This window comes from Neokomagataea thailandica NBRC 106555, from assembly GCF_001598495.1.
Classification (GTDB): Bacteria; Pseudomonadota; Alphaproteobacteria; order Acetobacterales; family Acetobacteraceae; genus Gluconobacter; species Gluconobacter thailandicus_A.
In genome coordinates, this window is record NZ_BCZB01000001.1 from 171,625 (window position 1) to 229,295 (window position 57,671).

The following is a 57,671-nucleotide window of genomic DNA, read 5'->3' on the forward strand; positions in this document are numbered from 1 at the left end:
TGTTCTCATGACTTTGGCCAACGCCCCCAAACCCAATACTGTGACGTCGGAACCGCCAGATCCAGAGCGATTATCGGTTGAAGATTCAGTTTATCTAACACCCTCTGGGCAGCATGATGATGGCTGTGCGCAACTACGGCATATTCTGATTGTGACAGGTCTGTCCGGTGCTGGAAAATCAACCACGTTGCGGGTGCTGGAAGATTTGGGGCATGAGGTTGTAGATAATCCGCCACTACATCTGTTGGGCGCATTGGTGCCGCGCCCGGGTGAGCGGCTGGTGATTGGGCTTGATGTCCGAAGCCGTGGGTTTGAAACGGCACGGGTTTTGTTAGAACTGGAACGTTTGAAGGCGGTGCCGGATAATCAGGTTCAGCTGGTGTATGTTACGGCGGAGCCGGACGTTTTGTTGCGGCGTTTCACGGCTACGCGGCGCCGTCATCCTTTGGTCGCGAGTGGTGCTATTCGCCCGGGTATTGAACAAGAGGCCCGTATTTTGGCACCGTTAAGGGCTGTCGCAGATACGGTTATTGATACGTCAGATTTGCCAGCGCCAGAGTTGAAGAGGTTTATTGAAACCCGCTTTGGTGATGGGAGTGGTGAAGGACTGACGGTTGTGTTGATGTCTTTTGCATATCCTGCAGGGCTGCCCCGTGAAGCCGATATGGTTTTTGACGCACGATTTTTACGCAATCCGCACTATAATCCGGCTCTCCAGCCGCGTACTGGCCTGGAAGAAGATGTTGCGGCCTATGTGCGCACAGATAAAGCTTATGCTCCGTTTTTCGATGGTATTATGAATTTGTTAGAATTGGTGCTGCCACGTTTTGTTGAAGAAGGTAAAAAATACGCCACGATTGCTGTGGGGTGTAGTGGTGGGAAGCATCGTTCTGTGACGATTGTGGAGGCTTTGGCGCGTGTTTTGCCGCAGGTTTCTCCAGTTGGTCCTTTTATGGTGACGCATCGGGAATTGGCACGACAGGGTGTGGCGACGTGGCGTTGGGCTGTGCCGCCGGTCAGCGCAGTTGATGGGACCGCGTCATGATTGGTGTGCTGCTCGTTATGCATGGGCGCCTTGGTGAAGTCCTGCTGGAAACTTTGGTTCATGTTGTGGGGCCGCAAGCGCAGATTGAGTGTGTTGCGGTGACGGATCACGATGATCCGGTGGCTTTGCGTCCGCAGGCTGATGCTTCTTTGCAGCGATTGGATACAGGTGAGGGGGTGCTGGTCCTTACAGATATTTTTGGTAGTTCTCCGTCAAACTTGGCTTTGTCTTTACGTAATCCGGGGCGTGTGGAAGTGCTGGCTGGGGCGAATGTTCCCATGTTGGTGAAGTTGGCGAAGTCACGCCCATGCTTGGATTTGGCGGGTTGCGTTGAAAAGGCTACGCTTGCCGGGCGTAAATATATTGCGGCTGCCTCACAATTGCCGGATCCGTGTCTGCAAGGTGGGCCGCGGTCAGCGTGTGTTCCGCCGGTTGAGGGGGAACGTCCTCGGCGGCGGCGTGTGCGTACGTGGTATCGGCCCGCAGCTTCCTCTCTCTTATCTTGAAGGCTGGTCCCATCATGGCGGAAGATCTTTTTGTGCGTGAAGTGCGGATTGTAAATCGGTTGGGTTTGCATGCGCGTGCAGCAGCGAAATTGGTGACGACGGCCGAGCGGTTTCAGGCAGAGACAACGGTTGAGCGTGAAGGGAATGTCGTTTCGGCATTGTCGATTATGGGGCTGATGATGTTGGGTGCGGGCGAGGGGGAAGCGGTAACGCTTCGTTCGCATGGTGAGCAGGCATCTGCGGCTTTGGAGGCTGTGGCAGCATTAATTGCAGATGGGTTTGGTGAGCGTGATTGAAACAGCAAGTCGCGGGCGGTCACGTGGGCGTGCGAAGCGTGAGCAAACGCGGATTTTGCGTGGGCGTGCGATTACACAAGGTATCGGACTGGGGACGGCAGGGCGTGTTGAGACGTTACCTCTCCCGGAAATTACGGAGCGTTTGAGCCAACGCGGTGCGGATGTTGAAGCAGCGCGTTTTGATGAAGCCGTAGCGCGAGCGCAGCGGCAAATTGAGAAAATACGTCGCCGTTTGGTGCGTCTGCCGGAAGGTGGGCGTGATGATGTTTCAGGTTTGCTGACGGTTTATGATCGTATGCTTGGCCCGTCACGTTTGACGCGACAAGTACGCCAAAAGCTGGAGGGGGATGGGCTAACGGCAGAAGCCGCTGTTGCTGAGGTCAGTGCAGAACTTGCGCAGCGTGTGGCGGAAACAGCGACGGTATCGTCGGCCCTGACGGATGAGAGCGATACGTCTGGGGCGGATGCTTCTTTGCGTTTGGCAGGGGAGTTTGAAGAGATTGGCCGCCGGTTGGTGAGAAACTTGACGGGGGTTTCATACCGCGCGTTCTCAAGCTTGCCTGAGGGTTCTGTTTTAGTGGCGGAGCAATTGCGCCCAGCAGATATTGCGATGATTGACCCAGCCCGTGTTGCTGCTGTGGTAACGGAAGGGAATGGCGGGGCCGATCATACGGCGATTTTGCTGCGTGCGTTGGATATTCCGGCGATTGTTGCTGTTCCGGGGCTGATGGCACAGGTGGCAGAAGGGGACATGCTGGTGGTGGATGCTCATTTGGGCACCATTACCGTGAACCCTAACGCGACGGAGTTACGTCTGGCGCATGAGGCGGCGGCGCGTGAAGCGCGGGAACGGCGGGCTTTTAGTCGTATCCGGCGTTTACCTGCGGAGTTGCGTAGTGGTGAAAGTATTGAGCTTCTCGCGAATCTAGAATTGGCGTCTGAGCTGCCGATGCTGGTGCGTAATGGTGCGCGTGGTATTGGGCTTTTACGCAGTGAGTTTCTGTTTAGTGATGAAGATGACCTACCCGATGAAGATGGGCAGGCCGCGATTTATCGGACAGTCTTGCAGGGTATGGCTGGGCAGCCAGTGACGATCCGTGTGTTCGATTGGGGTGGAGAAAAGGGGCAAGATTACCTGCGTTATGCAGATCAGCCGCAATCCGTCGTCGGGGATAATCCAGCCCTTGGTTTGCGTGGTATTCGGTTGCTCTTGAAGGCACCTGAGGTCTTGGAGACGCAGTTCGCTGCGATTTTGAAGGCTGCAAGCCCGACGGAAGAGGCGATTGGTCCAGTTCGTGTTTTGCTGCCCATGGTGACCTCATTGGATGAGGTGGTGACCGCACGGGAGATTTATGAGCGTGTGGCGCGTGGGTTGCGCCGCCAAGGTGTCGAATTGCCGGAACCGTTACCGCCTTTGGGGGTCATGGTAGAAACACCTGCTGCGGCGTTAATCGCTGATGCTTTGGTGCAGCATGCTGATTTTATGGCCTTGGGTACAAATGACCTTACGATGTACACGCTGGCGGTGAACCGGGCTGATGCTGCTGTTGCTGATCGGTATAGCCCGCTTCATCCGGCAGTTTTGCGTTTGATAGCAACGACAGCAGAATCTGCATTGCGGGCGCATCGTCCTTTGTCCGTTTGCGGTGAAATGGCGGCTGACCCGCGGATCGTAGCGCTTCTTATCGGGTTGGGAGTGCGTAGTTTCTCGATGAAGTCAGCGTCATTGCCGCGTGTGAAGCGTTTAATTCGTACGGTGAGCTTCGAGGAATGTGACCAACTACGCCGTGAGGTAATGTTGGCAACAGAGGCCGATGCCGTGCAGGAAGTATTGCGGCGTTTTGCAACTTAAAACGTGGTGTGTGGGCAGTCGGTTTCTTTTGTGGCACAGTACATTCGTAATCTGGACCACATAAGCCCGAGAGCGCTTGCATGACCGACTTTATCATTGAGCCTACTGCTACTCCAACAGATCCAGCGCGTCGTGCTGAGCTTGTGGCAAACCCTGTTTTTGGCCGAGTTTTTACCGATCATATGGTGATTATTCGTTATTCAGAGGGTAAGGGATGGCACGATGCACGGGTTACGGCGTACCAGCCTTTGAGCATTGATCCGGCATCGACGGTTCTGCATTACGGGCAAGAAATTTTTGAAGGGATGAAAGCCTATCGTACGGCAGATGGGCGTGTTTCAGCGTTTCGGCCGGATGCGAATGCGCGTCGTTTTGCAGAGTCAGCGCGGCGTATGGGTATGGCGGAGCTGCCGGAAGAGCTATTCATACAGGCTGTTGATGCATTGGTACGGATTGATCAGGATTGGGTACCGTCGGGTGATGGTAAGGCGCTTTACCTGCGTCCTTTCATGATTTCGAATGAAGTGTTCCTTGGGGTGAAGCCGGCATCTGAGTATTTATTCATTGTCATTGCCTGCCCTGTTGGCAGTTACTTTAGTGGTGGTGCGGTTTCGGTTTGGGTATCTGAACATTACACGCGTGCGGCACCGGGCGGGACGGGTGAAGCCAAATGTGGCGGTAATTATGCTGGTAGTCTCGTCGCGCAGGCTGAAGCAAAAGAACAAGGTTGTGATCAGGTCCTGTTCCTCGATGCGCGTGAACGTCGCTATATTGAAGAGATGGGCGGCATGAACGTGATGTTCGTGCGTGATGATGGTGTTCTTGTGACGCCACCGTTGGGTGGTACCATTTTGCGTGGCATTACGCGTGATAGTCTTTTGCGTGTGGCTGCTGATAATGGGATCACGGTGGAAGAAACTCTTCTCGATATTGATGAGGTTTTTGCAGGCGCTGCGTCTGGCCGTTATCGTGAAGCGTTTGCTTGCGGAACGGCTGCGGCGCTTTCGCCGATTGGGCGCTTTCGCCGGACCGGGGGTGAAGCTGTTTTTGGTGATGGCGCAACGATTGGCCCTGTGTCTGCAAAAATGCGGCAGTTGCTGATGAATCTACAATCAGGTCGTAGCAATAATTCTTATGGTTGGGTTCATCCAATCGTTTAAGGCCACACAGTACTCTGCTTCAGCAGTGTTGTTGAAGCAGAGGTATTTGAACGTAATACCGTAAAATGTGGGGCGTATGATGACCCAGAAGATTGTGCCGGTTGTTTTGTCTGGTGGTACGGGGAGCCGTCTTTGGCCTGTATCACGCGGGAGTTATCCGAAACAATTTTGGCCTCTAATCGGGACAAAAACGCTTATTCAGGACACGGTTTTGCGTGGTTGTGCGGTGGGAGGGGCAGCCCCCGTGATTGTGTGCAATGCAGAGCATCGCTTTATCGTGGCCGAACAGTTGCGTGAGGTTGGGGTGGAGCAGGCGCGGATTGTGTTGGAGCCAGTGGGACGGAATTCGGCCCCAGCGATTGCGGCTGCCGCGTTTTTGGTGGCGGAAGAAGACCCTGATGCGGTGTTGTGGGTCATGGCCGCAGATGCTGCGATTCAAGATGAAGTGGCGCTGCAAGAGCGTGTGCGTGATGCCGTTTCGGCCGCAGAGCAAGGTTACATCGTGACCTTTGGCATGACGCCAACGCGCCCAGAAACGGGATATGGTTATATTGAAGCGGGCGCACCACTGGCGGAGCAGGCGGATGTGTTTGCGGTATCGCGTTTTGTGGAGAAGCCTGATCTGCATCAGGCAGAAGAGTTGCTGAAATCAGACCGTTTTCTGTGGAATTCGGGGATGTTTATTGCGCGGGCGAGTGTCTTTCTGGCGGAAATGGAGCGCTTGGCTCCAGAGGTCTTTCATTCTGTGCAGAAAGCTGTGCAGTTGCGGCATACGGATATGGATTTTGAACGTTTGGATGTGGAAGCCTTTGGCTCTGCGCCGGATATATCCGTGGATTATGCCATTGCGGAGCGGACGGATCGTGCGGCGGTAGTACCGGGCCAGTTTGGCTGGTCAGACATCGGTAGTTGGGATGCTTTGTGGGATCTGAGCGAAAAAGATGAGCATGGTAATGCTGCGTTGGGTGAGGTCTTCTTGGACCAAGCGCAGAATTGTTATGTCCGCTCTGATCATAAAGTGACGACTGTATCCGGTGTTGATGATGTGATTGTGGTGGTGACTGCGGATGCAGTGATGATTACGCATCGTGACAAAGCACAGGATGTGAAAAAAATTGTTGCGCGTTTGGGGGCGGCAGGGCGGCCGGAAGCACGGGTGCATAATCAGATGCATCGTCCTTGGGGTTTTTACGAAAGTTTAATACAAGCGGAGCGCTTTCAGGTGAAGCGTATTGTTGTGCATCCGGGAGCCAAGCTGTCGTTGCAAAAACATTACCATCGGGCGGAACACTGGGTTGTTGTGGCGGGGACTGCTGTGGTGACGCGCGATGATGATGAGATCTTGGTTCGTGAAAATGAGAGTGTTTATCTTCCATTAGGCTGCCGTCATCGCCTTGCGAATCCGGGTAAAATTCCGTTAACGTTAATCGAGGTTCAGTCTGGGCCGTATCTGGGAGAAGACGATATTATTCGTTTTCAGGATGATTACGCCAGAAACTGACGAGTCTTAGAGCTCCAATGGGGGCGTTTCCTGACATTGCGTATGATGAGGATAAGCCCGCTTTATGAACGCGTTAATCACCGTTGCCCGTGCTGAAGCTCTGATATGGGAGAGTGCTGGGGATTTTGGCACTATTCGGGTGCCGTTAAATAAAGCGGTAGGGCGCACATTGCGTCAGGTTGTGCGGGCGGAGCGAGATCAGCCGCCATGTGACAGGGCAGCCGTTAATGGTTTTGCGATTCGTTGGGCAGATGTGCCTGAGAGCGGCATATTGCAGGTTGTGGGCTGGCAAAGAGCTGGTAAAGCGCCTCTGACATTGCCAGATGGGAGTGTGTGTTTAGAAATCATGACGGGAGCGATCCTGCCGGAAGGGGCGGATACGGTGATACCGGGCGAGCGTGTTGAGCGCCGGGGTGACAGTGTCTTTATTGCGCCTGAAAATGTGCCGGAGGAAGGGGCATTTGTGGACCGGCAGGGGGATGTATGTCAGGCGCAGGCCTCTTTGTTAGAGCCGGGGATGGTGCTGCGTTGGCCAGTCCTTGCTGTGTTGGCCGCTAATGGTGTGAGTGAGGTGGTGGTTGCGGCGGACCCTTCTATCGGGGTGTTTGCTGTGGGGGACAGCTTGGTTCCTGTGGATAGAGAAGAGGATGATGAGCCCTTAGAGCCGTGGCAGCTCCGGCGTTCGAGTGAATATGCCATTACTGGTGCGCTGCACGGTTTTGGGTTTAAGCGTGGGCAGCGCAGGCATGTGCCCAACGATTTTCAAGATGTCCGTGAAGCATTGGCGGAAGAATTGGCTACGCATGATGTGCTGATTCTCGGTGAGGGGGGGCCTTTTGGGACACCAAGTGCTGTGGCGAGTGCTTTGGAAGAGTTGGATGTGCGCGTCGTGTTTGATGGTGTCGCGCAGGAGCCAGGCTCTGCTTTTTGGTTCGGCGTTGGGCCTGAGGGGCAGTGTGTTTTTGGTTTGCCGGCAGACCCGGTGGGGGTGACGGTGTGTATGCGTCGTTATGTTCTGCCATTCTTAAAGCGCTCGCAAAAGCGGTGCATTGATACGCCGCCACGTGTGGCGCTGGCGGAGCATGTGCCGGAATTGAATGGTTTGACCCGGTTTGTGGCTGTTGGGGTTCAGTATGATGATACGGGCCGTGCTATGGCCTATCCTAAGGATATTGTGGTCTCCGGTGAGTTTGGCTCTTTGTGTGATGTTGATGGTTTTGTTGAGATTGACGGCATTATAGATGGCGTTGAACCACGGGCTTCTGCGGTTCCGTTTTTTCCGGTTTGAAGTCTGACAGGCTGTGATGTGGGGCGGTCTCTTCCTTGAGTGAGGGAGGGCCGCCTTTTTTTGTCTGTGACGCATTTTTCGGTTGAAGATGAAAATCATTCTCATTTAAAAAGGGGATCTATTGAGTTTCGGAGATGTTTTCCCCATGCCTCGTTTTATTGCCCTTGCCTCTGAGAGCGGCGTATTTCAGCCAACTGTGTCGGTGGCTTCTGCACAATGGCGTGGCTTGGACCGCTTGGCGCACCCCAGGGTGAATAAGGCAACATATCCTCAACCTCCATCCTGTCTTCAAGGAGAGGGGCGGGCCGTGTCTAGTTTGACGGATATGTGCTGCTGTGAACGTTTGGCATTGTGGAGTATTCGCTGCTTATCTGGGCATTTCCGGGTGCCGCCATGCCGTGAAACACGTACGACAGATGGGATGTTCCCAGATGTGTTTGCGCCTCTTTTTGACGCTGCGGAGCATGCATTTGCGGAGGCACAAAAAAAACTTCAACAGGCGCAACATCCTGCGCTCGATATTTCTCGTCCCGGTGCACAGGCATTAACACTGACAGAAGATGCGTTGGTGAATGGTGTGCGAGCCGCGCAGAATGATGATGTTGATACAGTGCGCCAGATTTTGGATAGGGTGCTGTCTAACCATGTTGCCGTAGGAGACGTGCTGACCGCTTTAACGCTTTTAGCGGAATGTATGGCGGGTGCAGGGCATTGGTTGCCGCGTTCTGGTGAGGGCGCTTAACGAAAACCGGTTATTCCCCCGCGTTGAAGAGCGGGGGAATGATCGTGGTTCTTAGATATAGTGTTCGCTGAGGGGCGGGAATCCGTTAAAACCAGTTGAGCAATATGTTGAGACATAGGCCCCGGTTGCGAGAATCTCGACTCGATCACCGCTTGTGAGTGCGTTGGGAAGTGGAACGCGATTTTTCTCATACATGATGTCCACGCCGTCACAGCTTGGACCTGCAACAATGCAGGGAGAGCGTGTGCTGTCGCTATCATCATGTGGCGTGCGGAAGATGTAGCGAATAGCTTCGCCTTCCGTTTCGGCTAGTCCGCCAAAACGTCCGATATCAAGATAGACCCAGCGTGGGTCTTTTTCAGCCCCACCGCGTTTGCTGACCAAGATGACCTCTGTGGAAACAACACCGGCACGACCAACCATGTAACGGCCGGGCTCCAGTAGAAGCTCTGGTGGCGCTTCTGGGAAGTTACGGTCGATGGCTGACATGATTGTGCTGCCGAATGCCTCTACGTCGGGGACATCACGGTTATAGCTTGTTGGGTAACCACCGCCGAGGTTCAGCATGCGGATGTCGATACCGTCTGCGCGTAGGCTGCGGTAGAGGGCACCGGCAATATCAATGGCACGGTCATAGGCTGCTGTACCTGTTTGCTGGCTTCCAACGTGGAAAGACAGACCATAAGGATGCAGGCCAAGAGAAGGTGCACGGCGCATCAGCTCTCCCGCATGTGCGGTCGTGGTGCCGAACTTGCGTGATAAGGGCCAGTCAGCGCCTTCATTTTCGACGGCGAGGCGGCAAAAAACGCGCGCGCCAGGGGCGTTTGCGGCGATTTTTTCCAGCTCTTCTGCGCTGTCAAAAACGAAGAGGTCAATGCCCATAGCGTGGGCTTGGCGGATATGCTCAGCCTTCTTAAGGGTATTACCATAAGAGACTTGGCTGGGCTTAGCGCCAGCGACCAAGCACATTTCGATCTCAGGGATCGAGGCGGCATCAAAGCAAGATCCCAAAGAGGCAAGCCGCTTTAGAATGGCGGGTGCTGGGTTCGCTTTGACAGCGTAGAAAATGCGTCCCTGCGGGATAGCTGTGGTTAAGCTATGATATTGCTGTTCCACGACGTCGAGATCGACGACGAGGCACGGCGTTGCAGGTTGTTGTTCAGTCAAGAAACGAGTGATTTTGGGAGTCATGCACTCAAATTCCCCAAATCATACTCAACAGGGATCGCTCTCGCCCTGCGAGTGTGTTGCGAAACGGTCGAACGGACCGGCGAAAGCTGGAAACCCAAAAATGAGCCCCTTAAGCCAGAACGCTTGACGTCGTTGCGTAACCTTCAGAGGGCCAGTGGCACGTGCGTTGCTGCGTGACGCGGGGTATTAAACGATCTTGTGTGAATCGCAAGTGGAAAACAGAACCAATCCACATGCGTAAGGAAAACCGTGTCTTTTTGGTCCTATTTGAGGCAAAGCCTGCAAGAAATATGCAACGATGAAGCATTGTAATGCGTAACCTGTTGCGTGTTTTGTACGGCTGTGTGGCTCTTTTTAAGAATGATGCATTTTGAGGGTATTTTGTGTGAATTCATCCTTAGATTCTCAGGCTGAGCGCTCCTTGGCGTCATCTGATTCGGGGGCAGTAGTGCCTGCTAAGCCGGATGAGGAAGGTGTGCGTGTAGCACGTCAGTTGGGGCCAGAAGCTCCGGGGACCGGCGCGACTTCACCGATTGCTATGTCTGGCGGAGGGTGGAAACTCGTGCTGCGTCAAGTTGTGTCGGAAGTACGGTCTACGCAGACCTCTATTTCGGCCGCAGGTTGCGCTTTTTATGCGACGCTCTCGATGTTTCCGGCAATTAGCAGTTTGATCTCTATGTATGGATTGGTATTTGACCTGCAAACGGTTGAGCCACAATTGCAGGTTTTGCAGCATATTTTACCGGAAGCAGCTTATTCATTAATTGGGGATCGTATTCACCAACTGGTTAGTCAGCCTCACTCATCCTTGACAATTGGGCTGGTGATTTCTTTGTCCATTGCGTTGTGGTCTGCTTCTGCGAGTACGAAGGCCATCCTTTCCGCTTTGAACATGGCGTATAATGTGGATGAGACGCGTGGCTTCATTAAGTTTCAAGTGCTGGCCTTAGGGGCCACTCTCATGACGATTTTGGGGGCTGCTTTGACATTAGCTTTAATGGTTGCGGCGCCTGCACTGATTGATCATTTACCAAAAATTTTGCTGCATGTTTTTGGGCTTCGGACATTGCCGCCACCATTTGATTTTTTGGTGTCTTATGGTGCTCCCATGGTGGTGCATATCGCAGCGCCGGTTTTGATGTTGTTGTTTGTGTTTGTCGCGATGAGTTTACTCTATCGTTTTGGACCTTGTTACATCGCAGGGGGCTGGCGCTGGGTGTTTCCCGGGTCTTTGCTTTCGACGGTTTTGTGGGTGCTGAGTTCGATGGGTTTCTCATGGTATGTCGGGCATTTTGCGAGTTATGGCGCGACTTATGGGCCTTTAGGGGCGGTGGCTGCGATCATGATGTGGTTTTTTGTAAGCGGGTATGTCGTGCTGGTGGGGGCTGAGTTGAATGCAGCCCTAGAAGATCGCCGGAAGGGTATACAGCCGCGCATTGCAGGCATAGAGCGAGCAGATCCTGTGACAGAAGAAGCGGCTTTGGCGAGGGAGAACGGGTAAGGCTTTCGTTTACGTGTGTTTAGTGCCGGACGTGTGCTGCTTTCTGTGGGCGGCGCACGTTAGCATGTTGCGTCATGATATGTTGATGTGTGGTGTGATGGGTAGGCTCGGGCGTAGTCGGGCCAGCATCCGCGACTTCGATGGGGGCGTCATCGGTTTTTGTGTCCGTGACGCGCGCTATTTTGACATGCGCCGTGCCGCTATTGAGCATGCCGAGTTGTGATGCCGCAGCGTGAGACAAGTCGATAACGCGGCTATTAAAGGGACCACGATCGTTTACGGTGACGATGACAGAACGTCCCGTTTCTTCGGACATGACCTTGAGTTTTGTCCCGATGGGAAGCGTACGGTGTGCTGCTGTAAGTGCATTGGTGTTAAAAATTTCACCTGAGCTTGTGCGACGACCGTGAAATTGCCGCCCATACCAACTTGCAATGCCTTGCTGTGTCCATGTGGCATCATCTTTTAAGCGTTGCGTTCTGTGTGCCAATGCCGAACGTACAGAATCGGCCCAGCTTGTGTGCACGGGTTGCGCTGAACCTGCGTTTGGCGGGGTATCTTCTGCCATGGCTGACATCGGAAGAGTGAGGCCGATGAAGAGCAGGGCGCAGAGTTTATGCGTGATGTTGGTGTGTTTTAGAGGCGAAAATGGCACCGCAAGTGGTTCTTCTCCAGTGAACAGGATAGGGCGGAAAGTCCTTACTCTTAGCATGGAATAGCACCCATGTCCTGTTGTTGAACGCTTAAAAACGGCAGTTTTAGGGCGATGGTGCTTTCGCAATCGTGCTGAAAGTGCTATCGCGCGGCTTAATGAGACGCCCTCACATTGCCGTTTTGAACGGCCCAAACTTGAATATGCTTGGCTTGCGCCAGCCGGGAATCTACGGATCTGCCACGCTTGATGACGTGGAGCAGATCTGTATTCAGGCGGCTGAGCGGTTGGATGTTGGTATCGATTTTCGGCAAACGAATATCGAAGGCGAACTCGTGTCTTGGGTGCAGGAGTGCCGAGGGCGGTTTGATGGGATTGTGATTAATCCTGCGGCTTATGGGCATACGTCGATAGCGTTGCTGGACGCGCTTTTATCCGTCGATCTGCCTGTTATCGAGGTGCATATATCCAACATTCACCGCCGGGAAGCATTCCGACATCACACCTATGTTTCACAGGCTGCAATTGGTGTAATCTGTGGGCTCGGTGTGCGGGGTTATGCCCATGCGCTCCAAGCAATTACTGACCTGATCGAAGACGAAGGATGAGCCGTATGCTCGTGGATAAAGATGCCATTCGGGCATTGGCCGAGATTCTGACCGATACCGGCCTGACCGAAATTGAAATTGCAGAACAAGATAGCCGTATTCGTGTTGCCCGTAGCGCAGCACCTGTGCAGGCCGTTGCTGCACCGGCTCCCGCCGCAGCACCTGTGGCAGCAGTTCCAGCGCCGGCGGCACCTGCTGCTGCGCCTGCTGATCACCCCGGCGCCGTGCCAAGCCCAATGGTTGGTGTGGCGTATCTGTCCCCAGATCCGTCTGCGCCTGCTTTTGTGCAGGAAGGACAGTCCGTTTCTGCTGGTCAGACCATTATGCTGATCGAAGCGATGAAGACGTTTAACCAGATCAAAGCACCACGCGCAGGTACGCTGACGAAGTACCTCGTCGAATCGGGGCAGCCGGTTGAATTTGGTGAGAAGCTGGCGATCATCGAATAATGTTTTCTAAAATCCTCATCGCCAATCGCGGCGAAATCGCATTGCGCATTCTCCGGGCCTGCCGTGAGATGGGCATTAAAACCGTTGCTGTGCATTCAACTGCTGATGCGGACGCCATGCATGTGCGCTTGGCCGATGAGGCTGTGTGCATTGGTCCACCAAGTGCGCGTGATTCGTACCTGAATGTTGCAGCGATTTTGTCTGCAGCAACGATTACTGGGGCGGAAGCGATTCATCCGGGTTACGGGTTCTTGTCTGAGAACGCGTCTTTTGCGGAAACGGTCGAAGAGCACGGTCTTGCCTTTATCGGTCCAACGGGTGAGCACATCCGTATGATGGGCGATAAGATCACGGCAAAAACGACGATGCGCGCGCTCGGCGTGCCGTTGGTGCCGGGGTCTGATGGTGGTTTGGCTAGTCTTGCGGAAGCGCGGGAAGTGGCTGAGCGGGTTGGGTACCCTGTTCTCATTAAGGCTGCTGCTGGCGGCGGTGGGCGCGGCATGAAGGTTGCGCACACAGCCGATGAGATTGAGGAAGCTTGGAGCGTTGCGCGGACAGAAGCACGTGCGGCTTTTGGTAATGATGAAGTCTATCTGGAAAAATATCTGGATCGTCCGCGTCATATCGAGCTTCAGATTCTGGCTGATGCGCATGGGAATGTGGTGCATCTCGGGGAGCGTGACTGCTCTTTGCAGCGCCGTCACCAAAAGCTGTTGGAAGAAGCAGGTTCACCAGCTCTGACGGCAGAAGAACGTGATGCTATCGGCCGCACGACGACGGATGCGCTCGCGAAGATGGGCTATCGTAATGCAGGGACGCTTGAGTTCTTGTACCAAGATGGTCAGTTCTGTTTCATTGAGATGAATACGCGTCTTCAGGTTGAGCACCCCGTGACAGAAATGGTCTGTGGTGTGGACTTGGTGCGTGAGCAAATTCGTATCGCTGCGGGCGAGAAGCTCGGTTATGAGCAGTCGGACATTACGTTCTCTGGTCATGCGATTGAGTGCCGTATTAATGCAGAAAACCCGGAAACCTTCGCGCCGAGCCCCGGTACGATTAAGGTTTTTCATGCACCGGGCGGCCTTGGTGTGCGCATGGATAGTGCGATTTATGCGGGCTATCGTATTCCGCCATATTACGACAGCATGATTGCCAAGTTGATTGTTCATGCACCGACACGTGCAGAAGCAATCGCGCGTATGCAGCGTGCGTTGGATGAATGCGTTGTGGAGGGGGTTCAGACCGTGATCCCGCTGCACCGTAAGATTTTGGCAGATGCTCAATTCCAGAAGGGTGATTATACGATTCACTGGCTGGAAAAGTTTGTGGCGGCGCAAACGCCACAAGGTTGATGCTTTAAAGTAGAGGAAAACGCTGTGCGTTACGCGGAAACACTGGCTCTCGATATTCGTCCTGGTCTTGTCTCCCGCGTTGCGGCAGCGTTGGAAAACAGCAGTGGGGTTGGTCTTTGGGTGACAGAGACCGGCCCGCTGAACCGGATTATGGTGCTACGTTTTGCGGAGTCTCTTGAGCAACTGCGTGATGCACGGCAGGCTTTTTTGGCGCATGTACCGCGAGATGTGTTGGTCCGAGAAGAAGCGACGTCTTGGCGTGTGGTAACGCCAGTTTTAGAGCCTGGGGCGTATGGTTCTCTTTATGAATGGCGTTGCTACGAAGCCCATCCAGATAAAATGAACGGAGTGGTTGAGTTGTTCAATCACGCCTTGGTCGCGCGAGAAACGCTGTCCCCTTTATGTTGTGCTTTGGTGTCCTTAGAAGGTACGCCGCGTTTTGCACATTTATGGCCGTATAAAGATGCACAGTCGCGGAGTACTATTCGTGCTGAAGCGTTAAAAACTGGCAAATGGCCACCGGCGATTGCGCCGCTTTTGGTGCGGATGGAGAATGCGCTTTTGTCGCCTTTGCCGGCATCAGCGTGGTACTGATAAACAATTCGTGAATGTTTGCCATGAAGAAAAATCATGGCGTCATTATGATATGCGGGAAGGAAATAAATCGTTTCTCTAGCTATACTGTCGCAAAATTAAGATAAAAAAATCTCTTCCTGTAAGAAATAGTATTATTCCAGTGCTCTTTAATTGGTCATAGGATGGTTGCCGATCTCGCCGCTATTCCGTATGAAAGGGCTCCCATCACGATGCTGTGACTGGCGACGGAAAAGGTCTTTCGTTTGCTGGTTGTGGCAGACGAGTAGCGAGAGTTCCCATGTCTCTGAATTCCGTCTTAGAGAGCGTAACAGCCCGGATCATCGATCGATCGAAGATTTCGCGTCGACGTTACCTCGCTTTGATGGAGCGTAACCGAGAGAAGGGCGTTTCGCGGCCACGTTTGGCTTGTGGTAACCTCGCACACGCTATTGCGGCATCAGAAGGCGATAAGCCGAGTCTGATGCAAACGCGCACGAATAATATCGGCATCATCTCTACCTATAACGATATGCTGTCGGCGCATCAGCCTTACGGGCGTTATCCAGAGCAGATTAAGTTGTTTGCGCGTGAGGTCGGGGCGACGGCTCAGGTGGCCGGTTGTGCTCCTGCGATGTGTGACGGCGTGACGCAAGGGCAGGAGGGCATGGAGCTTTCTCTGTTCTCCCGTGATGTGATTGCGATGTCCACGGCGGTTGGACTGAGCCATGGTATGTTTGAAAGCGTGGCCCTTCTTGGTATTTGCGATAAGATTGTTCCCGGCCTGTTGATGGGCGCGTTGCGCTTTGGTCATTTGCCGACGATGTTGATCCCTGCTGGGCCTATGACGTCAGGTCTTCCGAACAAAGAGAAGGTGCGTATTCGCCAGCTTTACGTGCAGGGTAAGGTTGGGACAGATGCACTGATGGAAGCAGAGAATGCTTCGTATCATAGCGCTGGGACATGTACGTTCTACGGCACGGCGAATACGAACCAGATGATGGTTGAGATTATGGGTCTCATGATGCCGGACTCAGCCTTTATTAACCCACATACAAAGCTGCGTCAGGCGATGACGCGTGCGAGTATTCATCGTTTGTCTGAGATCAGCATGAACGGGAACGATGCCCGCCCGTTGGCAGAATGTGTCGATGAACGTGCTCTTGTGAATGCGGCTGTTGGTTTGTTGGCGACAGGTGGCTCTACGAACCATACGATCCATCTTCCGGCGATTGCACGTGCTGCGGGCATTATCATGAACTGGGAAGATCTGAGTGATCTCTCCAAAGTCGTGCCGTTGATGACGCGTGTGTATCCATCTGGTTCTGAAGATGTGAACGGTTTTAATCGTGTTGGTGGTATGCCCACGGTGATTGCGGAACTGTCTCGTGCAGGGCTGTTGCATCAAGATATTATGACTGTTTCCCGCAATGGTTTTGCTGATTATGCGCAGCGTGCGACGCTAGAGGAAGGCGAGTTGGCGTATGTGCCAGCAGAGCCATCTTCTGATCGTGATGTTCTACGAGATGTGGCAGAGCCATTCTTGCCGGATGGCGGCATTAAGCTCATGAGCGGTAATGTTGGGCGCTGCATCTATAAGAGCGGTGCGATTGCAAAAGAGCATTTGACGGTGGAAGCACCAGCACGTGTGTTCCATGACCAAAACGACGTTGGTGCTGCGTTTAAACGCGGTGAGTTGGAACGGGATGTTGTGGTGGTTGTGCGCTTCCAAGGTCCCGAAGCCAATGGCATGCCGGAACTGCATAAGCTGATGCCGACGCTTGGCGTGTTGCAGGACCGGGGTTTCCATGTGGCTTTGCTGACGGATGGCCGCTTGTCTGGCGCTAGTGGTAAGGTGCCATCGGCTATTCACGTCTGCCCAGAGGCGCAGGTAGGCGGTCCAATCGCAAAAATTAAAGATGGCGATATGGTCCGCGTTTGCGCTGTGACGGGGTCTATTGAAGTGCTGGTGTCAGAAGAAGAATGGGCCGCACGGACGCCGGCTGATATTCCTCCTCCGGGTGTTGGTACGGGGCGTGAGTTGTTCGCCCTGATGCGGAGTGTTCATAGCTCTGCGGAAGAGGGTGCCTCTGCTATGTTGGCCCAAATGGACCACGTGCTAGACACGGTTGGAGATGAGTTCTGAAAAGGCCTCCTTGTCTGGCCTTGATGGAGAGGATCTAACGATCATGAGCGATACTGCGAAACTTGACGCCGTTATGACTCGCAGCACGGTTATTCCCGTGCTGGTGGTGAAGGATGTTGCTCAAGCGCGTCCATTGGCGGAGGCGCTGGTCGCCGGTGGTTTGACCACGTTGGAAGTGACGTTGCGCACGCCATGCGCGCTTGAAGTGATTGCTGAGATGTCCAAGGTTGAGGGCGCGCTGGTGGGTGCTGGCACGGTACTCAACCCGAAGGATTTGGAAGCATCAGTCAAAGCGGGTGCGGAGTTTATTGTGAGCCCCGGTTTGACGGAGTCTTTGGCGAAGTCTGCTGTTGAGCATGATGTGCCGTTCCTGCCGGGTGTGGCCAATGCGGGTGACATTATGCGTGGTTTGGATTTGGGGCTGACGCGCTTCAAGTTCTTCCCGGCGGTGACGAATGGTGGTCTGCCGGCCATTAAGGGGCTGTCGAGCGTTTTTGGTGCGGTCCGTTTCTGCCCGACGGGTGGTATTACGGAAGCAACAGCGCAAGAATGGTTGTCTTTGCCATCGGTTTCTTGTGTTGGTGGTTCTTGGTTAACGGCTGGTGAGTTTGATGCGGCTGAAGTAACGCGCCGTGCGAAAGTGGCTTCGGCCTTTAAGGCATCCTGACTTAGAGCGGTATAAATAATATAGAATTATTTATAATGGGCCACTCTGGGAGATACTCTAGAGTGGCCCATATGCTTTTTATGGAATTGAAGCGGGATTATAGGCGGCGTTTTCTGGCATTGTGCTGGGAAGGCAAAGGAAAGGCGTTCTTGTTTTATGGACGCAGCTAAGAAGCCTCTGGTCGGGTTGGCGGGGGTTATTGTTTTAGCCTTGGCGACGGGGCTTAATGAGCAGGTCTCTAGTCAATCTTTGCCCGATATTATGGGCGGGTTGGGGTTTAGTCATGACCCGGCGACGTGGTTTTCCAGTCTGTATACAACGGGTGAGGTTTTAGGTCTCGCGCTCTCCCCGTGGTTGGGGATTACATTCTCGCTACGGCGTTTTATCTTTTTCGTGATTGCGCTCGCGACGGTATCGAGTGTTTTTATACCGTTTATTACGGCTGTCCCGGCTTTGCTTATGTTGCGGAGTTTGCAGGGGCTTTCGGGTGGATTTGCTATTCCGCTTTTGATGACGGTGGCATTGCGTGTCTTAGCACCTAAAATCCGCTTGGTCGGTTTGGCGGCTTATGCGTCTACAGCGACTCTCTTTCCGTATTTAAGCGGGGCCTTAGCGGCCTTGTGGTGTGATCTGGTGGGGTGGCAGTTTGCTTTCTTCCAAGTTGTGCCGTTGAGCGCTTTAGCTTTGGTGCTTGTGTGGTTTGGAATGCCGGTTGATGCGCCGCGTTATGAGCGTTTCCGCCAGATTGATTGGCGCGGTATGGCTTTGGCGGTGATTGGCTTTTCGTCGCTCACAACCATGTTGCAGCAGGGGGATCGGCTGGATTGGTTTAACTCTGAACTGATCTGTATTCTGGCTTTGATTTCTGCCGTCTCAATCCCGCTTTTTGTTGTGAATGAGTGGTTTCATGAATTGCCGCTCTTTAAGTTCCAGCTTTTGTCCCGGCGTAACTTTGCTTATGGCGCCATTACGCTACCGGTTTTTGTTTTAACGACGATTGCATCAACGGCGATACCGGGTGGAGCACTGGCCAGTTTAGCGGGGTATCGGCCTGAGCAAAGTTACGGGATTACGCTGGAGATCGCGCTCATTCAGCTCATCATGCTGCCTTTTCTGGCGTGGTTGTTGAACCGGGAGTGGGTTGATTGCCGTGTGGTCAGTTTGACGGGGTTGCTCTGCTTGTTGGTGGGGTGCCTTGGTGGGAGTTTTGTCACGACGGTCTGGGATCGTGGGGAATTTTATCTCTGGCAGGCGTTTTTTGGCGTGGGTGGTTCTATGGTGGTGATGTGCATGTTGCTCATGGCCACGAACTCTCTTTCGCCACAAGAAGGCCCGTTTGCTGCTGCGATGGTGAATTGCCCAAGGGGGATGGCCTCTACCGTTGGAGTATGGCTGGTGCAGTTGGTGCAGCGCTGGCGGGGGAGTTTGCACTCTGACCGACTAACGGATCATTTGGGGCAAGAGCGTTTTCGTTTGTGGCAGGGGGCAAATCCGGCCTTGCAGTACCCAACGCCTTTATTGCCGAATGGCGTGCCGCGCACACCCGTGAGTGTGCGGTATCAGACCTATGAACTGGCGCATCAGACGCGCGCTCTGGTATTGAGTGATTTGTATTTGGTGGTTGCTGGACTCGTTATTTTTCTTATTTTTCTTGTACTTTTGGTTCCTGAGAGAACCTATCCGCCGCGTATTGCTTTGGCGAAGAAATAGTACGTGCCATGAAAGTTCATGATCATGAATCCTGCCGATAATCATCAGAAGAAAACGCCCAAATGGCCCTTTTTTCTGGCAGGGGTGGTAGTGGTGGTTTTTGTTGGCGTTGTGTTGGGTATTATCTTTGTACCAAGTGCCAATGTTTCCACCGATGATGCGTATGTGACGGCGCATTATGCGACGATTGCGCCGCGTATTCCGGGGCAGATTGTCAGTGTTGATGTGGATGACAACCAAGTTGTGAAAGCCGGGCAGGTTTTGGCGACGTTGGATGATCGTGATTATCGCACAGCGTTGGATCAGGCTCGGGCGACGTTAGCGCATGATGAGGCGTTGGTTTTGGATGCCGCGGCTGCTGAGACGCGTCAGCCCTCTTTGGTGCTGCAAGCGCAAGCTGCGGTGGCGCGTTTGCGGTCTGAGTTGGTTTTTGCGCAGCAAAATTTGCAGCGTTATCGGGACTTGGCGCGCACAGGGGCGGGAAGTGCTGAAACGCATCAGCATTATGCGGCACAGGTTGGTGAGTTGCAGGCCGCTTTGCAGGGGGCGGAAGCCGATGTGCAGGCGACTCAAGACCAGATTCCCATTTTGAAAGCGCGGCATGATGCAGCGGAGCAGACGTTAGCTGTTGATCGTGCCCGGGTGCATCAGGCGGAACTTAATCTCTCTTATACCCGTATTATTGCGCCGTTTGATGGCATGGTTGGGGAGCGGAGCGTGCAGCTTGGGAATTATGTTGGCCCCGGTGCAGCGCTCATGGCAGTGGTCCCGATGAATGAACTGTGGATTGAAGCGAATTACCGTGAAGTAGCGTTACGGAATATGAAGCCCGGGCAGGCGGTACGGATTCATGTGGATGCGTATAACCTAGACTTGCAGGGTGTGGTTGATAGTGTGCCGCCGGCTTCTGGGGCTGCGTTTGCGCCTTTGGCACCTGAGAACGCGACGGGGAATTTTACGAAAATTGTGCAGCGTTTGCCGGTGAAGATTACGCTGAAGCCGGGGCAGAAAGAGGTGGGTCTTCTGCGTATGGGGCTATCGGTGGAAACGACTGTGCAGACTGGTTTGGCGGATGTTGTGGGTGCGCAGGCGCATCTGCGTGTGGGATCGGTGACGGCGAAATGATGCGCGGAATGAAGCAGGTTGCCACATGGTGTATTGCCGGGCTGTTGGCTGGGTGTACCGTGGGGCCGAATTATCAGACGCCACACATGACCGGTTTAGAGCATTGGGGGCGTGAGCCGGGTGCTCCTAGTGCGACTTATGCGGGGGAAGTGGATGTTACGTGGTGGCGTAGTTTCCATGATGAAGAATTAAATCATCTGGTAGAACGGCTGGGTCAGCAGAACTTGGCCTTGCAGGAAGCGGCGACGCGGATTTCAGCCGCTCGCTCTCAGGTGCAAATTGCGGCGGCGCAAGGTTTGCCAAGTGTAAATTGGGCTGGCGCTTATACGTGGACACAGCAAAGTACGCGGGGATTTTTGTCTTTGGCAGAGCCTCGGCCGGGCGCGAATTTGCAGTATAATTATTTCACCAACATGGCGTCAGCAGGGTGGGATTTAGACCTGTTCGGCATGGTACGTCGGGCGGTGGAGGCGGGGAAAGCTGAGGCTGATGAAGCCGTGGCAGCGCGGCGTGCGGTAGCACTGGCAAGTGTGTCGGACATTGTGAGTGCGTATATGCAGCTGCGGGGTACGCAGGAGCAGCGGGCTCTGACGGAACGTAATCTAGCGCTTACGCAGCATGATTTGGCATTGGTGCAAGACCGCATGCGTGACGGTGCTGCTACGGAATTGGAACTGGCGGAAGCGAAGGCGCGTGTGGCGAGTACGCATAGTGCTTTGGCCCCTTTGCGGACGGAAGAAGCGGCATTGATGAATGCAATTGCCTCTCTTTTGGCCTTGCCGCCGCGTGCGTTGGAGGCAGAATTAGCTCCCGTAAAGCCGCAGCCTGTTGTCCCGGCCGCAGTGCCAGTTGGTGTGCCGTCGAGTTTGGCGCAGAGGCGGCCAGATGTGATGCTGGCAGATGCACGTTTGCATGCAGCGACGGCGCGTGTGGGGGTGGCGAAGGCATCATTTTACCCGGACATTGTGCTGGCGGGGAATTTAGGGACGCAGTCTCTCTCTGCGGGAGATTTCTTTTTGCCGGTGGCCAAGTATTTCACGCTTGGCCCGACATTGAATGTGCCCATTTTTGAAGGGGGAAGGTTACGCGGGGAGCTGCATCTGCGGGAAGCTGCGCAGAAAGAAGCAGCTTTGGCTTATCGCCAGACGGTTTTGGATGCATGGCGTGACGTTGATGATGCGTTGACCGGCTATGCGCAGGTGCAGGAGCAATGGGCGCAATTGGCGGAAGCCGTGAAGCAGAACCGTTTGGCGCTGGTGGCGGCGCGGCAGCGTTATGTGGCAGGGGCTGTGCCATTTTTAGAGGTGGATGAAGCGCAGGCGCGGGTTTTGGCCAGTGAGACGAGTTTGGCGGCTGTGCAAACGCAGATGAATACGCAACTTGTTGATTTGTATCGGGCTTTGGGTGGTGGGTGGCAATTCACGGAAGCTCTTGCATCTTCGCGCAAGGACTGATTGTTACTGCGTCTTATGACAGGTCGTTCACATCTTCTCGTTGGTGCATTTACATCATTTTGCGCCATGCGGTGGCATATTTTGACACCGGATATTGTTTCATTTTTCACGGCTCTGATTGGAAGTCTTTTACCTGATATTGATACGGAGCGCTCCATGATGGGTGCGCGGATGAAATGGTTGTCTCGCCCAATTGCGCGGATGTGTGGGCATAGGGGGCTGACGCATTCAGCGGTGTTTTGGGTCGCTGTTGCGGTTTTGTGTCGAATGCTCTTTGGAGAAGATGTATTGGCAGGGCCGTTGGGCGCTTTGCTCTTAGGGGTGGCGAGTCACATCTGTGTGGATTTGCCCACCGGGGGCTGTCAGCTTTTTGGGCCGTTGAGTCGTTCACGTGTATCGGTTTGGCCGTATGTGAAGACCGGAGGCGTGGGAGAAGTGTGTTTGTTGGTGCCGACTTTGGCGTTGCTCGGGTGGTGTGGTTGGAATGCAATGCCGATACATTTGGGGCATGATCTGCACCATCCTGCACATCAACGGTTGCATGTGCCGTTTTCCGGGGATATGGCTCTCCCATCATGACCGAAAACCGTATCCCTGTCCGCCGCGCTCTGCTTTCTGTTTCTGACAAAGCCGGGCTTATCGAGCTTGGGCGTGCGCTCGCCGCCCATGGCACCGAACTCCTCTCAACCGGGGGATCTGCTCGTGCGCTGCGCGAAGCGGGCCTGACGGTGAAAGATGTTTCCGAACACACGGGTTTCCCCGAAATTTTGGATGGTCGCGTTAAGACGCTGGTGCCGCAAGTGCATGGTGGCATTTTGGGGCGCCGTGATCTGGCAAGCCATCAAGAACAAATGGCGCAGCACAACATTGCGCCGATTGATCTGGTCTGTGTGAATCTTTACCCGTTCGCTGCGACGGTTGCGTCTGGTGCGGGCGTTGAAGACTGCATTGAGAACATTGATATTGGCGGTCCGGCTATGGTCCGTGCCTCTGCTAAAAACCATGATCATGTGGTTATTCTGACGTCCCCTGACCAATATGCTGGTTTGATCAGTGCCCTTGAAGCGGGTGGTACGCTGCATGCTGAACGTCGTGCTTATGCGGCCGCTGCTTATGCGCATACGGCGGCTTATGACTCGATGATTTCACGTTGGTTTGCGCAGCAGGCTGGTGATTTGTTGCCGCAGACGCTGACTTTGTCGGGTACGCGCGGTAATTTGCTGCGTTATGGTGAGAATCCGCATCAGCAGGCAGCTTTTTACCGTGATGGCAGCACGCGTCCGGGTTTGGCTTCGGCACGTCAGGTTCAGGGTAAGGCGCTGAGCTACAATAACCTGAACGACACGGATGCAGCTTTTGAAGCTGTGGCAGAATTTTCTTCACCGAGTGTTGTGATTGTGAAGCATGCTAACCCATGTGGTGTGGCTTCGGCTGAGACGTTGGAAGATGCATGGGTTGCGGCTCTGCGCTGTGATCCGGTTTCGGCCTTTGGTGGCATTGTTGCCGTGAACCGTACGCTGGATGCTGCAACGGCGAAGCGTATTTCAGCGATCTTCACGGAAGTTATTGTCGCGCCAGATGCAGAGCCAGAAGCACTCGCAGTTTTGGCCGCGAAGAAGAATCTACGTTTGTTGCTGACAGGTGGTTTGCCTGATCCGAAGGCCGAAGGCCTAGCCGTGAAGACCGTTGCAGGTGGTTTCTTGGCGCAGAGCCGTGATGCTGGTCATGTGACGGAAGCTGATCTGAAGGTTGTAACGAAGCGCGCACCGACGGATGCTGAGATGCGTGACCTTCTCTTCGCGTTCCGTGTGGCGAAGCATGTGAAGTCCAATGCGGTGATTTACGCAAAGGGTGGTGCGACGGTTGGTATTGGCGCGGGGCAGATGTCACGTGTTGATAGTGCGCGTATTGCGGCCCGCAAAAGCGCGGATGCAGCAGAAGCTGCCGGTGAACAAGAACCGTTGACGACGGGATCTGTAGCGGCGTCTGATGCGTTCTTCCCCTTTGCGGATGGTTTGGAGAGTGTTGTTGCAGCGGGCGCTGTGGCAGTGATCCAGCCGGGTGGTTCTATCCGCGACCAAGAAGTCATTGATGCGGCTGATAAGGCTGGTATTGCAATGGTCTTCACTGGGATGCGGCATTTCCGTCACTGAGGTGAGTTATGGGTGTTTGGCGCGGCGTTTTAACGGCTTTTAGTCTATGCATAATGGCGTCATCCGCCGTGGCAGCACCTTGTGAATATGATGTAAGCCCTCTGCCGGTTGTGCAGGGGGTGGTCGTCCGGTTGACGGATGACGGCGCTGTTTTGCGCGATGGTACGGTATTGAATGTGCCGGAAGGTTTACGTTCCATACTGGCTGTAGGAAAAGCCGTGACGGTACGCGGCTTGATGTCGGTGTCAGCGCATAAGGTACAGGTTTTTGCGGTTAATAATCCGCAGCCGGACTGTGAAGGGGCTCCGCATGTGGCGCGGGGTCCATATCCTGGTTCACCACAATACGACTCTTTGCAGCCGAATATAGGGCATAAATAAACGTGATCTTTTGGGGGTGGTAACGCTTCCTTAAAGACTTCTCGGGCATGGTGTGATGGTTGTGTCATACCGTTTTCGGGAAGTTCACGCCTGCCATGTCTCACAATCCTTCTCTGCCGTTGGTAGGGCAATTATGGGTGTCTGGTCGTACGAATACGTCGAGCGGTGGGACGCGTGCGCTGATGGCGCAGGATATGGTGAAAGGCCGGTTTGACGCATTTCTAAAAAGTTATGAACACGCTCAAGCCCAGCCGAAGGCGGAGCCTGTTGCGCGACCGCCGATTACAGAGATGTCTCATAGCGCTTCAAAGACTACATTTACGTCCGGTGAGCGCTCTGTGACTGCGGAGCCGAAGAATACGGCATATGGGCAATTAAAGAGCGATACGAGTGAGGCCTCTCAAAAGGCTGGAGCGGCGAGGGAGAGAGCGCCCGCCATGCAGAGGGCTCCGCGTGGTACGGCGTCTGGTGGAGAGGCTGGCCGTATCGGAGTGGAGAAGTCTACGACGGATGAAGAGGGCATGGATGGGCGCGGTGAGCGGCTCAAGGGTGCCGTTGAAATGCCGTCTCAACGTTTGGGAAAAGGGGCAGGTGGGGAAGCTAACGAAGCGTCCCAGCACTCTGCTGTTTTGACGTGTTCGAGCGCAGGTAGTGATCGGGCGTACGCCCTCCCAGCAGCAGCGCAATCGTCTGTGCCACGTGAGGTGAGCGCTGCGACGGTGTCAGATAGTCAGCATGTGGTTGGTACGGGTGATGATTCTATCGGTGCTGAAGATGATGCCGTGCAAGGGGTAGAAAGTGGCACATGTGAGGGTGCTAGTTCTGCAGATCCTGCTGTAGAATTGCCTGCTTTGGGTGATTTTGAAGAGCAGGACCTTAAGGAGAGGACGCCTCAAGAGAGACCTGATGAGGTCTCTCATACACCTTCGCTCAATGAGGCAGGGTTAACCCCAGAAGCACAGCATACGCCTAGGGTGGATGAAGCTGCTCCGCAGATTTTGCACAGTTCTACGGAGAATGGGCACCGTAGTTGGATTCATATGGACCTTGCCGAGCAAGGGCATGTGCGTGTGGCGATTCATGAAAATACAGAGGGTGCAAAGCACATACATATTACGGCGGATGATCCGCAGACATTGCATATGCTGACGCAGGATCGTGCGTCGTTGCTGGGTGCCTTGGAGCAAACCTCGCTACCGGGGCAGGCCCTTGCCGGTGAAGTCCATGTCACGATGGGTCTCTTTGTTGAACCAAAGCTGAAAAGTGGAGGTGTGGGGGGCATGGCGCAGGCGGGGCAGGACGAGAATGCTTCTGGCGCGGAATTGCCAATGAATAATGAGCGTGTGCGGCCATCACGCTGGGGGCGTGGTGTCGTGGACCTTATGGCGTAATGGGATGAAGGGATTATTAAGGTGAGTGCATCAGTGACGTCAACGAGTGGGCAGGATTCATTGCTATCCCAAGCCGTATCGGCTGCAAAAAGTAGTGCGACGACCGCAAAAAATGCTTCGGATAAGACCGGAACAACGACGAGCAGTGCTGGGGGGGCGGCTTTGTCTTCGATGACAGAGAATTTTAATCAATTTTTGACGTTGCTAACGACGCAGTTGCAGCATCAAGATCCGACGAACCCGACGGATAGTAATAATTTTACAGCGCAGGTGGCTCAGTTTGCTGGTGTACAGCAGCAGGTGCAGTCGAATACGACATTGTCGAGTTTGTTATCTGCGACGCAGGATAATCAGTTGACGAGTGGAGCAAATTTGATTGGCAAAACGACCACGGCTACGACGTCGTCTCTACCTCTGCAAAATGGCCAAGCGAATGTAAGTTATACCGCGCAGCAAGCCGGTGATGTGGCTATCGCGGTGACGAATACTGCGGGGCAAGTTGTGCGCAGTGAAACTGTCTCGGCCGCAGTGGGTCAGCAGAGCTGGCATTGGGATGGCAAGGACAATGCGGGTAATCAACTTGCTGATGGTGGGTATTATGTTGCGGCCGAAGGCACAGCGACTGACGGTACAAGCGTTGCACTTCCAACGACGGTAAGCGGCACTATTACGGGGATTTCGCGTGATTCAGGTACAGTTAATGCCCAAATGGGTGGGGCCTCAGTAGCGCTGAAGACGCTGAATGCATTTCAAGGTTAAAGGCTTTTGTGCCGGTAGTATCACGTATGTATAAGCCCTAATGAGGGTTGTTATTCGTGTGTGGTTAGTTTGAATGGATATCGTCTTGGCACTCTACCGCGCGAGCAGAGACGCATGCTGTGCGATCCGCTTTTTGGTAGAGTGCAATGCAGCATCGTTGGGTATGGTTATTCGGAAAGGCTTTGTGTTGCGCGTAGCGCTGTGACGAGGCTGGGGGCTGCGGGCATCAGTGGCGCTAGAGTAGATTGGTAGGCGTGGTAGAGGTCCGCTTTGCCTTGATAAATCGTTTCTGAAGGAATGCCTTCGGGGGTGACTTCGTTGAACCAACTCCCATGCGTGCGGTCGATGAGGGTGGTGTCGATATAATCCCAAATGGTGCGGTACCATTCTTCGTACTGAGTGTTGCCTGTGCGTTTATACAAAAGAATGGCTGCGGTGAGGGCTTCGGCTTGTGCCCAGTGTACTCGGGCTGAGATGTGTGGCTTGTGGTCCCAGCCAATCGTGTAGATTAAGCCGGGCTTACCATCCGTATTCCAGCCCGTATGCATACCAGTTTTGAAGAGAGACTGTGCGTCATGCAGGAGCCAGCCGGGGGCGTGGAGGCCGTGGCGGAGCAGGGAGGCTTCAAGTTTTAGGGTGAGATGTGACCACTCGACAAAGTGCCCCGGTGTCATGCCGTAGGGGCGGAGGTCATGTGTGGGTTGGTCGTGGTGGTAGTCTTTGAGTAATGTCCAGTTGCGGTCGAAATGTTCGGGCATGGCGAAGTTTTGTGACGCTGCGAGTTCATGCACAAATCGCGTCACGATGCGTAGGGCACGGTGGAGCCATTTTGTATCACCCGTGACATCGGCAAGAGCAAGGAAGGCCTCGGTGGAGTGCATATTGCTGTTGGCACCGCGGTAATCTTCTTCGTCTGACCAGTCTGCGGCGAAACTCTCGCGCATGACGCCTTCGTTTTCGGACCAGAAATGTTGCTCGATGCAGGTCGTAGCGTCGTGCAGGAGTGCCTTTGCTCCTGTAAGGCCAAGAACTGTTGCAGAGGATGCAGCGAGCGCAATGAAGGCATGAAGGTAAGCTTGCTTACGTTCATGCGGTTTGTCGGCGTAATGCCGCCAGCCACCATGCTCGGTATCCTGAAAAGTGCTGCGCAGTCCATTTAAGGCATGTTGGCTGAGTGCTGCGCTGCCGGGGATACCTTTGAGTGCTGCTGCGGCAAAAGCGTGGGCGCAGCGTGCTGTGAGTGTCGCTTCGGCAGCCGCTTTGGGGGGCAGGTGCCCTGTGAGGTCTAACCCCGTAAAGCCACCATCGACTTGCCCTTTGCGACTAAAGAGCAAGAGGTCTTCTCCACGCGCTTTGAGCCATGCGGTATGTGCTGGCTGGCGGATCCATGTGGAGGAGTCGAGCAAGACGGGGGAAAGGCGATCAAACATACAGGGCTCCACAGTGGTGAAGGGATCAGGAAAATGTGTTAGTGTAAAACCTTCTTTCAAGGACGCAGAACCTTCCCAAGAGTTGCGCTATGCTCCATGTGTGAATGGGGCGACAACCTCTAGAGTATGGACGGGGGTTGTGGCTTTATAGATGTGTAAGGGCCGATAAGCGGCTTGCGTCTTGTTCGAGCATTGCGGATAGATAGCGTTATGACTGATCGTTCTCCAATTCTTGTTGCTCCTAGCTTGCTTGCGGCTGATTATGGGCGTCTCGCAGAGGAAACGCGTTCTGTGGCGCGTGCGCCGTGGTTACATCTTGATGTGATGGATGGCCATTTTGTGCCGAATATCTCGTTTGGTCCGCCTATTATTGCGGCTTTGCCCCGTGATACGGGGGCTAAATTTGATGTGCATTTGATGATTGATCCAGTGGATCCTTATCTTGAAGCAACGGCAAAGGCGGGTGCTGATCATATTACGGTGCATATTGAAAATGCGCCCCATGTACACCGGACGTTGCAGACGATTAAGGCCTTAGGCTGCCGTCCGGGGATTGCATTATGCCCGGCAACGCCGCCAGAAGCAGTGTCTCAGGTTTTGGATCTGGTGGATATTATTTTGGTGATGACGGTGAACCCGGGCTTTGGGGGGCAGAAGTTTCTTGAGAGCCAATTGCCAAAAATCCGTAAGCTTGCAGAGATGATCAAAGCATCTGGACGTGATATTGTGCTGGGGGTTGATGGTGGAATTGGGCCAGAGACGGCGGCACAGGCTGTAGCGGCTGGGGCAACAATGTTGGTGGCGGGGTCATCGGTCTTCGGGAAGGAAGACCGCGATGCTGCGATAGCAGCGCTTGAGGGACCGTACGCGGAATAGGATAGCTGATGGGCGAGGGCCGAACGGGGCAGACAACATTTTCGAAGCTGAAGCTGTCAATGGCGAGGATGCCTTTCCGGAAGGGCGCGCCATCTGGGCCGGTGACGGTATGTCATGATCCTTGGCATGGCGATGCGGAGCAGGGTGCGCGGTTGGTTGCGCGTTATTTCCGTTTTGACCGTAAAGATTATGATCTGACGTATGGGCGCACGCCGTTGACGGCGTGGCCTGTGGGGACGTGGCCAGAGGCGGCGCGGCACTGGTTGTATGGTTTTTCGTGGCTGCGTGACTTAAGGGCGCTTGGTAGTGATGAAGCGCGTCTTATGGCGCGTAAGATGGTGGGGGTATGGGTTGCCAACCCACCGGGTGGTGAAGTCGCTGAAGATGCATGTACGACGGGGATGCGTTTAGCGTCATGGCTCTCGAATCATGCGTTTTGTTTAGCTTCTGCAGATCATAAGCTGCAGAAAAAATTGATGGATCGTGTGTTGGTAGAAGCCCGCACGATTTCAGCATTACTGCCATTGAAATTTTGTGGTTGGGCGGAGCTGTCGGCTTTGCGGGGGTTGCTGGCAGCGGCATTGGCGATCCCTGAGCAAACGGGCTTCATGGTACGTTTTTTGCGGTATTTGCCGAGTGCGTTGGAGCGTATTTTATTACCAGACGGCATGGTGGCAGAGCGTTCTCCTCAAGCTCAGTATGAGTTGGTGCGTGAGTTGGCAGAAATCTCCATGATGTTTCGTGCGGCCCAATTGCGTGTGCCGCCGCTTGTAGAAACGTCGCTTGAGAAAGCTGTGCCAGTACTGCGTGCGCTTTGCCATGGTGATGGCGGTCTAGCGGTTTTCAATGGGAGCGGCGAAGGTGACGTACGCTCTGTCGAGCGGGTGTTGGCGCAGGGCTCTCGCTTGAAGCTGATTGCGTCTAACCTGACAGATGGGAAGTTTACCCGTGTTGCGCTGGGTAAATCATTGCTGATTGTGGATGGGGGTGGGCCGCCAGTTTCAGGGGCGGATCAGACGGCGCATGCGGGGACGTGCTCTTTTGAGTTCTCGCATCTCAAAGACCGTATTTTTGTAAATTGTGGGTCTGCGCTTTTAGCGCCGTGGGCAGACGCGCTTCGTGCGAGTGCAGCGCATAATGTGTTGATACCAGAAGATTTGTCGTCGTCTGACTTTGATCGGCGTGGCAGGGTGACGCGACGGCCAGTGCACATCTCGTGCCATCATCAGACCAATGGTGAAGGGCATTGGATTGATCTCTCTCATGATGGTTATCATCCCTCATTAGGGGCGACATGGAAGCGCCATTTGTATTTGGGGGATAATGGGGAAGATTTGCGCGGGCAGGATGTTTTGCACAGTGAGCGTGCTGTCTCTTTTGTTCTACGTTTCCATCTGCATCCTAATGTGATTGTGACGCAGGATGATGATGACGTTATCATGCATGTGGGTGAGAAGATTTGGCGTTTCCGGCAGCGTGGCGGTGGCCTTGCTGTAGAGCCGGATGTGTATTTGGCACGTGACCATGTAGAGCCTACACGACAAATCGTGGTGTATGTTGACCCGAAATATACGGGGGCTGCGTCGGATGCGGAGGCTGCGGAAGAAGGTGTGCGTCAGGATGACGCAGCTAAGCTAAGCGCGGCTCCGCCTGGTGTGACACAAACTGTTTCGTGGTTATTGGAGCGTATTCCGGAGTGAGTGGCCGGCCCTTGAAAATTTTGCAAATTACGAATGTTGATTTTGCTCTAAAGCAGTTTCTTTTTCCGTTGATGCAGGCTTTGCGGGCCGCTGGTCATGACGTGCAAGGCGGCTGTGCAGAGGGGCCAGATTTGGCGCCCGTCAGGCAGGATGGGTTTGTTGTGCATAGCCTGCCAATGGCGCGGAGTTTTTCGCCTATAGCGCAAGGCCGAGCTTTGTGGGTGTTGATCCGACTTATCCGGCGAGAGCGGCCAGATATGGTGCATGGCCATATGCCGATTAGTGGTATTTTGGCGCGTATTGCAGCGAAAATCTGCGGGGTGCCGATTATTGCTTATACGGGTCATGGTTTTTTGTTCAACCAGCCGGGATCATGCTTGCGGCGGTGGTTATCTTTGGTCTTGGAGTTTATTGCTGGGCGGATAACCGATCTTTATATGACGGTATCCGTAGAAGAAGCGCGGGATGCGCGTAGGCTGCACTTAAATGCACATCCGTTGGCGATTGGAAATGGTCGGGACCCGCAGCGCTTTCGGCCTGATGATGCTGTGCGCCGCCGCGTTAGGGCGGCGTTGGGTGTGGCGGAGGATGTGCCGGTTGTGATCGCTGTGTCACGGTTGGTGCGTCATAAAGGCTACCCTGAATTGCTGCGGGCGATGGAAGAGGTACCGGGTGCGGAGCTATGGGTCGTAGGCGAGCGGCTGACGACGGATCACGGGGGGGATTTGGAGGGTAGTTTTGCCCGGGCGCATCAGGTGTTGGGTAAAAGACTGCGTATGTTAGGTGCGCGCGATGATGTGGCGGAGCTTCTGGCGGGTGCAGATGTTTTTGCTTTGCCTAGTCATTTTGAAGGTCTGCCGATGTCGGTTATTGAAGCGATGTTGTGTGGACTGCCAGTTGTCGCAACGGATGTGCGTGGCCCTCGTGAGCAAGTTGAGCAAGGGCGCACGGGATTGTTGGTACCTCCGGGTTTGGCAGCGCCTTTGGCGCGGGCCTTACAAGTGTTAACGCAGGACCGTGAGAAAGCTGTGGCGATGGGAGAGCGCGGTCGTCAGCGGGCTGTCTCGGTTTATGCACAAGATCGGGTGTTGCAGCGTGTTGTACGCTTGGTGGGGCAAGAAGCACAGACGATGAAGCCGCCTCGGTGAGGGGCCTCTCTGTGTATTTGAGCATTGAGACGCAATAAGTAGTTTATTGTTGTGCGTGTAGGTGTTCGCTCTCTCCCTTGCCTTGGGTGAGTCTTATAGCCACCCATTTTGGCGTGCGATGCGGCTGGCTTCGATACGGTTTTTAGCATCCAATTTTTGTACGATCTCTGAGAAATAGTTGCGGACTGTTCCCGTGGATAAATTCATTGTTTCGGCAATGTTTTGATTGGTCTTTCCGGCCTCGGCAAAGCGGAGCATCATGCGTTCACGGTCATTGAGTGGGTCTGGCAGGGCATCCCAGACACTTTCGGCCAGGTCTGGTGCGATAGCCCGTCCTCCAGCAGCGACTTTGCGAATGGCATTGGCGAGTTGAGTAATGGGAGCATCTTTGAGCATGTAGCCACGGACGCCTGCTTGAAGCGCACGACGCAGATAGCCGGGGCGGCCAAATGTTGTGACGATAATGATTTTGGCAGGGCTGTTTTCTGCTTTTAGACGTTCGGCGAGTTCAATGCCGGTCATGTTCGGCATTTCAATATCCGTCATAATGATATCGGGTTTGAGTTCATGGGCCAGCGTTAATGCGTCATGACCATTATGGGCGCGGCCGATAATGGTCATGTCATCTTCTAAACTCAGCAGCGTTTCAAACGCATCTATGAGCATGGTTTGGTCTTCGGCGAGAAGGAGGGTGATCATGGTGTAAAGCTCGCGGTTAGGGTGAGGCCGGGGGTATTGGGCGTAAGGGTGATGGTACCGCCGATGGCGGCAAGGCGCGCACGCATCCCACGAAGGCCATTGCCCTCTAAAAGGGTATCGGGGCAGGTGAGTTCGGTGCCGTTATCGCTGACTGTGATGCCTTGTGGCGGACCGTTATGTTGGCCATGAATTGTGATGTGGCATTGGGTAGCGTGTGAATGACGGATGACATTGGTAATGGCCTCACGCAAGGTCATGGCTAGAACACTACACGTTTCTACAGAGGTATTACTTTCATGTGCGAGGCATTCTGCACCGTGAATGATGAGGGAGATGGATGCAGATTGAAGGGCATTTTTAGCTTGCTCTAACTCGCGAGTGAGGGTGGCGCTTTTCATGTTTGTGATGGCAGCGCGTACATCGCGTAGGGAATCACGGGCAATAAGGCTGATATCGTTGATTTCACAGAGGGCACGTTCAGGAGCGCGGTTGTGGAGTTTGGCAGCGAGCTCACTTTTGATGGCGATGACGGTGAGGGAGTGACCTAAGAGGTCATGCAGATCACGTGCGATGCGCTCACGCTCGGATGTTGTGGCGAGGGCACGGATTTCAGATTGGGCTTCTTTCAGGCGCTGGTTCTGGCGAGCAAGGCGGCTTTGAAACCATGACATGGTGTAAGTGGCCAAACTGATGAGAACGGAGATACCGCCTGAAATCGGGACATGGCGCACGGTCCAAGCGAAAGAAATGAGGGCAATCTGGAGCAAAACCAGTAGAGTGATGGCGCGGCGTGTATCATGCAGGCGGATACACATGGCAGACGCATAAATGTTGAGCGTCATCCATCCCGCATTGGTCCAAGAGGCTGAAAAGCCAAGTAATGCCGTGAGAATAATTTCAAAAGTGGTGCTGTCGACACCATCAATTTTATTGGCCGCTCTGTATGGTGCAAAGTAGAGCACCAGAAACGCCAGAAGAGCTGCGATGCCGTAGGATGCTTGGAAAATGCTTGGTGTTTTATCGAAGAACCAGTTGAGCGGATAAAAGAACAAATAGACCAGATATACGGAGTGGTAGAGATAGGTTTTTCGGCGGGTTGGATTCTGGTCTATTCCGAGTAAGGACATGACGTTAAACGACCGTTTCCTGTGTGGTATATGTGTGTATCCGTGCGAGGCGTATTGTCGCGCTGATCCATAATGTGGTGGCGGTGCCAAGGCCTGAGAGTGTCATGTGCATTTGGGCTGGTAAAAGGCAAGAAAAGCAAGAGATTAAAACAATAATTGCGCCGGAATAGTAATGGGTTGGTTCTTCTAAGGCGCGCCCCATAGGGATTAAGGTCAGGCCGATGATGCCACCAATCAGGGGGTACATGAGTTCTGTATGATGTATGGCGTTCGTGAGGAATCCGACACAAAAGAGCGATACGCCGCGCCATATTTGGACGCGCTTGAGGAGTGTTTGGTCAAAGGATCGTTCGGGCAATGTGAGGTAGAAATATCGGGCGATGAAACTGCCGAGCAGCAGGGCAGAAATGAGCCCAACGAGAATAAAGAGCGGGGTTTGAGGGAGGAGGGCTGCTTTGCCGCCGCGCAATGCCCAAAAAGCAGCGAAGACGAGCGTGATAGCTTCGGTGGTGAAAAGGCGTTTTTGTGGGGCGGTGGCCATGGTGAGGACTCCATAGAAACCCAAGAGCGGGTGTGGTCACTATGGAGAGATGAGCCAAAGGCCGAACAGTGCCGGGTGTCACACGATGGATATGACACCCGTCATGTTGTGGCGTTATGCAGGGCGCACGAGGATGTGTTTCTTCTTGCCGGAAGAGAGCTTTACGGCGCCATTTTGTAGGTCTTTTGCGCTGACGGTGAGGTTCTCGTCACTGACGACAACGTCATTGACGCGTGCACCACCACCACGGATCAGACGGCGTGCTTCGCCCCCACTGGCGGCTAGGCCGGCATCTTGCAGGAGACGGAAGATGGGCAGGCCGTCTTCTAATGTGGCCGCGGGAATGGTGACTTCTGGCAGAGCTGCTGTGGCGGCACCCTGTTCGAAAACGCGGCGTGCCGTTTCGGCTGCTTCTTCAGCCGCAGCGCGGCCATGGCAGATGGCGGTGGCTTCTGTTGCGAGGATTTTCTTCGCGTCATTAATCGCTGCGCCTTCCAGCGCACCGAGGCGTTCACATTCTTCAACAGGTAGGTCTGTGAACATTTTCAAGAAGCGTTCGACGTCCGCATCTTCTGTGTTGCGCCAGAACTGCCAGTACTCAAAGACGGGGAGCTTTGCTTCACGGACCCATGTGGCACCACCAGCAGATTTGCCCATTTTGGCGCCGGAAGACGTTGTAACGAGTGGTGTAGTCAGGCCGAAAACTTGTTTGCCTTCTGTGCGGCGGGTGAGGTCAATACCTGAGACAATGTTGCCCCACTGGTCCGAGCCTCCCACTTGGAGCGTGACGCCTTCGCGGCGATGGAGTTCGCGAAAGTCGTAAGATTGAAGAATGGAGTAGTTGAACTCTAGGAAAGTGAGGCCTTGCTCACGGTCGAGGCGTTGTTTGACGCTCTCAAAAGACAACATGCGGCTGATGGAGAAATGCACGCCGACATCTTGGAGCAGGTCAAGGTAGGACAGTTTATTGAGCCAATCTCCGTTATTGGTCAGCAGGGCGCGATTATCTGAAAAATCAATGAATTGGCGTAGGGATTTTTCAATTCCTGCAATGTTATGCGCGATGGTTTCGGCTGTGATGAGAGAGCGTGCCTCATCACGGAATGATGGGTCACCGATGCGTGCTGTGCCGCCACCCATGAGGGCTACGGGGCGATGGCCGTGTTTTTGCAGTAGGCGCAAGATCATGATGGAAACAGCATTGCCCACATGCAGGGAGTCTGCCGTAGGATCAAAGCCTGCATAGGCCGTGACGGGGCCAGTGAGCATTGCAGCATCAAGTGCTTCAAGGTCAGTACACTGGAAAATCAGGCCACGGGCCTGAGCTTCACGGAGGAATGGAGACTTTGGCATGGGACGCTCAACACTATTCGACATAAAATAAGAGGGTGACTTGCATAGCACAGCAAAACGGGGAGGACACCCGCCTTAACGGTGTATGTTGGGAGGAATGAAGGAGCGGGGAGGGTTATGACTCTTTTATGTTGTTAACTAACGTTTACTCTTTTGACGGTATTTTAAGAGGATATTTTTTTGAAAGCAGGTTTTTATGTTGCGAGATGAATATCCGAGTAACCTAGATAATCATGACGAATGTTTCGTAGAAAAAAATAAAGCGCGTTTGGAGCGTATTGCGCGGCGGGCGCGTGATTGGATGAGTATTTATGCGTTTATTTTGAGGCAAAGGCGTGATCGAGAGGTTGAGTGAAGTAGAGAAGGATTATTGGCACTCGGGGGAAGGAGAAGGGCGTTTTAAACGCCTCTCTCTTTGAGGGCAGAAACATAGGCTTGCATAGATGCTAATTTTTTGACTGTAGAGGCGCCTAGAAAATGAACAATACCCCTGCGCTGCTGTACGGAGGGGTAAGGTTGTCCTTCTGGTGGGATACGGAAGAGAGAAACCTTCTGAGGGATGATGTCTAAGCTGCTCATATTCATTTTGCGTAGAACATAATTGGCAAAACGCTGGTCAAAGCTGGGTAATGTTTCTCTCCCACCGAATGTTTCCATCCAGCCGTAGGCTGCTTGGCGGATCAGTGGAAAGACGTCTTGGACGCTACGGGCATCGGCAAATCCAAGAATTCCCGAGGAAAAACCTCTGCTGAATGGATCAAAGGGAACATTGTCTCCCGAGAGGAGGCGCCAGCCAAACCAGTGCCCTTCGGATTGTAAAGAACCTTCATCTAAGCGTCCTTCTGGGCAGGCATGCACGAAGGGGGAGGTGACAAGTAGGGGCAGGATGTCATCCAAGGGGTGGTCACAGACAATGTCAGCATCACAATAAAGGATAGGGCTGGCATGTTGGAACATGTCAGATAAGGCAAAATTATAACGTGACAAGCACCAGTCGAGTTTGTCGTGGGTGTTGGGAACGGGGATGATGGTGAGCGTGCCGGGAACGTCGAGGGATGATAAGGATTCTTGTAGTGTTTCGACGGTATCTGGGCTGGTCAGAATGGCGATATCGTATTGCCATTTTCCGAATGTGACGAGAGAGTTAACGGCGATGCATACGCACTCGAGAATGGTGGGGTCGTGGAAAGCACAAAAATAGATTAATGGGCGAAATGATTTGAATTTCGCACTTTTCCAGCCATCATGAGTAAGAGTGAATTCTGTAAGTTTTTTGGGCGAAAACTTTGGAAGTGCTGACAAAAGCTCCTGTTCTGAAAGTGTCATATCACCAAAGTGCCAATCTCCTGTATCTGCGCGCTTTGCTTGCACGATACGTGGTGGCCCGTAGGAGACCCAATGGGTACCTTGAATATCATCATGTGGGTGAAAATGTAGTGGCACAATAGAGTCTCACAGTGCATTTTATAATGCTGTGATATTAGCGATGTTTTCTGTATTTTAAAGTGATTATTTTATTGTATTTGAGATAAACCCGCCGCAGTTATTGGGTGCTGCGGCGGGTTTATTGTTAGTCTGCCGCGAGGGCGAGGGCTTTGCGGCCACGCATGGTGGTGACGTGGTCTTCAAGCGCTGCGCCGACTTGGTCTGCTTGGTTTGCAAAAATGTGGTCGGCATCATCGAAGATACGATAATCGACGGATACATTTTTCTGCGTATTAAGCTTGTCCACAAGTTTGTGGATGCCGGATTCTGGTGCCATTTCGTCTTTTCCGCCAGCGATCATAAGACCGCCGCAGGGGCATGGTGCCAAAAAGCCGAAATCATAATCATTGGCTGGAGGCGCTACGCTGATCCAACCACTGATTTCAGGGCGGCGCATGAGCAACTGCATGCCGACGAACGCACCAAAGGAGTATCCGGCGATCCAAAGTTCGGTTGAATTTGGGTTCACCATTTGCATCCAGTCCAGCGCAGCGGCTGCATCTGAAATCTCGCCTATGCCGCCATCATAGCGGCCTTGTGAACGGCCAACACCGCGCGAGTTATACCGCATCACTGAGAAACCCATTTTCTCGAAATGGCGATACATTGTGTAGGTGATGCGGTTATTCATGGTGCCACCGTGCAGGGGGTGGGGGTGCAGCACCAGGGCGAGGGGAGCGTTAGGTTCGCTAGAGTGGTGATAACGTCCCTCAAGCCGGCCATCTGGGCCAGCGAACATCACTTCGGGCATATTTCTCTCACACTGTGTCCGGCAGGATTACGGCCCTGCCTTCCGATGTGCGATTGTATATCGACTCAAGCGCAAAGATTTCCACCAAAATCGACACGTTGCCTTAAATTCACGAATCGTCAATCCGAAACTTGCGTAAATCTTCGTTCAATCCGATGTGGTGTTTATGACTTTTTTATCTGCCCAAACGTATCTTGATGCGAACGCAACGGAGCCATTGCGGCCTGAAGCGCGTGAGGCTGTGATTGCAGCGTTGGACCTCGTTGGTAATCCGTCATCGGTGCATGCATTTGGCCGTGCGGTGCGCCGTGCGCTGGAAGAGGCGCGCTCTGTTTTCGGGCACGGATTTGGGCGAGACCCGGATCAATGTGTGTTTACGTCTGGCGGGACGGAGGCGAACGCGTTGGCGTTGCACGCTTATGGCGCGGGGCGGCGTGTCTTGATTGGCGCAACGGAGCATGATGCGATCCGCCGCGTTGTGCCCGGGGCGGAGATTATACCCGTCCTGCGTGATGGCGTGTTGGATTGTGCTGTTTTGCGGGAAAAACTCGCGGAATCAGGCCCGGCTTTCGTGTGTGTTATGGCGGCAAATAATGAAACGGGTGTGCTCTCTCCGTTGGAAGACGTGCACGCGCTCTGCCGAGAGTTCGGTGCGCGTTTGCATGTGGATGCGGTGCAAAGTGCCGGGCGGATAGAGCAGAGTTTAGAGGGCTGTAGTGTTGCCCTTTCGGGGCATAAAATGGGCGGGCCGAAAGGGGCCGGTGCGCTGTTGTTGCCGGATGCAGAATCCATTGACGCCTTGATGCCGGGTGGTGGGCAAGAGCGTGGGCGACGCGGGGGGACGCAAGCGCTCCCAGCAATTATGGGGATGGCGGCGGCTTTTACGGCTGCGCGTGAGCAGGATTGGTCTGTCGTGGATGGCTTGCGCGCACAGATTGATGCGGCGGTGCAGCGCTTAGGTGCGCGGGTTGCCGGGTATGGTGCCGCGCGTTTGCCGAACACGAGTAATGTGATTTTGGACGGCGTTGGTGCGCAGATACAGTTAATGACGCTGGATTTGGCTGGGTTTGCGGTATCGGCAGGGTCGGCCTGTTCATCGGGGAAGGTGGCGGCATCGCATGTGTTAACGGCGATGGGTGAGCATGATGGGGCCACGCAGGCTCTTCGTGTGTCGTTGCCGTGGAATGTTCAAAATGTGCAGGTGGATGGGTTCATCGCGGCGTATGAACAGATGGTGCAGCGTTTACGCAAAGCGTAGTGGCCGGGAGATGGGTGCATGATTTATCTGGATTATTTTGCGACGACGCCGTGCGCGCCAGAGGTTGTGGATGCCATGTTGCCGTGGTTCACGCAGGATTTTGCCAATCCGCATAGTACGCATGGTCCGGGTCAAAAAGCAGCGCACGCTGTTGAGGTGGCGCGTGAGCATGTGGCAGCCCTGATTGGGGCAGAGGCGCGCGAGATCGTTTTTACATCTGGTGCCACGGAAGCCAATAACATCGCCATTAAAGGTGCGGCGCGCCATGTGCAGCGTATGGGCGGGGAGCGGCGCCGGGTTATTACGAGTGCTGTCGAGCATAAATGTGTTTTGGAGTCCGTAAAATCTCTTGAAAGTGAAGGTTTTGAACCTGTGATCTTGCCGGTCGATCGGCATGGGATGGTGGATTCGGCTTCTTTGGAGAAGGCCTTGTCGGTGCCGACGGCCCTAGTCAGTATTATGGCAGCCAATAATGAAACGGGCGTTTTGCAGGATATTCCGACGTTATCCGCTTTGGCGCGTCAGGCTGGGGCGGTGTTTCATACGGATTTGGCCCAGATGGCGGGGAAGTTGCCAGTATCGTTAGAACATGTCGATCTTGCATCGGTTTCAGCGCATAAAATGTATGGGCCCAAAGGAGTTGGTGCCTTGTATGTGCGTCGGCGGCCACGGGCGCGGGTTGTGCCACTATTGTCAGGTGGTGGGCAGGAGCGTGGGGTAAGGTCTGGCACGTTACCAACGCCGTTGGTCGTTGGGTTTGGTGAGGCAGCGCGGATAGCGCGTGGTGCTTTGACGGTGGAGCCAGAGCGTTTGGCGCAGTTGCGGGATGCGTTGTGGCAAAAATTGCGTGATGGCTTGCCGGGGAGTGTGTTAAATGGTGCAAAAGTGCCGCGTTTGCCCGGTGGATTGAATTTCTGCCTGCCGAAAGGGGTCTCAGCCCTTGACGTAATGGCTCATCTGCCCGACATCGCCATGTCGACGGGTTCTGCTTGTTCAGCGGCGGAGCTGGCACCCTCTTATGTTTTGACGGCGATGGGATTGCCGGAGGCTGAAGCATCACGGTGCTTGCGTCTCTCGGTTGGACGTTTTACGTCCAACGCCGAAATTGATCGTGCGGCGGCGCTTCTGGTTGATGTTGCACGTGTGTCCTGACGTTTACTGAGTACAAGGAAGATGATCGTCCATGCCTAAGATGACCTTTATTGATCGTGATGGTTCGCGCCATGATGTTGATGCGCCGAACGGTTTGTCCGTTTTGGAAGTTGCGCATAAGCACGATATTGATCTGGAAGGGGCCTGTGAGGGGTCTTTGGCATGTGCAACATGTCACGTCATTGTGGACCCGGAATGGGCTGGTAAGCTGAGTGATGCGACGGATGATGAGGAAGATATGCTCGACCTCGCTTTCGGTCTTGAAGAGACCTCACGTTTGGGCTGCCAGATTGTCATGACAGACGCGCTGGATGGTCTTGTCGTTCATATTCCGAAGCAGGGCTGAAGACGATGCGCATCCTCGTTGCCATGTCCGGAGGGGTGGACAGTTCTGTTGTGGCGGCACTTCTTCACCAACAGGGCCACGAGGTCATTGGTGCGACGCTTCAGCTTTATGATCATGGTCAAGCAGCTAAGCCGGGAGCTTGTTGTGCGGGGCGTGACATCATGGATGCGCGTGCTGTGGCCGATCGTTTGGGCTTTCCGCATTATGTGATTGATGCGGAAAACCGCTTCCGTGACAGTGTGATTGATAGTTTTGCTTCGTCATATGCGCGCGGGGAAACGCCTGTGCCGTGTGTCGCTTGTAATCAGGGCGTGAAGTTCACGGATCTGCTGGGCATGGCGCGTGACCTCGGTTGTGAAGCGATGGCAACGGGGCATTATGTCCGCCGCGTTGAAGGAGAGGACGGGGCGCAAATGCACCGTCCGATCGATAGTGACCGTGATCAAAGCTGGTTCTTGTTTGCGACGACACGTGAGCAGCTAGAGTATCTGCGTTTCCCGTTAGGTGATGTGCCGGATAAGGCGCAGGTGCGTAAGATGGCGGAAGAGTTTGGCTTGCAGATTGCGGATAAGCCGGACAGCCAAGATATTTGCTTCGTACCAAATGGTTCTTACGCTGAGATTGTTGAAAAGCTGCGTCCTGAAATTCGTGGTCCGGGAGAGATCGTGGATGAAGCTGGGCAGGTGCTTGGTCAGCATGAAGGTGTCGCGCGGTACACGGTAGGGCAGAGCAAGCGGTTGGGTGATATTCACACAGCTGTTGGTGAGCGCCAGATGGTGACCAAAATTGATGTGTCCAGTCGCCGTATCGTCGTGGGCCCGCGTGCTTCAGTGCAGAGTGCTGAGGCCCGGAAAGTTATTCATCTGCGGGACATGAACTGGCTGTGCAACCCAATACCGGAAGGTGTGCGGTGTGGTGTGCAGATCCGTGCGCGTGAAGAATTGCGTGAGGCACTTGTCGTGCCATTGGCTGATGGTGGTGCGCGCGTTGAGTTGACCGCAGGGGCAACGCCGGCACCCGGTCAGGCCTGTGTTTTGTATGATGGAACGCGCGTTTTGGGCGGTGGCTTTATTTTGGGTTCTGCCTGAGTGTGTTGCTTTTGATGGTTGCTAGGAAAGGGGGACAGGAAACTGTCCCCTTTTTTGTGCTGCGTGTCGGTCGCCTTCTTTGTGAGTGATCTTTGATAAGAGCTGCTTTGTAAGTCACGATTTGGCAGCGATATATTAGTGTTCATGGGGATCAAGAACGAGATTGGTTTTGCGTGTGCGGCCAAGTTTTGCGGGCGTCGTCGATGTCATTGGTCATGTATGGTGTTAGGTGCGCGGATATATTTGAGGAAATGCTCGCATTACGTATGGGGGTATTGATTGGGTTGGTGCTTCTGGCGTTTGCTTTTGGTATTAAAAATATGGGGATAGATAACTTATCTATTGCCGTATTTTCCGTCTACCGACGCGTGCTATAGAAATAATAAAGAAAATTTTTAGATGCTCTGAGAGGCTGCGCCAAAAGTGTTATGAGTAATTTTCTGAGGATTCTGTAGATTATAGAGATGATATAACATGATGTTCTAAGTGTATTTTCGATGACTTCAGAACCATATCCAACGACTGGGGTATGAAAAAATTTTATACTATTCTCTATTTATTTTGGCTCAGGCTTTGAGGGTAGCTCTTTGGAAGTGTTGTGATCTCATCATCGAAGACGTGAATGGCCTTTCCATCCCGCTCTATGGCATGTGTGAGGGGACATGGCCCTGACGTGAGCGGTATGTTGGTGCTATGGCTGGCGCGTTTTCTTTAGTGGAGCGGGTTATCGTGTCTCATTCTGTCGTCACACCACTTATTGTTTCGTTTGGAAGTGTTAACATTGATGTGACGGCACGGGCGCGACGCTTGCCGCGTCCGGGAGAGACGGTGCATGGTGAGAGCTATGGCATCATGCTTGGGGGGAAGGGGAGTAACCAAGCGGCGGCTGCGGGACGTTTAGCGGCTTCTGGCGCTGTGCGTGTGGCGCTGGTGGGGCGCGTTGGCCGTGATGATTTTGGGGCGCGTGCTCGGCAGGAATTGGCGCGTTTTGGGGTTGAATTGCGTCCCTTACGGGATGATGCTGACCATGCAACGGGTGTGGCGCTAATTGGAATTGATGCTGGAACGGGTGAAAACAGCATTACTGTCATTGGTGGTGCGAATATGGCCGTTGATGCGACGGATGTTGTTGTCGCCGATACTTGGTTAAAAGAGGCCGCCGTTCTTCTGTTGCAGCTTGAGGTTCCGGAGGTTGCTGTGATTGCGGCGGCGCAACGTGTGAAAGCTGCTGGCGGCGTTGTGGTGTTGGACCCTGCACCTGTACCGGAGGGTGGTTTGTCGGGTGATGTGTTACGGGTGGCGGATATTATTACGCCCAATGAAACCGAGACGGGTCTTTTAACGGGTATTACGCCAGAAACAGTGGAAGAAGCTTCTGAAGCAGCGCGAATTTTGCAGGCAAAAGGTGTGCGCCGGGTATTGGTGAAGATGGGTAGCCGTGGTGTGTTTTGGCGTGATGGCGATGAGGAAGGGTTTTGTAAGCCTTTCCGTGTTGATGCGATTGATACGGTTGCTGCGGGTGATAGCTTTAACGCGGGGTTGGCTTTTGCATTGGCGCAGAAGACGTCCTTTCAAGATGCAGTATGTTTTGCGGCCGCTTGTGGTGCTTTAGCGACGACGCGTAATGGAGCGGCCGATGCAGCGCCGCATTATGCGGAGGTTTGTGCGTTGGTTGAACAGCAAGGCGCTCGTTAAGGGCGTAGGGCCTTCAGGTAGCTTTTATAGGGTTAGAATAATGATGATGCAGCATTGGCTTAAGGGTGCCGTCTTTATGGCGCTGGGTATGAGTGTTTCGACATCGGCTTATGCGTGGGGGCCCTATGGGCACGCGATGGTGGCAGATATTGCCCAAGAGCGTTTAACGCCAAAGGCGGAAGCGGTGGTGCATCAGCTTTTAGCGTTGGAGGGGCATCAGTCTCTCGATCAAGTTGCCTCATGGCCAGATACGATGGCGCATCTTCCGCGTGCGCAAGGGGGGCGGCCAGAGACGTTGAAATGGCACTATGTGGACACCGATATTGTGAACCCTGCCTATGAGCGTATGCGGGATTGTGTCGACACAAATTGTGTTGTGGAGCGTTTGCCAGAAGAGATTAAAGTACTGGGAGATGTTCATGCACCGTCTCAAGAACGGTTAGAGGCGTTGAAATGGGTGGTGCATTTGGTGGGGGATTTGCATCAGCCTCTGCATGCGGCAGAGCGTGATCATGATATGGGGGGCAATACGGTGCGCCTGACGTATTATGGTGATTCTGCGCGTGGGCATATGAACCTGCATGCGTTGTGGGATGATGGTATTCTGAACCGTCAGGATCACTTGGTCATTGGTCCGCATTATTCGATTGATTATGCGGTGGCGAAGGCGGCTGCTGAGCATTTATCGGCGCAGATTACACCTGAAGAAACGCGTTACTGGACGCAGGATTTGGCAGCTTCTGGGGCGCCTTATCGTGCTGTTGTTGACTGGGTAGATGAAAGCCATGAGTTGGCGCGGAGCGTTGTTTATGGTGCATTGCCCTCGCAGCAACACCCAGATTTGGGGGATGCGTATACCGCTGTGGCGTGGCCGTTGATTCAGTTGCGTTTGGAGCAAGCAGGAGTGCGCTTGGCGGCTGTTTTGAATCAGTCTTTGGGACAATAATATCCGTCTGCCCGTATGGGGGGATATTAGGGCCGGGGAAAGGCAACGCTTGAAAGCGTTGCCTTTTTGTGTGGTTTAGAATGATGCAGAGAAAGATCCGTAATAATTACGTGGTGGTAGGTAGTAATAAGTTGGCAGGGTTGCGCTGCCGTTGCCTTCGGTAATGGTGCGGTTATCGAAGATATTAGCCACTTGGAATTGTACGCGGTATTTGCTGCCGAAGCGGTAACCGAGCGTGAGGTCCGTTGAGGAATAAGCGGGAAGGCGTGTGTAGTTCGCACCACTTGGCAACTGTCCTGCGCCAGCGAAGCGGTGGCCCACATATTTTGTGAGGAAAGACCCGTACAGGGCATCGCGGTCATAAAGTACGCCAAAAAAAGCCGTGCTGGATGGAGCGTTGGCAACCTGCATGCCGCTTGTTTTATCTGCGGCGCTATTGATGGAAGCGTTGGCTGTTACGCTAAAGCCATAGCCTGCGCGGAGAGTGGCTTCGGCTTCAAAGCCTTTATAGATGACGCCGCCTTGGTTGCCGTAAACGGTAACGTAGCTTCCGCCTGGCCCGACGGGGAGGGCAAAGGCACTGATTTTGTTACGGAAGTTAATATAATATCCATCGATATCAGCGACAAATCGATCAGATTTAAAGATAATACCCGTTTGGTAATTGATGGTTTGTTGTGGGGACAGGGTATTGAATTGTGCGCCGGGGCCACGCTGCACATTGGATGGTGGTGCTTGGAAGCCCATCGCCCATTGAGCATAATAAGCCCAGTGTTGGTTGAACTGATAATTCAGCGCTGCTGACCCGAGATCGACCGCATAAGAGCGGGTGGAGTTTAGAGTGCTACCGCTGGACACGCCATTAAGGCTGCGTTTGAAATCAACATGTTTCCAGCCCGGTGTAATGGAGAGACCTTTGATCGGCCGCCAGACAAATTCCAAGAAGGAGTTGATGGATGTTGTATAGCCGAGAAGATTGTAGGAAAGGGCCGTTGAGCGGCCTTTATAGGGTTTGATTTGTCCGGTTGAGAGGTCGTTTGTGACTTGAACTTGGGTTTGGCGTGAGTAGTCGTACCATACGCCAGCGCGGGCGGTAACGTTGGTGACGCCATGTCCAAAGTCACGCTCTAACGTCGCAATATTGCCCCATGGGCGGTAATGGGAGCCAGAACCAACGCCGGGTACCCCAGATGTCAGTAATGTGCTGTTCGGGGTTGTCCCGTTTGTGTTGCCGCCAGCAGTTGCGGCTTCATCGTAGCCATAAGTGTAGGCTTTATCGACGAAGCGGAAGCCATATTTTTCAGCATCAAATTTGGCGTAGCTGAAGTCTGACCAACGGTTGCTAAAGTTATAGGAACGATAGAGTTGGGATGTTGGGTCATTGTTCAGGCTGGCGTAATTATAGCCGTATTTTTGGGTGCCTGCGACGGTGGGTTGGACGTAGTTGTTCCATGCGACTGTGGTGCGTTCACTGACTACGGAAAAATGTGCGAAATCATAGATTGGCTGTTCGATTTTGAGGAAATAATTATCCTGTCGCAGCCCAGCATATTTCAGCAAGCCATCTGTTGCTGTGTGATTGTAGTTGAAAAGAATACGTGTGCCGTTTGTGGCGGCAATAGCACCAGATTGTAGGTCTATGCCTGCTTGGTATGTGTTGGCGCTGCCATAGGCACCGTTAATGGTGATGAGGTGCTTGTCGAGCAGGTCTTCCGAGTTCAGAGCCATCGTGCCGCCGAAAGTGGCATTGCCCATAGTGGACGCCGTGCCGGGACCGCGGTCAATCATCATGCTGCCCAGTACGGGAGCTGGGAAAAATGATGTTGTTTGGTGGGAGAAAGAGCTTGGGTCCGCGAAGGGAATGCCGTCAAACGTGACGTTATATTGGCCGTCTTGGAAGCCGCGAATGGCGGCATTTTTGCTCGACATGCCCGGACCGTTTGGAGAGGAGTTCGAGGCGGAAGGGCTGAATTGCATGACAGACAAGTAGTCTGCGTGGGGTGATGCAATGTGTTTGATGTAGGTCTTGGAAATGCTGGTTTCAGGCTGGGTAGCGGTCATAGGCGTTTGCCCGGGGGCTTGCGCTTGAGCGGAGTCGCTTTTGCGTTTGCCGTGCACTTGGAGGTGTTCTGTGTGTGCGTCATCCGCCATGGCGGTTAGGCCCGAGGTACAAAATAAAAGGAGGGATAGGCCAGAGAAGCTTTTTTTGAACATATTATAGTGAACTCGTGACATTGAATTTACTTAAAAATACATTTTATTAAAATAAATATTATTAATATTTTATGAAAATTTATTTTTGTTATCTATATAATTACATATTTTTATAATTAAAATGACATAAATTATTCATATTTATTTACATTTTTTCTTTCAATAAAAATTCAAATTAAATTTATAAAGTTGTTGAGAATTTTTCTCATTTGCATAAAAGGGGCCGCATTCTATTTGAAAGAGGAAAACACAATGCGGTTGCACGATGGTTTATGGATGATGTTGGTCTCAGCTTCGGCTCTGTGGCCTTTGACGAGTCTTGCTGGTGATGCGGTGCCGGTTACGAGAGCGAAAAAAATATCTCAGCAGGCGACGGCTTCTGAGCCGCAAAGTGTAGAGCAGCTACTGGTTTTAGGGCAGCGTTTAAAAGCCGAGACGGATGGCACTGGGACTTACACGGTACCGGCGGTGTCCATAAATAAAATGTTGATGCGCGTGCGGGATGTGCCGCAATCGATTTCTGTGCTGAGCAGCCAGCAGATGAAGGACCAGAATTTATTTTCGGTTGATACCGCTTTGCGGCAGGTCGCGGGTGTGAATGTTAATCTGTATGGCGATGGTACGGCCGGGTTTACGTCACGCGGTTTTGGGCTTCAGCCACAATATGATGGGGTGTCTGCGTCTAACGGCTTAGCTTGGGCGCAGCAATTTGATTTGGCGATTTACGATCGTTTGGAGGTGATGCGCGGGCCGGATGGTATTTTCCAAGGTTCTGCGCCTCCGGGGGGGAGTGTTAATTTTGTACGTAAGCGCCCAACGGATCAGTTCTCGGGTAATGCGTCTTATTCATACGGTTCGTGGAATAATAACCACGCAACGTTGGATATTGGTGGGCCGGTTGCGCGTTCACGCTATGTCTCTGCGCGTTTGGTTGTGGCAGGAACAGATCGTGGTTTCTTCTATGATAATGGTCGTGATCGGCGTTGGACCATTTATGGTGTGACGGATATTCGACCGACTGTGAACGATACGCTGACATTATCTGTGGCGTCTCAGAGTAATGAAACGCGGCGCTTTATGGGCCTCCCGCGTGGTGCGGATGGTTCAGATCTGAATTATGCGCGTTCAACGTGGGTTGGTGCCAAGTTGAACAATGCTCATGCTCCGATGACGGAATTATCGGCGCAGTGGGAGCATATATTTGCCCATGGTTGGCGAGCCTTAGTGAATGGACGTCATCGTTCTTCGGATACGGTGCTGCAATATGCGTATCTGGGAACGTGGAATGCCGCAACGCAGCGGGGTAATGCGATACTCGCTAACACGAAATATTCCGAAGTGAATAATGGTGTGGATGGGTATGTTACAGGGCCAGTGCGTCTATTTGGGCAAACGCATCATCTGATGTTTGGCGCAAATTATGACCGTTATATTTACAATGGTTCTGGTGCGACGCTTACGTCAACGACGAGTGCCGCGCTGCGGAATGTCTCCCTCGCTGGCATGGAGGGGATAGCATCGGCTCTGCTGCCGACGATTACGCGTCAAAGTTATCAACCGATGACGCAGTGGGGTGTATACGGGCAAGCGCATATCAAGCCGGTGGAGAGTGTCTCTATTACGTTTGGTGGCCGTGTGAGTGGATATGTGAGCAAAAGCCAGACACGCCGGCCTGTGACGCTGCCGATGACGACGAGCATCGACCAGTCAGGGATTTTGTTGCCGTATATTGGTGCGACGTGGAGTGTTTTGAAGAATATCTCTTTTTATGTGAGCTATGTTTCCACGTTCCAGCCGCAATCAGCTTGGACCCTTGCGGGCAGTCAGTTGCAGCCTATTCGTGGCAAGCAGTTGGAAGGTGGGGTGAAGGGTGATTTCTTCCATCACGCTCTGAGTGTTTCGGTTGCCGGGTTCCGCATTAATAACCAGCATGAAGGTGTTTATCTGAGCTCGGTTAATTCGATGTGTGGTCCCTCAGGAACCAGCGATTGTTATGCTTCTACGGGGAAAACACGCAGTCAGGGTGCTGAAGTTGAAGTGATTGGCCGTCCTTTGCCGGGTTGGGATATTAACGGCAGCTATACGTATAATGATAACCATATCGTCAATGATGGAACGCCGCAGGATGCGGGCTTGGTTTATGCCGCAAACTCTCCCCGTAATCTGTGGAAGCTGTGGACGCATTACCGTTTTGAGCCGCATCTGGGGGCAGAAAAGAATATTTGGAGTGTAGGCGGTGGCTTTAATGCGCAAAGCGGGACGTTTGGGAATAGCCGCCTTGTGACGCAGCCGGGCTATGTCGTGGCGTCTGTGCAGGTGGGTTATCAATGGAACCGATATTTGGCGATGACGGGAACCGTGAATAATCTGTCCAATACGCGGTATTATGAACGCCTTGGGAATACGCGTTTTTATAATTATTATGGCGCGCCAAGGAGCTATATGATGACGTTACGCTCTAATTTCTAAAATGTGATTGATGAGGCAAAGAAAAAGGCGGCTCCATATGGGCCGCCTTTTTTTTGTGATGTTACTGATCGGATGTGACACCGATTTGTTTGATGTCGTGGAAGGCAAGGTCGGGGTTCATTTCAATGGTGCGGCGCATCATGAAGGACGAGCTGGCTAGAAGGACCGGGTCACCATCAAGGTCATCGGCCATGGAGGAGCGGTTGGTCTGCGCGAACATGTCCAGCTTGTTGTGATCGCCTGTGACCCAGCGGGCCATGGTGAAGGGGGTGCTCTCAAACCCGATGGAGACGCTGTACTCAGCCTTGAGGCGTGACTGTAGCACGTCCAACTGAAGGGTTCCGACCACGCCGACGATAGGGGGCAGGCCATCTTGTGGGCGGAAGAGTTGGACAACGCCTTCTTCTGCGAGTTCGACCAATGCTTGGCGAAGCTTTTTGGCCTTCATGGCGTCATCAAGGCGGACACGGCGTAGAATTTCTGGTGCGAAGTGCGGAACACCGGTGAAACGGAGTTCTTCACTTTCGCTCAGCGTATCGCCGATACGCAGTGTGCCGTGGTTAGGAATACCGACAACGTCACCGCCAAAAGCTTCTTCGGCTAGCTGACGGTCACGTGCGAAGAAGAATTGTGGTGTGTGCAGAGCAAACTGCTTGCCGGTGCGGACGTGTTTGAGGCGCATACCGCGTGTGAGGCGGCCAGAGCAGACACGTGCGAAGGCCATACGGTCCCGGTGATTGGGGTCCATATTCGCTTGGATTTTGAAAATTAGGGCCGTGACGTTGGTTTCATCAGCGCGGACTTCGCGGGAATCTGTAGGTTGTGCGCGGGGAGATGGGCCGTATGCAACGAGGGCATCCAGCAAATCGGTGACGCCGATTTCTTTCATGGCAGAGCCGAAGAAGACGGGGGTTAGGTGGCCTGCGTCGAAAGATTCCTGGTCAAATTCTGGGAGAGCGGCTTCAGCGAGTTCAAGGTCTTCGCGCATTTGCTCAAGGCGCGGGTCGCTGTCGTCTAGTTCGACCTTCGTGGTCATTTTGCGGGTGCGGAGGTCGAACGTACCTGTGAAGGTTGCAGCGCGGCCGATGGGCCACGTGGCGGGTGATGTGTCGAGCGCGAGTGTGCTGGCGATTTCGTCAAGTAGGGTGAAGCAATCTTGGGCTTCACGGTCCATCTTATTGATGAAGGTGATGATGGGGATATCACGCAGGCGGCAAATCTCGAACAATTTGCGGGTACGGGCTTCAATACCTTTTGCGGCATCGATCACCATGACGGCGCAGTCAACGGCGGTGAGGGTACGGTAGGTATCTTCAGAGAAGTCTTCATGGCCCGGAGTGTCGAGCAGGTTGAAGACGCAATCTCCGTATTCGAAGGTCATGACGGAGGTCACGACGGAAATCCCACGGTCCCGCTCAATGCCCATCCAGTCAGATTTGGTGCGGCGGCGTTCGCCTTTGGCACGGACGTTGCCGGCAAGTTGGATTGCGCCACCGGCGCGTAGGATGCGCTCGGTCAGGGTCGTTTTACCAGCATCCGGGTGAGAGATGATCGCGAAGGTCCGGCGACGGGCAATCTCGCGGTTGATGTCAGCGCTGAGGGCTTCGGACATGGTCTCTCCGGAAGGCAAGTAATAGGGAAGATAGGGAAGGTATGAAACAAAAACGCCGGACGGGGGAACCCGCCCGGCGTTTCCGGTCGTATATATCGGTCGATCCAGCCCGAAGGCTGGAAAGAGAGCCGAAACTTAGCGGGAGTAGAACTCGACCACCAGGTTTGGTTCCATTTGGACCGGGTATGGTACGTCGGACAGAGCCGGAACGCGCAGGAAGGAACCCTTCATCTGGCGGTGATCGACTTCAACGTATTCTGGTGCGTCACGCTCAGCTGTTTGAACAGCGTCAAGAACGATTGCGAGTTGCTTGGACTTCTCGCGCACTTCGATCACGTCACCTTCCTTCACGAGGTAGGATGGGATGTTAACGCGCTTGCCGTTAACTGTGATGTGACCGTGGTTGATGAACTGACGTGCAGCGAACGGTGTGATCGCGAACTTCAGGCGGTATACAACCGCATCCAGACGACGCTCGAGCAGACCGATCAGGTTCTCTGACGTATCGCCCTTACGACGAACGGCTTCGTCATAGTACTTACGGAATTGCTTTTCGCTGATGTTACCGTAGTAACCCTTCAGCTTCTGCTTAGCCATCAGCTGGATGGAGAAGTCAGATGGCTTGGACTTGCGGCGTTGACCGTGCTGACCCGGGCCGTATTCACGACGGTTAACCGGAGACTTGGCGCGGCCCCACAGGTTGACGCCGAGGCGGCGGTTAATCTTGTACTTGCTCTCGAGGCGCTTTGACATGGGTTGATCCCTTGTTCGCGTCAGACCTGCCCAAAGCTGCGTGGCAGATCGTTTTGTTGCGCCGGTAGGTCCTCCCCCGAATTGGGTCAGACGGGCGCGAAACCATGAGCCGCTCCAGACCGGGTGCAGTGCCCTGTGTCATGTGAAGGAGCAGCCGGTTCGTCCACGTTCCCGGCAATGGGGTCGCGCATTAGCGTGGCTAGCGGCTGGAGTCAATTAATAGTGTAGCGAATCCTGCGGGGGAGGCGCGTAAAAAACACACACGGGCGTTTGGATAGGGTAGGCTATGTAAGGACAAGTGCTCTGGAGTGCCCGGAGTCTGTATCTGTGAAGAGTTGTTGATTATGAGTTCGCAGAAGAAAACCTATCGTTTTAATTCAAAGGCCGGTCGTATTGCGGAAGGTGCATTAGAAGGGCTGGTCCAGTCCTTAGAAGGTACGGCGCCGAAGCTGAAGGAAAGTGCCATCAAACGGGCCTTTAAGCGTTTTGGCTTGGCGCAGATGCATATGTCTCATTTGGTCATCGATGATCGGACGATTGTTCTCAAGGGTCGTGCAGAGAGTGCAAAAGACCGGGATCAGATGATTCTGACTGCTGGGAATGTGGCGGGTGTCGCTGCGGTTGAAGCGGATATTGTGGTGCCGCCCGGAACGCCTGAGCCAAAATTTGTTCAGGTGGGGGAAAATGGCACTTTAGATGAGCTGGCAGAGGCCTTGCCTGAGAAAGTGACGGGTGATGAGCTGCTGAAAGCCAATCTTCCGCTTGTCAGCGCGAAGGATGACATTTATCCGGGGCAGACTATTCGCTTGCCGACGGACCACTCTTAAATAGACTGCATGATACAGGGTCCGGCGGTGAGATGTTTTGATCCATTTCATGTTCGGACTCTGCTATGGAAGCCAGCGATTCCTTGACCGTTGAACGGGTGCGCCCACCCCACGGTGTCGAACCCGCTATGTACACGCTTATGCTTGGTACATTTGCGATTGGTACCGGTGAGTTTGGGATGATGGGATTGCTCCCTGAATTCGCACACTCTTTGGGTATTTCGATTGCGAAGGCCAGTACCGTTATCTCGGCCTATGCAATGGGCGTTGTGATCGGTGCGCCTTTTATGGCCATTCTGGGGGCTAAACTCGCCCGGCGCACATTGCTGATGTGGATGCTGGTGCTGTTTGTTCTGGGCAATATCGGGACCATTCTTGCGCCGGACCTCCTAACCACAGAGATTATGCGGTTTATCACAGGGTTGCCGCATGGTGCGTTCTTTGGCGTTTCGGCTTTGGTTGGGGCGTCTATGGTGGAGCGTGCGCGCCGAGGGCGTGCGGTGAGCCGGGTGATGTCTGGCATCATGTTTTCCACGGTATTGGGCTCACCATTATCCACTTATGCGGCTAATCATTTGGGGTGGCGTTTTGCTTACGGGACAATCGCGGCACTCGGTGTGATGTGCTTCATTGCGTTGTGGTTTTTTGCGCCTCGTGATCGGCCTAATGCTGGGGTGGATGCGCTGTCTGAGCTTGGGGCCTTTCGTCGTCCGCAGGTATTATTGACGTTGCTGACCAGTGCGATTGGTTTCGGTGGTCTGTTCGGCATTTATACGTTCTTGACTACAGGGTTAGGGCAGGTGACGCATCTGCCTGTATGGGCTGTGGCAACGTATCAGGTCGTATGGGGGCTTGGTATGATGGCGGGTAATGTTTTTGGCGGCGCTGTTGCAGACCGAAGTGTGGATCGCGCTGTTATGCTGGCATTAGGGCTAAGTGTGGTGCTGATGTTGGCTTACTGGCTGTGTTTGCCGTCTGCGTTGGCGATGCTCCCGATTGTTTTCTTGGTGCCTGCGGCGTTGATCGGGCTTTCTCCTGCGCTGCAAACACGTTTGATGGAAGTCGCGGGTGATGCGCAGACTTTGGCGGCATCCTTGAACCACTCGGCCTTTAATATTGCGAATGCGATTGGGGCATGGCTGGGCGCGATGCTGGTTGGGCTCGGTTTTGGCCTTGGGTCTGTTGGGTGGGGAGGTGCTCTTCTCTCTGCTGGCGGGTTGGTGATTTATCTCATCACCATCCGCTTGGCGCGTAACGCGCCATCAACGTGACCACAGGACTTTACGTAACCGTAAGGCGAAACCGAGGCTTGTAGCCGCTAAGGCGGATGCCATACCAATCCAAAGGCCTTCCACGCCCATATGGTGTTGGAAGGCTAACCAGCCACCAAAGCCGACGCCAATAAAGCCAAAGCACCCGAATGCTATGAGCATTGGTGTGAATGTGTCACCGCAGCCGCGTAAGGCGCCGTTACAGACCGTTTGTGTCCCATCGACCAATTGATAGACCCCTGCAATTTTGAGCAGGATTGTCATGAGGCTCAGTGCTTCTGGGGTGGGAGGCGTATGACGGAAATAGAGACCAATAATTTTCTCAGGCCATGTGAGGAGTAAGACGGAGGTGAGTACGCTCCAGCTTATGACCAAGGCGATTCCCATGAGAGTGGCGCGCCGGGCTTGAGAAGGCTGGCCTGCACCGCGCCAATAAGCCACGCGCATATTAGTGGCTTGCCCAAAGGCGAGAGACACCATGAACAGCAGTGCTGTGACATTAATGGCGACTTGATGCGCCGCGAGGCTGTTTGTGCCGAGCTGTCCGGCTCTGAGGGCGGTGATTTGGAACATGAGGATTTCGGCAGCAGCCCCCATCATCATGGGAATGCCCAGTCGTGCGAGACTGCCAAGCAGCGGAAGCTGGAACGCTTTGGGTTTGAGTACAGAGCGGACGCGGGGATGTAAGGTGCTTAGGCCGAGCAGGAGGAGGGTAATTGTCCACCCTGTGAGGGCCGATGCGAGAGCGGAGCCGAAAAGGCCTAAGCGCGGCAGACCAAATAGGCCTTGAATGAGGCCAGCATTGGTTACGCCATTGGCAGTGGCCATGAGCGGCATCGTCCATGACAGTAATGTCGCGGCCCCAAGAGATGGCAAAATGACTCGCAAAACGCCGAGTAACACCAGATTGGGGAACAGTGCGCTGAGGAGAATGCGGACGAAGTGGCTACCATCATGGATGACGGGGGTAGGTTCGCCTAAGAGAGTGAAGATGCCCTGTGTGCACCATAAAAGTGTGAAACAGGGGATGAAAACAATGAAGGCCAAGGTAACGGTTGCGCTGACGACGCTGCGCCCATCCGCCGCCTCTGCTTGTCCATAATCGGTAGCACCGCGACCATGTGAGAGGAGAACGCCTGCTCCCCCTAGAATCGCTTGAAAGATAATCATGGTGGTGAAGAAGAAAGCGCTTGAAAGCCCGCCGACGGCTACAGCGGTGACGCCCAATCCACCCAGCAGAACGGTATCTGTAACGCCCATGGCCATTTCGGAAAGTTGAGAGAGGGCCAAGGGAGCGGCAAGGCGCAGTAAGGCGCTTGCGTGGCGAGGGTAAGTCGGGGGAAGGGGCGTGGTGCTGGACATAAGATACCCTATTACAGGGCGTGGTTTTGCAGACAAGCGCTGAAAAGGTGGTTGCGTCTCGCGCGTGGCTGTCGCATTGAACAGATTATGCCAGAACAGTCGATGTCCGTGCTACGTTTGCACGATACCCAGACACGTGAGAAACGGGTTTTCTCACCCCTCGATCCGCAGAATGTTCGTGTCTATTTCTGTGGACCGACGGTGTATGACCGCGCTCATATCGGCAACCTGCGTGCGATGATGTGCGCGGATGTGCTCGTGCGTTTGCTGCGGGTGTGCTTCCCGAAGGTCACTTACGTTCGTAATGTGACGGATGTGGATGATAAGATTACGGCGCGTGCCCGTGAGAACGGCGAAGACATAGCGTCTTTGACGGCCCGTACGACGGTTGCTTTCCATGAAGATTTGGCAGCGTTGAACATTCTGCCGCCTGACATTGAACCACGGGCCACGCATCACATCGCAGAAATGCTTGATATGATTGCGACATTGATTGAGCGCGGCCATGCGTATGAAGCGCATGGGCATGTGCTGTTTTCCGTGCGGCATTTCCCAGATTATGGGGCATTGTCTGGGCGTTCTTTGGATGAGTTGGTTGCCGGTGCCCGTGTAGAGGTTGCGTCTTATAAGCGCGATCCGGGGGATTTTGTGCTGTGGAAACCATCGGACGCGGATCAGCCGGGTTGGGATAGTCCGTATGGGCGGGGCCGTCCGGGGTGGCATATTGAGTGCTCGGCCATGTCACGGCGCTATTTGGGGGAGAGCTTTGATATTCATGGTGGTGGGGATGATTTGCTCTTCCCGCATCATGAGAATGAGCGCGCTCAGTCTTTGTGCTGCAACCCGGAAGGGAAGTTCGCGGCGTATTGGCTGCATAATGGCATGTTGCTGTCCAATGGTGAGAAAATGTCCAAATCTTTGGGCAATTTCTACACGGTGCGTGAGGTTTTGGACCGCGCCCCTGCGGAGGCTCTGCGTTTGTTGGCTTTGGGCGCGCATTATCGCTCTACGCTCGACTTTACGTGGGACAAGTTGGCGGATGCACAACATACGCTGGACCGCTTTTATCGTGCTTTGGAAGCTGGGAAGGCGTTTGAGCAGGATGCTGTGGATGTTCCGGCTTCTGTTATGGACGCGCTGAAGGATGATCTGAACACGCCGCTTGCTTTGGCGGCGCTCCATCGTTTGGCGGATGCTGCGATGCAGGGTGATGAGCAGGCTGCTGCGGGGCTTTTGGCAGGCGGTCGTTTGCTGGGCTTGTTCTTTGGTACGGCAGAGGAGTGGTTCCGTGCAGGCGTGGATGGCTCTGCTATTGAAGCGCTGATTGAGGAACGTTTGGCCGCGCGGAAGACCAAAGATTTCGCTCGTGCGGACGCGATCCGTAAGCAATTGGCCGATGATGGTATTCTTTTGGAAGATGGGCCGGGTGGTACGACCTGGCGGAAGGCAAGCGCATGACCGGGCGTGACGGTGGGGCTGATATTGGCCCGATTGGTGAGTTTGACCCAGTTGTTATTTTGGTGCGCCCTCAATTGGGTGAGAATATCGGCACGACGGCACGGGCTATGGCGAATGGTGGGTTGTTCCATTTGCGCATTGTGGCCCCGCGTGATGGTTGGCCGCAGGAGCGGGCGTGGTCTGCCTCTTCAGGTGCTCATCGGATTTTGGATGCGGCGACGGTGCATGAAACGGTGGATGATGCCGTTGCCGATTTGCATCATGTCTTTGCGACTTGCCCACGACCGCGTCATATCATTAAGCCGATTATGACCGCACGCGGTGCGGCGTCCGAACTGCGTGTCCATGCGACGCGTGGTTTGCGCTGTGGCCTATTGTTCGGGCCGGAGCGCGCTGGGCTGGATAATGAGGATATGGCGCGGGCTGATACGTTGATTCGTTATCCGCTTAACCCAGACTTCATGTCTTTGAATTTGGCTCAGGCCGTTTTGGTCATGGCGTATGAGTGGTTCTTGACGGAAGATACAACGCTGCCGCGGGAATTGATGACGAATGAAACGCAAATTGCCACCAAGGGCGATTTGGAGAATTTCATGACGCATCTTCTGCGTGAGCTGGATGATAGCGGCTTTTTGCATAATGAGCAGAAGCGCCCCGGTATGGTCCGTAATTTACGCCATTTCTTTACGCGTGGAGAAGTGACGGAGCAAGAATTGCGGACCTTGCATGGGGTGGTCAGTGAGTTAGTGCGTGCGCGGAAAGCGGGGCGTACGCCAAAGGTCTGACGTTATATGGACCGAGTGCTCGTATATGGGGCACTCGGTCTGTGAGGTATGTGGCGTGGAAAACACATCATTTTGTAGGGCGTTGCGATGATTCTCTCGTGAGTGCCATGAAAATGAAATAATAAGAAATGATATTAAGTATTTGAAAAATAAGGATTGATACTGATCGTTAGGTGCGATCGGTGCGGATCTATATTGCAAAAAATGCATATGTATGGCTGAAAAGCGACACTTCCGTGTCTCACCTCGGGGCGCTCTGTTTTTGCGGATAACGCAAAGCAAAAATTCGTCTTCTGAGGGGAATGGGTATTATGTTACGGTTTCGTTATGGAGTGGTATCCTATAATTCGGGACCGTGATGGCGTGATTACTTTGAGAGCCTTGCAGCAGGAGAAGCCTTAACATTATGCATTCGTATCGTTCGACCCCGCACTCTACACGTAAAGCGCTTCTTTTGATGACGTGCTTGGCCGGGCTGGGCTCTGTTGCGGCATCATCTGCACGAGCAGTTACGCCACATAAGGGCCGTGCTCATGTTGTTGCGCATCATGCTCAACAGAGTGCTCCTGCCGTGGCTTCTGCGCCAGCAGCTCGGGCTGTGCCTGTGATGGCGAAAAAGCCACGCCCGACGTCTGTCAATGCAGGCGATGCAGAGCATGTGACGGTTTCAATGTCACGCCAGTCTCATAGTCGTGGTGGCGGGATGATGCGCGTTGAGACGGCGCCTTATGCAGTGCAGACGGTGACGAAGGCTTTTATCGCGACGAAGAGCCCGACGAGTACGGCGCTGAACCTCATTCAGAACTTGCCGAGTGTGAGCGTTT

52 protein-coding genes (1 of these 52 running past the window's edge) are annotated in these 57,671 nt (G+C 53.8%); 39 read left to right on the plus strand and 13 right to left on the minus strand.

Features of this window, described 5'->3' with window-relative positions; genetic code table 11:
• The first annotated feature begins 7 nt into the window (after positions 1-7).
• From rapZ to NTH01S_RS00770, 8 genes are all read left to right on the plus strand, one after another.
• A complete protein-coding gene (gene rapZ, locus NTH01S_RS00735) occupies positions 8-1,045 on the plus strand; it encodes an RNase adapter RapZ (protein WP_084366798.1) in 1,038 nt (345 codons plus the stop codon).
• Positions 1,042-1,551 carry a PTS sugar transporter subunit IIA gene (locus NTH01S_RS00740; protein WP_068167783.1) on the plus strand — a complete coding sequence of 170 codons (510 nt, stop codon included), beginning with the start codon at positions 1,042-1,044 and terminating at the stop codon, positions 1,549-1,551. The genes rapZ and NTH01S_RS00740 overlap by 4 nt, the downstream gene beginning before the upstream one ends.
• 14 nt (positions 1,552-1,565) lie before the next feature.
• Positions 1,566-1,847, plus strand: coding sequence for an HPr family phosphocarrier protein (locus NTH01S_RS00745; RefSeq protein ID WP_068167785.1), 282 nt, complete (start codon positions 1,566-1,568; stop codon positions 1,845-1,847).
• Positions 1,825-3,699, plus strand: coding sequence for a phosphoenolpyruvate--protein phosphotransferase (gene ptsP, locus NTH01S_RS00750; RefSeq protein WP_157070810.1), 1,875 nt, complete (start codon positions 1,825-1,827; stop codon positions 3,697-3,699). The genes NTH01S_RS00745 and ptsP overlap by 23 nt, the downstream gene beginning before the upstream one ends.
• An 80-nt stretch (positions 3,700-3,779) precedes the next feature.
• Positions 3,780-4,859, plus strand: coding sequence for a branched-chain amino acid aminotransferase (locus NTH01S_RS00755; protein WP_068167786.1), 1,080 nt, complete (start codon positions 3,780-3,782; stop codon positions 4,857-4,859).
• A 79-nt stretch (positions 4,860-4,938) separates the two neighbouring features.
• Positions 4,939-6,360: a mannose-1-phosphate guanylyltransferase/mannose-6-phosphate isomerase gene (locus NTH01S_RS00760; RefSeq protein ID WP_068168135.1), complete on the plus strand. Its 1,422-nt coding sequence runs from the start codon at positions 4,939-4,941 to the stop codon at positions 6,358-6,360.
• A gap of 64 nt (positions 6,361-6,424) precedes the next feature.
• Positions 6,425-7,648: a molybdopterin molybdotransferase MoeA gene (locus NTH01S_RS00765; RefSeq protein WP_068167788.1), complete on the plus strand. Its 1,224-nt coding sequence runs from the start codon at positions 6,425-6,427 to the stop codon at positions 7,646-7,648.
• A 145-nt stretch (positions 7,649-7,793) separates the two neighbouring features.
• On the plus strand, positions 7,794-8,390 hold the full coding sequence (locus NTH01S_RS00770; RefSeq protein ID WP_068167791.1) for a hypothetical protein: 597 nt from the start codon (positions 7,794-7,796) through the stop codon (positions 8,388-8,390).
• Positions 8,391-8,441: 51 nt separating this feature from the next.
• On the opposite strand, the gene NTH01S_RS00775 is transcribed toward NTH01S_RS00770, so the two are convergent.
• Positions 8,442-9,581, minus strand: a complete 1,140-nt coding sequence (locus tag NTH01S_RS00775; protein WP_068167793.1) for a type III PLP-dependent enzyme — start codon at positions 9,579-9,581, stop codon at positions 8,442-8,444.
• 385 nt (positions 9,582-9,966) lie between these two features.
• Here NTH01S_RS00775 and NTH01S_RS00780 point away from each other — a divergent pair, with 385 nt between their 5' ends.
• Complete coding sequence (locus NTH01S_RS00780) at positions 9,967-11,082, plus strand: YihY/virulence factor BrkB family protein (protein ID WP_245642020.1); 1,116 nt, start codon at positions 9,967-9,969, stop codon at positions 11,080-11,082.
• A 19-nt stretch (positions 11,083-11,101) separates the two neighbouring features.
• Here the strand turns inward: NTH01S_RS00780 and NTH01S_RS00785 are convergent, their stop codons facing one another.
• A complete protein-coding gene (locus NTH01S_RS00785) occupies positions 11,102-11,794 on the minus strand; it encodes a septal ring lytic transglycosylase RlpA family protein (protein WP_084366800.1) in 693 nt (230 codons plus the stop codon).
• Positions 11,795-11,892: 98 nt separating this feature from the next.
• Here NTH01S_RS00785 and aroQ point away from each other — a divergent pair, with 98 nt between their 5' ends.
• The 14 genes from aroQ to NTH01S_RS00855 all read left to right on the plus strand — a co-directional run bounded on the left by aroQ (position 11,893) and on the right by NTH01S_RS00855 (position 26,501).
• Positions 11,893-12,342 (plus strand): type II 3-dehydroquinate dehydratase, encoded by a 450-nt coding sequence (gene aroQ / locus NTH01S_RS00790; RefSeq protein WP_068167798.1) that lies wholly within the window; start codon positions 11,893-11,895, stop codon positions 12,340-12,342.
• The gene (locus NTH01S_RS00795; protein ID WP_068167799.1) at positions 12,339-12,791 is read left to right on the plus strand and encodes an acetyl-CoA carboxylase biotin carboxyl carrier protein; all 453 of its coding nucleotides are present in this window, start codon (positions 12,339-12,341) and stop codon (positions 12,789-12,791) included. Before aroQ ends, NTH01S_RS00795 begins: the two co-directional genes overlap by 4 nt.
• Positions 12,791-14,143: an acetyl-CoA carboxylase biotin carboxylase subunit gene (gene accC / locus NTH01S_RS00800; RefSeq protein WP_068167802.1), complete on the plus strand. Its 1,353-nt coding sequence runs from the start codon at positions 12,791-12,793 to the stop codon at positions 14,141-14,143. The genes NTH01S_RS00795 and accC overlap by 1 nt, the downstream gene beginning before the upstream one ends.
• Positions 14,144-14,167: 24 nt before the next feature.
• Positions 14,168-14,737: an NIPSNAP family protein gene (locus NTH01S_RS00805; protein WP_068167805.1), complete on the plus strand. Its 570-nt coding sequence runs from the start codon at positions 14,168-14,170 to the stop codon at positions 14,735-14,737.
• A 280-nt stretch (positions 14,738-15,017) separates the two neighbouring features.
• A complete protein-coding gene (gene edd, locus NTH01S_RS00810; protein ID WP_068167808.1) occupies positions 15,018-16,862 on the plus strand; it encodes a phosphogluconate dehydratase in 1,845 nt (614 codons plus the stop codon).
• Positions 16,863-16,905: 43 nt separating this feature from the next.
• Positions 16,906-17,529: a bifunctional 4-hydroxy-2-oxoglutarate aldolase/2-dehydro-3-deoxy-phosphogluconate aldolase gene (eda, locus tag NTH01S_RS00815; RefSeq protein ID WP_068168138.1), complete on the plus strand. Its 624-nt coding sequence runs from the start codon at positions 16,906-16,908 to the stop codon at positions 17,527-17,529.
• 156 nt (positions 17,530-17,685) lie between these two features.
• Complete coding sequence (locus tag NTH01S_RS00820; RefSeq protein WP_068167812.1) at positions 17,686-19,239, plus strand: MFS transporter; 1,554 nt, start codon at positions 17,686-17,688, stop codon at positions 19,237-19,239.
• Between the two features lie 18 nt (positions 19,240-19,257).
• Positions 19,258-20,364 carry an HlyD family secretion protein gene (locus NTH01S_RS00825; protein ID WP_068167815.1) on the plus strand — a complete coding sequence of 369 codons (1,107 nt, stop codon included), beginning with the start codon at positions 19,258-19,260 and terminating at the stop codon, positions 20,362-20,364.
• Positions 20,361-21,818, plus strand: coding sequence for an efflux transporter outer membrane subunit (locus NTH01S_RS00830; protein ID WP_068167822.1), 1,458 nt, complete (start codon positions 20,361-20,363; stop codon positions 21,816-21,818). The genes NTH01S_RS00825 and NTH01S_RS00830 overlap by 4 nt, the downstream gene beginning before the upstream one ends.
• Complete coding sequence (locus tag NTH01S_RS00835) at positions 21,819-22,397, plus strand: metal-dependent hydrolase (protein ID WP_068167826.1); 579 nt, start codon at positions 21,819-21,821, stop codon at positions 22,395-22,397.
• A complete protein-coding gene (gene purH / locus NTH01S_RS00840) occupies positions 22,394-23,971 on the plus strand; it encodes a bifunctional phosphoribosylaminoimidazolecarboxamide formyltransferase/IMP cyclohydrolase (protein ID WP_068167828.1) in 1,578 nt (525 codons plus the stop codon). The genes NTH01S_RS00835 and purH overlap by 4 nt, the downstream gene beginning before the upstream one ends.
• 68 nt (positions 23,972-24,039) lie before the next feature.
• Complete coding sequence (locus tag NTH01S_RS00845) at positions 24,040-24,351, plus strand: hypothetical protein (RefSeq protein WP_245642021.1); 312 nt, start codon at positions 24,040-24,042, stop codon at positions 24,349-24,351.
• A 95-nt stretch (positions 24,352-24,446) separates the two neighbouring features.
• Positions 24,447-25,742: a hypothetical protein gene (locus NTH01S_RS00850; RefSeq protein WP_068167831.1), complete on the plus strand. Its 1,296-nt coding sequence runs from the start codon at positions 24,447-24,449 to the stop codon at positions 25,740-25,742.
• 21 nt (positions 25,743-25,763) lie between these two features.
• A complete protein-coding gene (locus NTH01S_RS00855) occupies positions 25,764-26,501 on the plus strand; it encodes a flagellar hook assembly protein FlgD (RefSeq protein ID WP_068167843.1) in 738 nt (245 codons plus the stop codon).
• Between the two features lie 167 nt (positions 26,502-26,668).
• Here the strand turns inward: NTH01S_RS00855 and NTH01S_RS00860 are convergent, their stop codons facing one another.
• Entirely contained in the window at positions 26,669-27,931 is a 1,263-nt protein-coding gene (locus NTH01S_RS00860; protein WP_068167851.1) for an AGE family epimerase/isomerase, read from the minus strand.
• Positions 27,932-28,141: 210 nt separating this feature from the next.
• Between NTH01S_RS00860 and rpe the strand changes: the two genes are divergently transcribed.
• The 3 genes from rpe to NTH01S_RS00875 all read left to right on the plus strand — a co-directional run bounded on the left by rpe (position 28,142) and on the right by NTH01S_RS00875 (position 31,655).
• Positions 28,142-28,807 carry a ribulose-phosphate 3-epimerase gene (gene rpe, locus NTH01S_RS00865; protein ID WP_068167853.1) on the plus strand — a complete coding sequence of 222 codons (666 nt, stop codon included), beginning with the start codon at positions 28,142-28,144 and terminating at the stop codon, positions 28,805-28,807.
• A 68-nt stretch (positions 28,808-28,875) separates the two neighbouring features.
• The gene (locus NTH01S_RS00870; protein ID WP_245642022.1) at positions 28,876-30,507 is read left to right on the plus strand and encodes a heparinase II/III family protein; all 1,632 of its coding nucleotides are present in this window, start codon (positions 28,876-28,878) and stop codon (positions 30,505-30,507) included.
• An 11-nt stretch (positions 30,508-30,518) separates the two neighbouring features.
• The gene (locus NTH01S_RS00875) at positions 30,519-31,655 is read left to right on the plus strand and encodes a glycosyltransferase family 4 protein (protein WP_068168140.1); all 1,137 of its coding nucleotides are present in this window, start codon (positions 30,519-30,521) and stop codon (positions 31,653-31,655) included.
• Between the two features lie 93 nt (positions 31,656-31,748).
• Here NTH01S_RS00875 and NTH01S_RS00880 read toward each other — a convergent pair whose 3' ends face one another.
• From NTH01S_RS00880 to tyrS, 4 genes are all read right to left on the minus strand, one after another.
• Positions 31,749-32,354, minus strand: a complete 606-nt coding sequence (locus NTH01S_RS00880; protein WP_068167857.1) for a response regulator transcription factor — start codon at positions 32,352-32,354, stop codon at positions 31,749-31,751.
• The gene (locus NTH01S_RS00885; RefSeq protein ID WP_068167862.1) at positions 32,351-33,481 is read right to left on the minus strand and encodes a sensor histidine kinase; all 1,131 of its coding nucleotides are present in this window, start codon (positions 33,479-33,481) and stop codon (positions 32,351-32,353) included. Before NTH01S_RS00885 ends, NTH01S_RS00880 begins: the two co-directional genes overlap by 4 nt.
• A gap of 4 nt (positions 33,482-33,485) precedes the next feature.
• Positions 33,486-34,022, minus strand: coding sequence for a hypothetical protein (locus NTH01S_RS00890; RefSeq protein ID WP_068167865.1), 537 nt, complete (start codon positions 34,020-34,022; stop codon positions 33,486-33,488).
• A 114-nt stretch (positions 34,023-34,136) separates the two neighbouring features.
• The gene (gene tyrS / locus NTH01S_RS00895) at positions 34,137-35,375 is read right to left on the minus strand and encodes a tyrosine--tRNA ligase (protein WP_068168143.1); all 1,239 of its coding nucleotides are present in this window, start codon (positions 35,373-35,375) and stop codon (positions 34,137-34,139) included.
• A 196-nt stretch (positions 35,376-35,571) separates the two neighbouring features.
• Between tyrS and NTH01S_RS11695 the strand changes: the two genes are divergently transcribed.
• Complete coding sequence (locus NTH01S_RS11695) at positions 35,572-35,730, plus strand: hypothetical protein (RefSeq protein WP_157070812.1); 159 nt, start codon at positions 35,572-35,574, stop codon at positions 35,728-35,730.
• 44 nt (positions 35,731-35,774) lie between these two features.
• On the opposite strand, the gene NTH01S_RS00900 is transcribed toward NTH01S_RS11695, so the two are convergent.
• Positions 35,775-36,818 carry a hypothetical protein gene (locus NTH01S_RS00900; RefSeq protein ID WP_068167869.1) on the minus strand — a complete coding sequence of 348 codons (1,044 nt, stop codon included), beginning with the start codon at positions 36,816-36,818 and terminating at the stop codon, positions 35,775-35,777.
• Positions 36,819-36,945: 127 nt separating this feature from the next.
• Entirely contained in the window at positions 36,946-37,611 is a 666-nt protein-coding gene (locus NTH01S_RS00905; RefSeq protein ID WP_068167872.1) for an alpha/beta hydrolase, read from the minus strand.
• Between the two features lie 166 nt (positions 37,612-37,777).
• Between NTH01S_RS00905 and NTH01S_RS00910 the strand changes: the two genes are divergently transcribed.
• The 6 genes from NTH01S_RS00910 to NTH01S_RS00935 all read left to right on the plus strand — a co-directional run bounded on the left by NTH01S_RS00910 (position 37,778) and on the right by NTH01S_RS00935 (position 44,096).
• Positions 37,778-38,869 carry a cysteine desulfurase family protein gene (locus tag NTH01S_RS00910; RefSeq protein ID WP_068168145.1) on the plus strand — a complete coding sequence of 364 codons (1,092 nt, stop codon included), beginning with the start codon at positions 37,778-37,780 and terminating at the stop codon, positions 38,867-38,869.
• 18 nt (positions 38,870-38,887) lie between these two features.
• Positions 38,888-40,021 carry a cysteine desulfurase family protein gene (locus NTH01S_RS00915; protein ID WP_068167875.1) on the plus strand — a complete coding sequence of 378 codons (1,134 nt, stop codon included), beginning with the start codon at positions 38,888-38,890 and terminating at the stop codon, positions 40,019-40,021.
• Between the two features lie 31 nt (positions 40,022-40,052).
• Complete coding sequence (locus NTH01S_RS00920; protein WP_068167878.1) at positions 40,053-40,367, plus strand: ferredoxin family 2Fe-2S iron-sulfur cluster binding protein; 315 nt, start codon at positions 40,053-40,055, stop codon at positions 40,365-40,367.
• Positions 40,368-40,372: 5 nt separating this feature from the next.
• Positions 40,373-41,455 (plus strand): tRNA 2-thiouridine(34) synthase MnmA, encoded by a 1,083-nt coding sequence (gene mnmA, locus NTH01S_RS00925; RefSeq protein WP_068167880.1) that lies wholly within the window; start codon positions 40,373-40,375, stop codon positions 41,453-41,455.
• 729 nt (positions 41,456-42,184) lie between these two features.
• Positions 42,185-43,150, plus strand: coding sequence for a ribokinase (locus NTH01S_RS00930; RefSeq protein ID WP_245642023.1), 966 nt, complete (start codon positions 42,185-42,187; stop codon positions 43,148-43,150).
• Between the two features lie 40 nt (positions 43,151-43,190).
• Entirely contained in the window at positions 43,191-44,096 is a 906-nt protein-coding gene (locus tag NTH01S_RS00935) for a S1/P1 nuclease (protein WP_245642024.1), read from the plus strand.
• Between the two features lie 75 nt (positions 44,097-44,171).
• Here NTH01S_RS00935 and NTH01S_RS00940 read toward each other — a convergent pair whose 3' ends face one another.
• The gene (locus NTH01S_RS00940; RefSeq protein WP_218015966.1) at positions 44,172-46,310 is read right to left on the minus strand and encodes a TonB-dependent receptor; all 2,139 of its coding nucleotides are present in this window, start codon (positions 46,308-46,310) and stop codon (positions 44,172-44,174) included.
• A gap of 252 nt (positions 46,311-46,562) precedes the next feature.
• On the opposite strand from NTH01S_RS00940, the gene NTH01S_RS00945 reads away from it, so the two are divergent.
• Entirely contained in the window at positions 46,563-48,779 is a 2,217-nt protein-coding gene (locus NTH01S_RS00945; RefSeq protein ID WP_068167896.1) for a TonB-dependent siderophore receptor, read from the plus strand.
• A 61-nt stretch (positions 48,780-48,840) separates the two neighbouring features.
• On the opposite strand, the gene prfC is transcribed toward NTH01S_RS00945, so the two are convergent.
• The gene (gene prfC / locus NTH01S_RS00950; RefSeq protein WP_068167913.1) at positions 48,841-50,391 is read right to left on the minus strand and encodes a peptide chain release factor 3; all 1,551 of its coding nucleotides are present in this window, start codon (positions 50,389-50,391) and stop codon (positions 48,841-48,843) included.
• 135 nt (positions 50,392-50,526) lie between these two features.
• Positions 50,527-51,144 (minus strand): 30S ribosomal protein S4, encoded by a 618-nt coding sequence (gene rpsD / locus NTH01S_RS00955; protein ID WP_068167917.1) that lies wholly within the window; start codon positions 51,142-51,144, stop codon positions 50,527-50,529.
• Positions 51,145-51,488: 344 nt separating this feature from the next.
• Here rpsD and NTH01S_RS00960 point away from each other — a divergent pair, with 344 nt between their 5' ends.
• Positions 51,489-51,971, plus strand: coding sequence for a peptidoglycan-binding protein LysM (locus NTH01S_RS00960; protein WP_068167921.1), 483 nt, complete (start codon positions 51,489-51,491; stop codon positions 51,969-51,971).
• A gap of 65 nt (positions 51,972-52,036) precedes the next feature.
• Positions 52,037-53,242: an MFS transporter gene (locus NTH01S_RS00965; protein WP_068167923.1), complete on the plus strand. Its 1,206-nt coding sequence runs from the start codon at positions 52,037-52,039 to the stop codon at positions 53,240-53,242.
• On the opposite strand, the gene NTH01S_RS00970 is transcribed toward NTH01S_RS00965, so the two are convergent.
• The gene (locus NTH01S_RS00970; RefSeq protein ID WP_068167933.1) at positions 53,234-54,604 is read right to left on the minus strand and encodes an MATE family efflux transporter; all 1,371 of its coding nucleotides are present in this window, start codon (positions 54,602-54,604) and stop codon (positions 53,234-53,236) included. The two genes, NTH01S_RS00965 and NTH01S_RS00970, sit on opposite strands and share 9 nt — an antisense overlap.
• 87 nt (positions 54,605-54,691) lie before the next feature.
• Here NTH01S_RS00970 and cysS point away from each other — a divergent pair, with 87 nt between their 5' ends.
• The 3 genes from cysS to NTH01S_RS00985 all read left to right on the plus strand — a co-directional run.
• Positions 54,692-56,062, plus strand: a complete 1,371-nt coding sequence (gene cysS / locus NTH01S_RS00975) for a cysteine--tRNA ligase (protein ID WP_068168153.1) — start codon at positions 54,692-54,694, stop codon at positions 56,060-56,062.
• Entirely contained in the window at positions 56,059-56,847 is a 789-nt protein-coding gene (locus NTH01S_RS00980) for an RNA methyltransferase (RefSeq protein ID WP_068167944.1), read from the plus strand. The genes cysS and NTH01S_RS00980 overlap by 4 nt, the downstream gene beginning before the upstream one ends.
• 406 nt (positions 56,848-57,253) lie before the next feature.
• Positions 57,254-57,671, plus strand: partial view of a TonB-dependent receptor gene (locus NTH01S_RS00985; RefSeq protein ID WP_084366802.1) — the 5' portion only. It continues 1,982 nt past the right edge of the window; 418 of the gene's 2,400 nt are visible here — the first part of the coding sequence; its start codon is at positions 57,254-57,256; the stop codon falls past the right edge of the window.

Coding starts and splice junctions, on each gene's coding strand:
- tyrS (WP_068168143.1), bottom strand. CDS start 35,375: ATGCCAAAGTCTCCATTCCTCCGTGAAGCTCAGGCCCGTGGCCTGATT.
- NTH01S_RS00920 (WP_068167878.1), top strand. CDS start 40,053: ATGCCTAAGATGACCTTTATTGATCGTGATGGTTCGCGCCATGATGTT.
- NTH01S_RS00915 (WP_068167875.1), top strand. CDS start 38,888: ATGATTTATCTGGATTATTTTGCGACGACGCCGTGCGCGCCAGAGGTT.
- NTH01S_RS00740 (WP_068167783.1), top strand. CDS start 1,042: ATGATTGGTGTGCTGCTCGTTATGCATGGGCGCCTTGGTGAAGTCCTG.
- NTH01S_RS00850 (WP_068167831.1), top strand. CDS start 24,447: ATGTCTCACAATCCTTCTCTGCCGTTGGTAGGGCAATTATGGGTGTCT.
- NTH01S_RS00760 (WP_068168135.1), top strand. CDS start 4,939: ATGACCCAGAAGATTGTGCCGGTTGTTTTGTCTGGTGGTACGGGGAGC.
- NTH01S_RS00980 (WP_068167944.1), top strand. CDS start 56,059: ATGACCGGGCGTGACGGTGGGGCTGATATTGGCCCGATTGGTGAGTTT.
- NTH01S_RS00770 (WP_068167791.1), top strand. CDS start 7,794: ATGCCTCGTTTTATTGCCCTTGCCTCTGAGAGCGGCGTATTTCAGCCA.
- NTH01S_RS00820 (WP_068167812.1), top strand. CDS start 17,686: ATGGACGCAGCTAAGAAGCCTCTGGTCGGGTTGGCGGGGGTTATTGTT.
- rapZ (WP_084366798.1), top strand. CDS start 8: ATGACTTTGGCCAACGCCCCCAAACCCAATACTGTGACGTCGGAACCG.
- NTH01S_RS00870 (WP_245642022.1), top strand. CDS start 28,876: ATGCCTTTCCGGAAGGGCGCGCCATCTGGGCCGGTGACGGTATGTCAT.
- NTH01S_RS00775 (WP_068167793.1), bottom strand. CDS start 9,581: ATGACTCCCAAAATCACTCGTTTCTTGACTGAACAACAACCTGCAACG.
- NTH01S_RS00830 (WP_068167822.1), top strand. CDS start 20,361: ATGATGCGCGGAATGAAGCAGGTTGCCACATGGTGTATTGCCGGGCTG.
- NTH01S_RS00795 (WP_068167799.1), top strand. CDS start 12,339: ATGAGCCGTATGCTCGTGGATAAAGATGCCATTCGGGCATTGGCCGAG.
- NTH01S_RS00745 (WP_068167785.1), top strand. CDS start 1,566: ATGGCGGAAGATCTTTTTGTGCGTGAAGTGCGGATTGTAAATCGGTTG.
- eda (WP_068168138.1), top strand. CDS start 16,906: ATGAGCGATACTGCGAAACTTGACGCCGTTATGACTCGCAGCACGGTT.
- NTH01S_RS00960 (WP_068167921.1), top strand. CDS start 51,489: ATGAGTTCGCAGAAGAAAACCTATCGTTTTAATTCAAAGGCCGGTCGT.
- NTH01S_RS00880 (WP_068167857.1), bottom strand. CDS start 32,354: ATGATCACCCTCCTTCTCGCCGAAGACCAAACCATGCTCATAGATGCG.
- NTH01S_RS00965 (WP_068167923.1), top strand. CDS start 52,037: ATGGAAGCCAGCGATTCCTTGACCGTTGAACGGGTGCGCCCACCCCAC.
- NTH01S_RS00945 (WP_068167896.1), top strand. CDS start 46,563: ATGCGGTTGCACGATGGTTTATGGATGATGTTGGTCTCAGCTTCGGCT.
- NTH01S_RS00910 (WP_068168145.1), top strand. CDS start 37,778: ATGACTTTTTTATCTGCCCAAACGTATCTTGATGCGAACGCAACGGAG.
- NTH01S_RS00940 (WP_218015966.1), bottom strand. CDS start 46,310: ATGTTCAAAAAAAGCTTCTCTGGCCTATCCCTCCTTTTATTTTGTACC.
- cysS (WP_068168153.1), top strand. CDS start 54,692: ATGCCAGAACAGTCGATGTCCGTGCTACGTTTGCACGATACCCAGACA.
- aroQ (WP_068167798.1), top strand. CDS start 11,893: ATGAGACGCCCTCACATTGCCGTTTTGAACGGCCCAAACTTGAATATG.
- NTH01S_RS00755 (WP_068167786.1), top strand. CDS start 3,780: ATGACCGACTTTATCATTGAGCCTACTGCTACTCCAACAGATCCAGCG.
- mnmA (WP_068167880.1), top strand. CDS start 40,373: ATGCGCATCCTCGTTGCCATGTCCGGAGGGGTGGACAGTTCTGTTGTG.
- rpsD (WP_068167917.1), bottom strand. CDS start 51,144: ATGTCAAAGCGCCTCGAGAGCAAGTACAAGATTAACCGCCGCCTCGGC.
- NTH01S_RS00970 (WP_068167933.1), bottom strand. CDS start 54,604: ATGTCCAGCACCACGCCCCTTCCCCCGACTTACCCTCGCCACGCAAGC.
- NTH01S_RS00890 (WP_068167865.1), bottom strand. CDS start 34,022: ATGGCCACCGCCCCACAAAAACGCCTTTTCACCACCGAAGCTATCACG.
- accC (WP_068167802.1), top strand. CDS start 12,791: ATGTTTTCTAAAATCCTCATCGCCAATCGCGGCGAAATCGCATTGCGC.
- ptsP (WP_157070810.1), top strand. CDS start 1,825: ATGGGTTTGGTGAGCGTGATTGAAACAGCAAGTCGCGGGCGGTCACGT.
- NTH01S_RS00825 (WP_068167815.1), top strand. CDS start 19,258: ATGATCATGAATCCTGCCGATAATCATCAGAAGAAAACGCCCAAATGG.
- NTH01S_RS00860 (WP_068167851.1), bottom strand. CDS start 27,931: ATGTTTGATCGCCTTTCCCCCGTCTTGCTCGACTCCTCCACATGGATC.
- NTH01S_RS00905 (WP_068167872.1), bottom strand. CDS start 37,611: ATGCCCGAAGTGATGTTCGCTGGCCCAGATGGCCGGCTTGAGGGACGT.
- edd (WP_068167808.1), top strand. CDS start 15,018: ATGTCTCTGAATTCCGTCTTAGAGAGCGTAACAGCCCGGATCATCGAT.
- NTH01S_RS00765 (WP_068167788.1), top strand. CDS start 6,425: ATGAACGCGTTAATCACCGTTGCCCGTGCTGAAGCTCTGATATGGGAG.
- NTH01S_RS00885 (WP_068167862.1), bottom strand. CDS start 33,481: ATGTCCTTACTCGGAATAGACCAGAATCCAACCCGCCGAAAAACCTAT.
- NTH01S_RS11695 (WP_157070812.1), top strand. CDS start 35,572: ATGTTGCGAGATGAATATCCGAGTAACCTAGATAATCATGACGAATGT.
- NTH01S_RS00935 (WP_245642024.1), top strand. CDS start 43,191: ATGATGATGCAGCATTGGCTTAAGGGTGCCGTCTTTATGGCGCTGGGT.
- prfC (WP_068167913.1), bottom strand. CDS start 50,391: ATGTCCGAAGCCCTCAGCGCTGACATCAACCGCGAGATTGCCCGTCGC.
- rpe (WP_068167853.1), top strand. CDS start 28,142: ATGACTGATCGTTCTCCAATTCTTGTTGCTCCTAGCTTGCTTGCGGCT.
- NTH01S_RS00785 (WP_084366800.1), bottom strand. CDS start 11,794: ATGCTAAGAGTAAGGACTTTCCGCCCTATCCTGTTCACTGGAGAAGAA.
- purH (WP_068167828.1), top strand. CDS start 22,394: ATGACCGAAAACCGTATCCCTGTCCGCCGCGCTCTGCTTTCTGTTTCT.